This window comes from Bacillus sp. WP8 (genome assembly GCF_000800825.1).
Lineage (GTDB): Bacteria > Bacillota > Bacilli > Bacillales > Bacillaceae > Bacillus > Bacillus safensis.
On the sequence record NZ_CP010075.1, the window covers coordinates 2,990,013 to 3,047,683 of the forward strand.

The 57,671-nt window shown below is 42.1% G+C and carries 60 protein-coding genes and 1 other RNA gene (2 of these 61 cut by a window edge); 13 read left to right on the forward strand and 48 right to left on the reverse strand.

Translation table 11 applies throughout. The features are described from left to right. Positions 1–1,719, reverse strand: partial view of a heavy metal translocating P-type ATPase gene (locus tag QR42_RS15175; RefSeq protein WP_039181406.1) — the 5' portion only. 381 nt of this gene lie to the left of the window's left edge; the window shows 1,719 of its 2,100 coding nt (coding positions 1–1,719); its start codon is at positions 1,717–1,719; its stop codon lies off the left edge, out of view. A gap of 413 nt (positions 1,720–2,132) precedes the next feature. Between QR42_RS15175 and QR42_RS15180 the strand changes: the two genes are divergently transcribed. From QR42_RS15180 to QR42_RS15190, 3 genes are read left to right on the forward strand one after another with little or no spacing between them, the layout of a single operon-like run. Next, positions 2,133–2,876, forward strand: coding sequence for a metal ABC transporter ATP-binding protein (locus QR42_RS15180; RefSeq protein WP_039181408.1), 744 nt, complete (start codon positions 2,133–2,135; stop codon positions 2,874–2,876). Next, positions 2,876–3,748 (forward strand): metal ABC transporter permease, encoded by an 873-nt coding sequence (locus QR42_RS15185; protein WP_039181411.1) that lies wholly within the window; start codon positions 2,876–2,878, stop codon positions 3,746–3,748. The genes QR42_RS15180 and QR42_RS15185 overlap by 1 nt, the downstream gene beginning before the upstream one ends. Before the next feature lie 13 nt (positions 3,749–3,761). Then, positions 3,762–4,700, forward strand: a complete 939-nt coding sequence (locus QR42_RS15190; RefSeq protein WP_039181414.1) for a metal ABC transporter substrate-binding protein — start codon at positions 3,762–3,764, stop codon at positions 4,698–4,700. 37 nt (positions 4,701–4,737) lie between these two features. Here QR42_RS15190 and QR42_RS15195 read toward each other — a convergent pair whose 3' ends face one another. Next, a complete protein-coding gene (locus QR42_RS15195) occupies positions 4,738–5,286 on the reverse strand; it encodes a hypothetical protein (RefSeq protein WP_039181417.1) in 549 nt (182 codons plus the stop codon). 88 nt (positions 5,287–5,374) lie between these two features. Here QR42_RS15195 and QR42_RS15200 point away from each other — a divergent pair, with 88 nt between their 5' ends. Beyond that, positions 5,375–5,980: a TetR/AcrR family transcriptional regulator gene (locus QR42_RS15200; RefSeq protein WP_039181420.1), complete on the forward strand. Its 606-nt coding sequence runs from the start codon at positions 5,375–5,377 to the stop codon at positions 5,978–5,980. An 18-nt stretch (positions 5,981–5,998) separates the two neighbouring features. Here QR42_RS15200 and QR42_RS15205 read toward each other — a convergent pair whose 3' ends face one another. The 10 genes from QR42_RS15205 to QR42_RS15245 all read right to left on the reverse strand — a co-directional run bounded on the left by QR42_RS15205 (position 5,999) and on the right by QR42_RS15245 (position 16,927). Beyond that, complete coding sequence (locus QR42_RS15205; RefSeq protein WP_034280916.1) at positions 5,999–6,931, reverse strand: response regulator; 933 nt, start codon at positions 6,929–6,931, stop codon at positions 5,999–6,001. Continuing rightward, a complete protein-coding gene (locus QR42_RS15210) occupies positions 6,928–8,244 on the reverse strand; it encodes an ATP-binding protein (RefSeq protein ID WP_039181423.1) in 1,317 nt (438 codons plus the stop codon). The genes QR42_RS15205 and QR42_RS15210 overlap by 4 nt, the downstream gene beginning before the upstream one ends. A 116-nt stretch (positions 8,245–8,360) precedes the next feature. Continuing rightward, positions 8,361–9,806: an aspartate ammonia-lyase gene (gene aspA, locus QR42_RS15215; RefSeq protein ID WP_039181426.1), complete on the reverse strand. Its 1,446-nt coding sequence runs from the start codon at positions 9,804–9,806 to the stop codon at positions 8,361–8,363. Between the two features lie 18 nt (positions 9,807–9,824). Continuing rightward, on the reverse strand, positions 9,825–11,102 hold the full coding sequence (locus tag QR42_RS15220; protein ID WP_039181428.1) for a cation:dicarboxylate symporter family transporter: 1,278 nt from the start codon (positions 11,100–11,102) through the stop codon (positions 9,825–9,827). A 175-nt stretch (positions 11,103–11,277) separates the two neighbouring features. After that, complete coding sequence (locus QR42_RS19740; RefSeq protein ID WP_257218418.1) at positions 11,278–11,412, reverse strand: hypothetical protein; 135 nt, start codon at positions 11,410–11,412, stop codon at positions 11,278–11,280. Next, entirely contained in the window at positions 11,409–13,844 is a 2,436-nt protein-coding gene (locus QR42_RS15225; protein WP_039181430.1) for a heavy metal translocating P-type ATPase, read from the reverse strand. Before QR42_RS15225 ends, QR42_RS19740 begins: the two co-directional genes overlap by 4 nt. 80 nt (positions 13,845–13,924) lie before the next feature. Next, positions 13,925–14,131 carry a copper chaperone CopZ gene (gene copZ, locus QR42_RS15230; protein ID WP_024423475.1) on the reverse strand — a complete coding sequence of 69 codons (207 nt, stop codon included), beginning with the start codon at positions 14,129–14,131 and terminating at the stop codon, positions 13,925–13,927. 72 nt (positions 14,132–14,203) lie between these two features. Next, on the reverse strand, positions 14,204–14,509 hold the full coding sequence (locus tag QR42_RS15235) for a metal-sensing transcriptional repressor (RefSeq protein WP_012011272.1): 306 nt from the start codon (positions 14,507–14,509) through the stop codon (positions 14,204–14,206). 101 nt (positions 14,510–14,610) lie between these two features. Further along, the gene (locus QR42_RS15240) at positions 14,611–15,066 is read right to left on the reverse strand and encodes a DUF6376 family protein (RefSeq protein WP_039181435.1); all 456 of its coding nucleotides are present in this window, start codon (positions 15,064–15,066) and stop codon (positions 14,611–14,613) included. Between the two features lie 259 nt (positions 15,067–15,325). Further along, positions 15,326–16,927 carry a histidine kinase N-terminal 7TM domain-containing diguanylate cyclase gene (locus tag QR42_RS15245; protein ID WP_039181438.1) on the reverse strand — a complete coding sequence of 534 codons (1,602 nt, stop codon included), beginning with the start codon at positions 16,925–16,927 and terminating at the stop codon, positions 15,326–15,328. A 239-nt stretch (positions 16,928–17,166) separates the two neighbouring features. Between QR42_RS15245 and QR42_RS15250 the strand changes: the two genes are divergently transcribed. Continuing rightward, a complete protein-coding gene (locus QR42_RS15250) occupies positions 17,167–17,406 on the forward strand; it encodes a hypothetical protein (RefSeq protein WP_039181442.1) in 240 nt (79 codons plus the stop codon). 91 nt (positions 17,407–17,497) lie between these two features. Here QR42_RS15250 and QR42_RS15255 read toward each other — a convergent pair whose 3' ends face one another. The 10 genes from QR42_RS15255 to QR42_RS15300 form a co-directional block, all read right to left on the reverse strand. Beyond that, on the reverse strand, positions 17,498–18,067 hold the full coding sequence (locus QR42_RS15255) for a hypothetical protein (RefSeq protein ID WP_039181445.1): 570 nt from the start codon (positions 18,065–18,067) through the stop codon (positions 17,498–17,500). A gap of 7 nt (positions 18,068–18,074) precedes the next feature. Next, a complete protein-coding gene (locus QR42_RS15260; RefSeq protein ID WP_039181448.1) occupies positions 18,075–18,548 on the reverse strand; it encodes a hypothetical protein in 474 nt (157 codons plus the stop codon). A gap of 571 nt (positions 18,549–19,119) precedes the next feature. Next, entirely contained in the window at positions 19,120–19,623 is a 504-nt protein-coding gene (locus QR42_RS15265) for a hypothetical protein (RefSeq protein WP_039181451.1), read from the reverse strand. A 963-nt stretch (positions 19,624–20,586) separates the two neighbouring features. Further along, positions 20,587–20,950: a transfer-messenger RNA gene (gene ssrA, locus QR42_RS19165) on the reverse strand. Positions 20,951–21,124: 174 nt separating this feature from the next. Further along, positions 21,125–21,595: an SsrA-binding protein SmpB gene (gene smpB, locus QR42_RS15275; RefSeq protein WP_039181456.1), complete on the reverse strand. Its 471-nt coding sequence runs from the start codon at positions 21,593–21,595 to the stop codon at positions 21,125–21,127. A 139-nt stretch (positions 21,596–21,734) separates the two neighbouring features. Beyond that, entirely contained in the window at positions 21,735–24,077 is a 2,343-nt protein-coding gene (gene rnr, locus QR42_RS15280) for a ribonuclease R (RefSeq protein WP_039181459.1), read from the reverse strand. 19 nt (positions 24,078–24,096) lie between these two features. Next, entirely contained in the window at positions 24,097–24,843 is a 747-nt protein-coding gene (locus QR42_RS15285; RefSeq protein ID WP_039181462.1) for an alpha/beta hydrolase, read from the reverse strand. Between the two features lie 124 nt (positions 24,844–24,967). Beyond that, on the reverse strand, positions 24,968–25,201 hold the full coding sequence (gene secG / locus QR42_RS15290; RefSeq protein WP_003212746.1) for a preprotein translocase subunit SecG: 234 nt from the start codon (positions 25,199–25,201) through the stop codon (positions 24,968–24,970). 186 nt (positions 25,202–25,387) lie between these two features. Continuing rightward, positions 25,388–25,678 carry an AbrB/MazE/SpoVT family DNA-binding domain-containing protein gene (locus tag QR42_RS15295; protein WP_039181465.1) on the reverse strand — a complete coding sequence of 97 codons (291 nt, stop codon included), beginning with the start codon at positions 25,676–25,678 and terminating at the stop codon, positions 25,388–25,390. A gap of 29 nt (positions 25,679–25,707) precedes the next feature. Next, on the reverse strand, positions 25,708–25,941 hold the full coding sequence (locus QR42_RS15300; RefSeq protein WP_024719830.1) for a helix-turn-helix domain-containing protein: 234 nt from the start codon (positions 25,939–25,941) through the stop codon (positions 25,708–25,710). A 154-nt stretch (positions 25,942–26,095) separates the two neighbouring features. Between QR42_RS15300 and QR42_RS15305 the strand changes: the two genes are divergently transcribed. The 3 genes from QR42_RS15305 (at position 26,096) to QR42_RS15315 (ending at position 27,434) form a co-directional block, all read left to right on the forward strand. Beyond that, complete coding sequence (locus tag QR42_RS15305) at positions 26,096–26,500, forward strand: helix-turn-helix domain-containing protein (protein WP_039181473.1); 405 nt, start codon at positions 26,096–26,098, stop codon at positions 26,498–26,500. Positions 26,501–26,630: 130 nt separating this feature from the next. Further along, positions 26,631–27,032: a helix-turn-helix domain-containing protein gene (locus tag QR42_RS15310; protein ID WP_039181476.1), complete on the forward strand. Its 402-nt coding sequence runs from the start codon at positions 26,631–26,633 to the stop codon at positions 27,030–27,032. Between the two features lie 81 nt (positions 27,033–27,113). Continuing rightward, the gene (locus QR42_RS15315; RefSeq protein WP_024423485.1) at positions 27,114–27,434 is read left to right on the forward strand and encodes a catDE operon transcriptional regulator CatR; all 321 of its coding nucleotides are present in this window, start codon (positions 27,114–27,116) and stop codon (positions 27,432–27,434) included. A gap of 80 nt (positions 27,435–27,514) precedes the next feature. Here QR42_RS15315 and QR42_RS15320 read toward each other — a convergent pair whose 3' ends face one another. Genes QR42_RS15320 through QR42_RS15335 form a run of 4 tightly spaced genes read right to left on the reverse strand, consistent with a single transcriptional unit; the run spans position 27,515 to position 30,972 of the window. Beyond that, positions 27,515–28,204 (reverse strand): ABC transporter permease, encoded by a 690-nt coding sequence (locus QR42_RS15320; protein ID WP_034280931.1) that lies wholly within the window; start codon positions 28,202–28,204, stop codon positions 27,515–27,517. A 21-nt stretch (positions 28,205–28,225) separates the two neighbouring features. Further along, positions 28,226–29,143 carry an osmoprotectant ABC transporter substrate-binding protein gene (locus QR42_RS15325; RefSeq protein ID WP_039181479.1) on the reverse strand — a complete coding sequence of 306 codons (918 nt, stop codon included), beginning with the start codon at positions 29,141–29,143 and terminating at the stop codon, positions 28,226–28,228. A 13-nt stretch (positions 29,144–29,156) separates the two neighbouring features. Continuing rightward, entirely contained in the window at positions 29,157–29,810 is a 654-nt protein-coding gene (locus QR42_RS15330; RefSeq protein ID WP_039181482.1) for an ABC transporter permease, read from the reverse strand. A 13-nt stretch (positions 29,811–29,823) separates the two neighbouring features. After that, entirely contained in the window at positions 29,824–30,972 is a 1,149-nt protein-coding gene (locus tag QR42_RS15335; RefSeq protein ID WP_039181485.1) for a betaine/proline/choline family ABC transporter ATP-binding protein, read from the reverse strand. Positions 30,973–31,240: 268 nt separating this feature from the next. Here QR42_RS15335 and QR42_RS15340 point away from each other — a divergent pair, with 268 nt between their 5' ends. Further along, entirely contained in the window at positions 31,241–31,777 is a 537-nt protein-coding gene (locus tag QR42_RS15340) for a GbsR/MarR family transcriptional regulator (protein WP_024426065.1), read from the forward strand. Positions 31,778–31,832: 55 nt separating this feature from the next. Here QR42_RS15340 and QR42_RS15345 read toward each other — a convergent pair whose 3' ends face one another. Next, positions 31,833–32,465 (reverse strand): MarC family protein, encoded by a 633-nt coding sequence (locus tag QR42_RS15345; RefSeq protein ID WP_039181488.1) that lies wholly within the window; start codon positions 32,463–32,465, stop codon positions 31,833–31,835. Positions 32,466–32,583: 118 nt separating this feature from the next. Here QR42_RS15345 and QR42_RS15350 point away from each other — a divergent pair, with 118 nt between their 5' ends. Further along, positions 32,584–33,048 carry a hypothetical protein gene (locus QR42_RS15350; RefSeq protein WP_039181492.1) on the forward strand — a complete coding sequence of 155 codons (465 nt, stop codon included), beginning with the start codon at positions 32,584–32,586 and terminating at the stop codon, positions 33,046–33,048. Between the two features lie 14 nt (positions 33,049–33,062). Then, a complete protein-coding gene (locus tag QR42_RS15355) occupies positions 33,063–33,527 on the forward strand; it encodes a GNAT family N-acetyltransferase (protein ID WP_039181496.1) in 465 nt (154 codons plus the stop codon). 23 nt (positions 33,528–33,550) lie between these two features. Here QR42_RS15355 and QR42_RS15360 read toward each other — a convergent pair whose 3' ends face one another. The 13 genes from QR42_RS15360 to QR42_RS15425 form a co-directional block, all read right to left on the reverse strand. Further along, positions 33,551–33,832: a hypothetical protein gene (locus QR42_RS15360; protein WP_039181498.1), complete on the reverse strand. Its 282-nt coding sequence runs from the start codon at positions 33,830–33,832 to the stop codon at positions 33,551–33,553. After that, positions 33,829–34,197: a hypothetical protein gene (locus QR42_RS15365; RefSeq protein WP_039181500.1), complete on the reverse strand. Its 369-nt coding sequence runs from the start codon at positions 34,195–34,197 to the stop codon at positions 33,829–33,831. The genes QR42_RS15360 and QR42_RS15365 overlap by 4 nt, the downstream gene beginning before the upstream one ends. Then, positions 34,194–35,591 carry a hypothetical protein gene (locus QR42_RS15370; RefSeq protein ID WP_039181502.1) on the reverse strand — a complete coding sequence of 466 codons (1,398 nt, stop codon included), beginning with the start codon at positions 35,589–35,591 and terminating at the stop codon, positions 34,194–34,196. The genes QR42_RS15365 and QR42_RS15370 overlap by 4 nt, the downstream gene beginning before the upstream one ends. Continuing rightward, positions 35,563–36,330, reverse strand: coding sequence for an ATP-binding cassette domain-containing protein (locus QR42_RS15375; protein ID WP_039181504.1), 768 nt, complete (start codon positions 36,328–36,330; stop codon positions 35,563–35,565). The genes QR42_RS15370 and QR42_RS15375 overlap by 29 nt, the downstream gene beginning before the upstream one ends. Before the next feature lie 58 nt (positions 36,331–36,388). After that, positions 36,389–36,658, reverse strand: coding sequence for a hypothetical protein (locus tag QR42_RS15380; protein ID WP_039181508.1), 270 nt, complete (start codon positions 36,656–36,658; stop codon positions 36,389–36,391). A gap of 255 nt (positions 36,659–36,913) precedes the next feature. Next, positions 36,914–38,206, reverse strand: coding sequence for a phosphopyruvate hydratase (gene eno, locus QR42_RS19290; RefSeq protein ID WP_003212752.1), 1,293 nt, complete (start codon positions 38,204–38,206; stop codon positions 36,914–36,916). Positions 38,207–38,236: 30 nt separating this feature from the next. Then, on the reverse strand, positions 38,237–39,772 hold the full coding sequence (gene gpmI, locus QR42_RS19295; protein ID WP_039181511.1) for a 2,3-bisphosphoglycerate-independent phosphoglycerate mutase: 1,536 nt from the start codon (positions 39,770–39,772) through the stop codon (positions 38,237–38,239). Beyond that, positions 39,765–40,526 (reverse strand): triose-phosphate isomerase, encoded by a 762-nt coding sequence (tpiA, locus tag QR42_RS15395; protein WP_017359213.1) that lies wholly within the window; start codon positions 40,524–40,526, stop codon positions 39,765–39,767. Before tpiA ends, gpmI begins: the two co-directional genes overlap by 8 nt. A gap of 30 nt (positions 40,527–40,556) precedes the next feature. Next, positions 40,557–41,741 (reverse strand): phosphoglycerate kinase, encoded by a 1,185-nt coding sequence (locus tag QR42_RS15400; protein WP_039181514.1) that lies wholly within the window; start codon positions 41,739–41,741, stop codon positions 40,557–40,559. A 213-nt stretch (positions 41,742–41,954) separates the two neighbouring features. After that, positions 41,955–42,962, reverse strand: a complete 1,008-nt coding sequence (gene gap / locus QR42_RS15405) for a type I glyceraldehyde-3-phosphate dehydrogenase (RefSeq protein WP_007500174.1) — start codon at positions 42,960–42,962, stop codon at positions 41,955–41,957. Positions 42,963–42,993: 31 nt separating this feature from the next. Further along, a complete protein-coding gene (locus QR42_RS15410) occupies positions 42,994–44,031 on the reverse strand; it encodes a sugar-binding transcriptional regulator (protein ID WP_039181517.1) in 1,038 nt (345 codons plus the stop codon). A gap of 309 nt (positions 44,032–44,340) precedes the next feature. Further along, positions 44,341–45,714, reverse strand: coding sequence for an amino acid permease (locus tag QR42_RS15420; RefSeq protein ID WP_052196556.1), 1,374 nt, complete (start codon positions 45,712–45,714; stop codon positions 44,341–44,343). Positions 45,715–45,852: 138 nt separating this feature from the next. Then, positions 45,853–47,046 (reverse strand): ornithine--oxo-acid transaminase, encoded by a 1,194-nt coding sequence (locus QR42_RS15425; RefSeq protein WP_039181526.1) that lies wholly within the window; start codon positions 47,044–47,046, stop codon positions 45,853–45,855. Between the two features lie 209 nt (positions 47,047–47,255). Here QR42_RS15425 and QR42_RS15430 point away from each other — a divergent pair, with 209 nt between their 5' ends. Then, on the forward strand, positions 47,256–48,701 hold the full coding sequence (locus tag QR42_RS15430; RefSeq protein ID WP_039181528.1) for a sigma-54 interaction domain-containing protein: 1,446 nt from the start codon (positions 47,256–47,258) through the stop codon (positions 48,699–48,701). A gap of 27 nt (positions 48,702–48,728) precedes the next feature. Here QR42_RS15430 and QR42_RS15435 read toward each other — a convergent pair whose 3' ends face one another. Next, on the reverse strand, positions 48,729–49,466 hold the full coding sequence (locus QR42_RS15435; RefSeq protein WP_039181531.1) for a FadR/GntR family transcriptional regulator: 738 nt from the start codon (positions 49,464–49,466) through the stop codon (positions 48,729–48,731). 172 nt (positions 49,467–49,638) lie between these two features. Further along, complete coding sequence (gene rpoN, locus QR42_RS15440) at positions 49,639–50,937, reverse strand: RNA polymerase factor sigma-54 (RefSeq protein WP_039181533.1); 1,299 nt, start codon at positions 50,935–50,937, stop codon at positions 49,639–49,641. Between the two features lie 70 nt (positions 50,938–51,007). Between rpoN and yvfG the strand changes: the two genes are divergently transcribed. After that, positions 51,008–51,223, forward strand: a complete 216-nt coding sequence (gene yvfG / locus QR42_RS15445) for a protein YvfG (protein WP_024423509.1) — start codon at positions 51,008–51,010, stop codon at positions 51,221–51,223. 21 nt (positions 51,224–51,244) lie between these two features. Here yvfG and QR42_RS15450 read toward each other — a convergent pair whose 3' ends face one another. The 6 genes in view from QR42_RS15450 to nikA are tightly spaced (at most 60 nt apart) and all read right to left on the reverse strand, a layout consistent with a single transcriptional unit that may run on beyond the window. Then, the gene (locus QR42_RS15450; RefSeq protein ID WP_039181536.1) at positions 51,245–52,570 is read right to left on the reverse strand and encodes an MATE family efflux transporter; all 1,326 of its coding nucleotides are present in this window, start codon (positions 52,568–52,570) and stop codon (positions 51,245–51,247) included. Positions 52,571–52,630: 60 nt separating this feature from the next. Beyond that, positions 52,631–53,446: a nickel import ATP-binding protein NikE gene (gene nikE / locus QR42_RS15455; RefSeq protein ID WP_039181539.1), complete on the reverse strand. Its 816-nt coding sequence runs from the start codon at positions 53,444–53,446 to the stop codon at positions 52,631–52,633. A gap of 13 nt (positions 53,447–53,459) precedes the next feature. Further along, complete coding sequence (gene nikD, locus QR42_RS15460) at positions 53,460–54,275, reverse strand: nickel import ATP-binding protein NikD (RefSeq protein ID WP_180272444.1); 816 nt, start codon at positions 54,273–54,275, stop codon at positions 53,460–53,462. Positions 54,276–54,279: 4 nt separating this feature from the next. Continuing rightward, positions 54,280–55,113 (reverse strand): nickel ABC transporter permease subunit NikC, encoded by an 834-nt coding sequence (nikC, locus tag QR42_RS15465; protein ID WP_039181542.1) that lies wholly within the window; start codon positions 55,111–55,113, stop codon positions 54,280–54,282. Then, entirely contained in the window at positions 55,110–56,054 is a 945-nt protein-coding gene (gene nikB / locus QR42_RS15470; protein ID WP_039181545.1) for a nickel ABC transporter permease subunit NikB, read from the reverse strand. Before nikB ends, nikC begins: the two co-directional genes overlap by 4 nt. An 18-nt stretch (positions 56,055–56,072) precedes the next feature. Next, a protein-coding gene (gene nikA / locus QR42_RS15475; protein WP_039181547.1) for a nickel ABC transporter substrate-binding protein crosses the window boundary here: on the reverse strand, positions 56,073–57,671 show its 3' portion. The gene runs 24 nt beyond the window's last position; only the last 1,599 of its 1,623 coding nucleotides appear in the window; its start codon lies beyond the right edge, outside the window; it ends in the stop codon at positions 56,073–56,075.

A 57,671-nucleotide genomic window follows, 5' to 3' on the forward strand; every position in this document is an offset into this window, starting at 1 on the left:
ATCCTGCGGTAATAATTCTGCATGTACTTCATCTATGCCAATTTGCTGGGCGACCGCTGTTCCGACTTGCTTGGCATCACCAGTCAGCATGACAGTTTGAATGCCAGACGCTTTTAGAGCGGAGACAGCTTCAATTGCATCATCCTTTAATTCATCTGCAATCAAGATCGATCCGGCAAACTCACCGTTAATGGCCATGTACACAACCGTTCCGCTTCGTTTTTCTTTTTCATATGAAATGCCTTCTCGTTCCATCAAGCGGTGATTTCCCGCTAAGACCTGTAAACCACTGATGGTCGCTTTAATTCCATGTCCTGCAATATCCTCATATGCTTCAATCTGGCTTTCATCAAGCGGCGAACCATATGCTGCTTTAATTGATTCAGCAATCGGATGTGAAGAATGAGCTTCTGCTAAAGCTGCAAAAGAAAGCAGCTCCTCTTCTGACCACTTTTCGCTAGTTGTCACGATATTGGTCACTGTAAAGTTTCCTTTTGTAAGTGTGCCCGTCTTATCAAATACAGCATAGCTCACAGAGTTCAGTGCTTCTAAATAGTTACTGCCTTTTACAAGGATGCCTCGTTTAGAAGCTGCCCCAATTCCCCCGAAGAATCCTAATGGGATGGACACGACAAGCGCACACGGACATGAAATAACAAGGAAAACGAGTGCCCGGTAAACCCAGTCAGACAATTGTGCTGATGGAATAAGAAGCGGCGGCACAAAGGCAAGCAGTAATGCCAATACAACAACAGCCGGTGTGTAGTATTTTGCAAACTTTGTAATAAAGTTTTCTGTCTGCGCTTTTCGGCTGCTCGCATTCTCAACCAAGTCTAAAATTTTCGTCACTGCCGATTCGCTAAGTCCTTTTTGCACTTCAATTTCAAGAATCCCGTTTTGATTCACAAATCCTGCAAGAACTTCCTTCCCTGCTTCTACATCCCGCGGCACAGACTCCCCTGTTAATGCGGAGGTATCCACGAGTGAAAATCCTTCAATGACGAGGCCATCGAGTGGAATTTTTTCGCCTGGTTTCACGACGATACGATCACCGACTTTTACTTCTTCCGGCTTCACTTTTTTCGTTTCATTTCCTACTTTGAGATTCGCATATTCAGGGCGAATATTCATTAATTCACTAATGGATCGTCTTGAACGATTCACTGCTGCCCCTTGGAACAGCTCTCCAATTTGGTAAAACAGCATCACTGCCAGTGCCTCTGGATATTGCTGAATCACAAAAGCGCCAGCTGTTGCAATGGTCATTAAGAAGTTCTCATCAAATACTTGGCCGCGCACGATATTTTTCAGCGCTTTAAAAACCACATCACCGCCGACTAGTAAATAGGCTGCGAAAAACGTGATGAATTTTAGTAAGCCATCTTCTGGTATGAAATAAGCCGCTGTTCCAATGACTGCACCGCCAATTAATTTCAGCACAATCGCTTTTAAATTCTTTGTCCCATGATCATGATCGTGATGATGGCCTTCTTCTTTTGGTGATACACTCACATGAGGTTCGATGGACTGAACCGTTTTTTCAATACGCTTTGACATCGTTTCTTGCTTATCTGCATGTGTGACAGTCAATGTCCCTGTCGCAAAATTAACGGAACAAGCTTCAACGCCATCCATTTTGCTGACACCTGTTTCAATTTTACGTGCACAGTTTCCACAATCAAGACCGTTTAATACGTATTCATCCTTCATTTTTTTCATGTTCTCACCTTTTTTCTATATGATAAGTAACGTTCCCTGGATCGATTAAACCTATTAAAAATCAAAAACTTTATATATGAGCATATATTCATATATTGGATTACCTTTATTATATGAGGAGTTCTTGTCTTCTGTCAATCATTTATGAAGAAATAATTGGTTTTTTTGTGTCCGATTCTGTCATACGGATTTTCAATAAATCAAGCTCATGTCCCCTGCTCCCCGCATAACATAAAAACGATCGTTTTCAGTTTTTCTCTTTACAAAAGAAGGACAGACGCTTAGAATAAAATAAAAGTTTCCCTAAGGAAACAAATTAGCATTAGAGAATCATTTCATCCTTTAGTCAAAATTATTTATTTTATGCATATATCTTTAGGAAGTGCAATCATGATTGAAAGGGGCCGCAAGAGATGTCAAATGCTTTAACAATCGACCGTCTTCATGTCTCATATCACGGACAAGATGCATTAGAGAACGTCTCTCTTTCCATACAGGAAGGGACAATGACAGGAATCATCGGTCCAAATGGTGCTGGTAAATCGACGTTACTCAAGGCATGTTTGGATTTAATTGAAAAAGATCAAGGGGATATTCGTTTTTTTGAACAGCCCTTTAAACAAGTGAGAAAACAGATCGCCTATGTACCGCAGAGAAATGATTTAGATTGGACGTTTCCCATTCATGTACTGGATACCGTACTACTTGGAACATATCCGAAGCTCGGACTAATGAAACGTCCAAAAAAAGAAGACCGGGCATATGCGTATCACTGTTTAGAAAAAGTCGGAATGCAGGACTTTGCCAAAAGACAAATCGGTGAGTTATCCGGCGGGCAGCAGCAGCGTGTCTTCCTTGCAAGGGCTCTTGCTCAAAACGCACAGCTCTTCTGTTTGGATGAACCGTTTGTCGGAATTGATATGGCAAGTGAAGAAACGATGGTGCGCATTTTGAAGGAATTACGAGATGAAGGGAAAACCATTTTGGTTGTCCATCATGATTTAAGTAAGGCAGATGATTATTTCAGCCATCTTGTTCTGTTAAATAAAAAACTCATCAAAGCAGGGCCTGTACACGACATTCTTCGCCCAGAGATCATGCTGGAAGCATATGAAACACAGCTGCCATTCTTAAAATCAGCAGGAGGAGACGTGTAATGGAATTTTTAACCGGACTCTTTGAATATGCTTTTTTACAAAAAGCACTATTTACATCCGTTATGGTAGGCATCATTTGTGGCGTTATCGGCTGCTTTATCATTTTACGCGGCATGGCCTTGATGGGAGACGCCATTTCACACGCCGTACTGCCAGGTGTCGCCATTTCTTATATGCTTGGAATTAACTTTTTCTTCGGTGCCGTTTTAACTGGCGTGTTAACAGCGATTGGAATCGGTTACGTGAGTCAAAACAGCCGCATAAAAAATGATTCAGCCATCGGCATTGTCTTTACAGCCTTTTTCTCAATCGGAATTATTTTGATCACATTTTTGAAAAGTTCGAGTGACCTATATCACATTCTATTTGGAAACGTACTAGCTGTTCGATCAGCTGATATGTGGATTACACTTGGCATCGGCATTTTTATTTTGCTAGCCGTCATCGTTTTCTACAAGGAACTGCTCATTAGTTCATTTGATCCGGTGATTTCTTCGGTTTACGGTTTGCCGAATCGTATGATTCATTATTTTCTCATGACCTTATTGACCCTTGTAACCGTTGCATCACTGCAAACCGTTGGGATTATTCTTGTCGTTGCCATGCTGATCACGCCGGCAGCCACCGCTTATCTCTTGACAGACCGGCTCTGGATCATGATTTATTTATCTGCTTTTTTCGGTGCGGTTTCTGCTGTCATAGGCCTAGGGCTTAGCTTTACGTATAACTTATCGTCTGGTGCTTCCATCGTGCTGGTGGCCACCATTTTATTCGGCAGTGCCTTTATCTTTTCACCAAAGCAAGGCATTCTATGGAGATCATTAAAATCTAAACGAAAACGAACGCACTTAAAAAAGGAAGCGTCTATGTAAAAGGAGGACATATATGAAGAAGGTATTTGCAATCCGTTTGACCGCAGTATTCATTGCCCTTATGATCATCGCAGGCTGTTCGACCCAGCAAAGTAATTCCGGTAAAGATGACGGCACATTAAAAGTTGTCACGACCTACTCCATTCTTTATGACATTGTGAAGGAAGTAGGCGGGCAGCATGTCTCTATTCACAGCATTGTTCCCATTGGTACAGACCCACACGAATTTGACCCACTGCCAAAGGATGTTCAATATACGACGGATGCAGACCTTGTTCTATATAATGGCTTGAACCTTGAAACAGGAAACGGCTGGTTTCAAAAGCTGCTTGAATCGAGCGGCAAGGACGGGGATGATGCACCTGTAGCCGAGCTGAGTAAAGGCGTCAAAGTGAAGCATTTGTCTTCAAAAGGGCTCGAAAGCCAGCAGGACCCCCACGCATGGCTGAATGTTGAAAATGGGATCCTTTATGCCCAAAATGCTCGAGATGCGCTCATTCAAGCGGACCCTGAGCATAAAGAGGATTACGAAAAAAATGCAGAAGCCTATATTAAAAAGCTTCAAGCGCTTCACGATGAAGCAAAAGACAAGTTTGATCAGCTGCCAAAAGACAAAAAGCTCCTAGTCACAAGTGAAGGAGCATTCAAGTATTTTGCAGAGGCGTATGGACTGAAAGCCGGCTACATTTGGGAGATCAACACAGAAAGTGAAGGAACACCAGGACAAATGAAGCGCATCATTCATTTTGTCAAAGATCATCAAGTTCCTGCTCTCTTTCTTGAAACAAGCGTTGATAAACGAAGCCTTGAAAGCCTCTCTGAGGAAACCGGGGTTCCAATCAAAGGGAAAGTCTTCACTGACTCTATTGGAAAAAAAGGTGAAGATGGAGACAGCTACTATAAGATGATGAAATGGAATATTGACACCATTTACAAAGGGTTGTCATCATAAGGAAAGACAGGTGGAGTGAATCCGCCTGTCTTTTTTGTCAGCCTGCTATATTTTCTGGATGTTTTTTCGGCCAAATGACGTAGCTGATGCTAATGACAAAATCAATGGCTAGGATCATTCCCCATGTATTGACAAGCTGCATCAGCGCTTCCGTCCGCTCTGGTGCTTGGATGAGATAGGTCAAACCATATAACAGCCCCGCTCCGATGACATAAGAAATAACATGCCGAGCCCAGCCGACCATTTCATACATAGACCGCTCTTTACCGTACTTTGGTTTTCCCTTTGGCTTAGGACCTCCTGCAAAACGATAAGCAAACTTAGCATCTGCCCATTTCACCATTTGATGTCCAAAGGCCAGACTCACACCAATATAAACAGCCGCAAGCCCGTGGATGACAGTCGCCACAGCCCCCTGTCTTAAATCTATATAAGTAGCCGCAAGAAGGATGAGATCTAAAACCGGCGTACAGACAAGAAAGAAAGCACCCCACTTTTTCTGTTTAAACACATAACGAAGCGTTAACCCCATTAAAATAAACAGCCAAAAACCAATTTCACATGCCACAATCAATAACCCGACCAATTTCCCCACATCCTTTTTAGCACAATTGTATTAAATAAAAAATAACACAGATGTGTTAAAAAAACAACAGCTATGCTAAAATCAATGTATGCCAAAAATCGTCGATCACCATAAACAAAAACAAAAGGTCGCTCAAGCTGCAATGAGAGTGATTAAACAAGAGGGATTGGAAAGCGCTTCTGTACGAAAAATAGCAGTAGAAGCTGGAATTTCAGCCGGCTCTATGCGTCATTATTTTTCCACACAGCAAGAGTTGTTTTTATTCTCCATGAATTTAATTCAGGAAAGAGTCAAGGAGCGGATTACAGGGCTTCCATTAAACGGTTCAACGGAGGAAAATGTCATCACTTTATTGGAGCAGGTTCTTCCACTTGATGAAGAACGAAAATTTGAAATGGAGGTGTGGCAGGCTTTTTCAGTCAAGGCACTGACTGAACCAGATCTACAGCCGCTCAATGCAAAGATGTATGACGAACTTTTCCAAACCGCCCAATATTGTTTAATGAAATTGAAAGAGGATGGGCTGCTGCTAGATGATATCGATCTTTTATTAGAAACTGAGCGGCTTTATGCGCTTATCAATGGGCTTGCATTGAATGGAATTGTACAGCCTCATCGGTTACCGCCTCAGCTCATACGCTCCGTGCTTCAGATGCACCTGCAATCCATCACAAAAAAAGACATGTCTCCCTAATTAGAGAGCATGTCTTTTTTAATCTTCCATAAAAATACGTTTTGCTTCGTAGTAAAGCACCTGCACAAATTTCTTCACATTGATACGGGTGTGTTCTTCTCTTCCGCTCATCTCTTTCGTCAATTCACTCATTTTCTTTCGCACGATGGTGAAATCGAAAAATTTTGATGCGTAATTTTCAAATGTTGGATGGGAAAAATCGGTTAGCCCAAGTGATGCGATATGTTTCAATGATTGGTTGATCGCACGTCTTACCCGCTGCTCGGCTGCCTTTGCTTCTCTTGCGATGTCTGCCGATGTGTAGGGCTCACTTAATTTATCCTCCGTAATCCCAGTGAAAATGATCTTTAAAGAAGGAAAGGAATCATGATGATCAGCATGCAGCGCTAAATACTGGTCTGTAAACAGAATCATATCTAATAAATCTTTAGACCCCTTCTCACCAACAATACCAAGCTCCGCCAGCAAAAACTGCCCTGCCTCTGCAAGACTTTTCCCCCGCTGCTTCGTTTTCGTCTGACCGCGCTGCTGAAATTGCATGACCGATTTAAGTGAGTGCTGAATATTTTCAATTGAATGCTCTAAATGAAGGCGTTCAATCATGAGATGGAGAACGCTTAAGACCTCTACACGATTGATCGGCTTTGTCACATAATACTCAACGCCAAGTGTATACGCCTGTCCGATTAATTCCTTTGTTTCAACCTGTGACAGCATTAAATATTTCCCGTGAAACTCATCCTTGATTGCTCGAATCGTTTCAAGCCCGTCTCTTTCCGGCATCAATAGATCAATACATAAAATATCAATGTGCAAATCATTTAAGTAGCTGGCTGTTAACTCTGCGCCATCCTCTGCTTCTCCGGCCACAATACCAAGCTCTTCATCTTCAATGAGCTGAGCCAGTGAAGAACGAACGGCTTCATCATCATCAACAATAAAAAATCTCATCTCCCAATCCCCTCTTTTCTACTGACTTGATCTACTGGTATCGTTAAAGTGAAAATCGTTTGCTTATTTGGGATACTCTTCATCTCAACACTTCCGCCAAGCTTCTCCGCTGTATCCTTTACATACGCAAGCCCGATACCGCTTGATGGATTCCCAACCTGGTCGTATTTTAAAGTGAAACCTGGCTTAAAAATAACATGATGATTACGTTCTTTTATGCCAGGCCCGTTGTCGCTGATTTGAAAAATCACCTGGTTTTCTTTCTGTGAAATAGAAAGTGACACCTCTCCATCTACAGGAATGGCTTCAACAGCGTTGGATACGATGTTATTTAACAAAGATAGAATGGTATACACGTGATAGGCGGGGTGCTGCCCATCTTCATCATAATGAAAGACGATGTTTTTTTTAAGAGATTCAGCATAATTTTCATGAATGCGAATGACAAGCCCAGCGATATGAGAAGGACTCTCATAAGCCTGGAAATTTTCCTCATGAATCAGCTTTGATAAGGCAGAAAAAATCCGCTGGTTATCTTTTTTGATTTCATGCACCTCTCCTGCAATTTGCAAGGCGGTTTTACCGAGCTTTTTCAAATCCAATGATTCTGCATCCTTTGCGTGGTGAAGGGATTGATACAATTGATAGGATGTAGCCGTAATGTGCTCAGCATGTGCGAGTGTTTTATGAAAATATGTAGATTCCGTGTAAAGGTTAGACAGGAGCATCAGCAGATGTTCCTTTTCCTTTTTCATCTGACGCTCTCTCGCCTGCTCTTCATATAAGCGAATCATTGTATAACAAGCTAACACGAAAAAGCTTCTGAAAATCGCCAAAACAAATAATTGAAACAGCGTCCGCCCCGTTAAAATTTCATCCATGGTGCCTCGAAGTGCAATGATCTCAACAACGCTTGCGCACAGCTCCATGATGATGCCTGTTGCTCCAATCAGCCAAGGCTGATCACGGAAACGTCTGACCTTCAATAAATAAAAGAGTGTGCCATAGACGACATAATAAAGCAGGGAAGGAAATCTTAATGAAACCGCCTCTTCCAGCGGAAGATGCCCTGTCACGGCTGTATCAAGCAGCACGCGAAACGCAAAAACAGATATCCCAGCGATGATGCCGCTTGCCCATGCAGGAAATCTTTTCATTTGAAGCAGGATAAAGAAAAAGACAACGGTTCCAAAGCTGACCCGAAAGCTGTCCTCAAATGGATAAAATTTAAACTCTCCGCCAATCGGCGTCAGTACAATGAGCAGCACAATTAAATAAGGCTCTGTATTCAGCCATTTTTTCAGTAGATTCAAATGCAGTCACATCCCTAATAATTGACGATAGTATACTATGTGAGCTAAAGAAAAACAAACCTCCATGAAAAAGCGCACACCGGAACTTTGCCGGTGTGCGCTTCTCATGATGCCGCTTAATCTTCTAAACGATCTTTTTCTAAAAGTGATGCGCCAGCAATACCTGGTTTTGTCATTTCAAAAGGATTTAAGATGACATCAAGCTCTTCCTCTGTTAACACATCATTTTGCAGACAAAGCTCACGTACAGATGCGCCTGTAAGGATGGCTTCTCTTGCAATTCGTGCAGCCGCTTCATAACCAATGTGCGGGTTCACCGCCGTCATGACACCGGCACTCTTTTCTACATATTCTTTTAATCTAGATTCATCTGCTTTTAGGTCACGCAAGCAGTTGTCCACGAAGGACTCGAATACATTTTTCATCATGCTGAGAGATTGAAGCAGGTTGAACACCAACACTGGTTCCATAACGTTCAGTTCAAGCTGGCCAGCCTCTGATGCAAGACAGATTGTGTGATCGTTCCCAATGACTTGGAAAGCCACTTGGTTCATGACCTCAGGCATAACTGGATTGACTTTCCCTGGCATGATAGATGAACCTGGCTGTCTCGGCGGCAAGTGCAGCTCACCAAAGCCTGCTCTTGGACCAGAAGCCATCAGACGAATATCGTTCGCCATTTTGGACATGTTCATCATACATACTTTAAGCGCAGCAGATACTTCTGTATAAGCATCTGTATTTTGCGTTGCATCAACTAAATCTTCAGCACCAACTAACGGTAATCCGCTAATGTCAGATAGATAGCCAACCACTTGGCGAATATATTTAGGATCTGCATTCAATCCAGTTCCGACTGCTGTTGCACCCATATTGACTTCATATAAATGCTGTCTAGACTGCTTGATACGTTTAATATCACGAGCAAGAACTTTTGCATACGCACTAAACTCTTGTCCAAGTCTGATTGGAACAGCGTCCTGAAGATGCGTACGTCCCATTTTGATGACATGATCGAATTCCTGCGCTTTTTCAGTCATGACTTGATGCATGTTTTCCATCGTATAAAGTAGTTTTTCAATCATATTCAATGTTGAAATATGAATCGCTGTTGGGAAAACGTCGTTTGTTGACTGCGACATGTTCACATGCGTGTTTGGACTTAGCTCAGTATAAGCGCCTTTTTCCTTTCCTAGTAGTTCAAGCGCTCTGTTTGCAATGACTTCATTGGCATTCATATTCATTGAAGTGCCAGCCCCGCCTTGAATTGGATCGACAATAAATTGATTGTTCCATTTTCCTTCGATGACCTCATCTGCCGCTTCAACAATTTTTTCTCCAAGGCCAGAATATAGTCGCTGTGTATCCATATTTGCAAGTGCGGCTGCCTTTTTGACAATCCCTAATGCTTTGATGAGTTCCTCATGAATACGGTAGCCTGTAATTGGAAAGTTCTCCACTGCACGTAATGTTTGAATTCCATAATATGCTTGAGTGTCTACTTCCTTTTCACCTAGAAAGTCTCGTTCGATTCGAACTTGCTTGTCCTGTAGCTTCGTCATTTGAAAAGATCTCCTTTTTTACGCTGCTTTTGTTTGTTGTTTCAATTCCTCAATATACTTCTTCGATTTCTCTTGATCAAATACTTTTTCCCACTTAGACATGACAATGGCTGCAAGTGAGTTACCAAATACGTTCACTGTTGTACGAACCATGTCAAGAAGTCGGTCGATCCCAACGATGAAGGCAAGTCCTTCAAGCGGCAGTCCCATAGCACCAAGAGTTGTGATGACAACAACGATCGATGCACCTGGTACACCAGCCATTCCTTTAGATGTCAGCATTAAAATTAATAGTAACGTAATTTGCTCATAGATGGAAAGCGGCATGCCGTACATTTGTGCAACAAATATCGCAGCAATGGATTGATAGATGGCACTTCCATCTAGGTTAAAGGTATAGCCTGTTGGAATAACGAACGACGTGATCGCTTTCGGGCAGCCGAACTTCTCCATTTTGTCCATTAATCTAGGCAGTACAGCTTCTGAACTTGCTGTTGAGAATGCAAGAATGATTTCTTCTTTTAATACTCTAAATAGTGTAAAGACGCTTGTTCCAGCCATTTTAGCAATAATGCCAAGTACAACAATGACGAAGAATGCCATTGTACCGTAAACGACAAGTACCAGTTTACCTAGCGGGAGAAGCGCTCCGACCCCGAATTTGATCACCGTCACACTGATGAGCGCGAATACACCAAATGGTGCAAACTTCATCACTTTATTGGTCACCCAGAACATGGCTTCGAGTATACCCTCAAAGAATCCTAATACTGGTTTTCCTTTATCTCCTACTGCGGCAATTCCTAATCCGAATAAGACTGTAAAGAAGATGGTTGGTAATAGATCACCTTCTGCAATAGATTGGAAAACGTTTGTTGGTACAAGATGAACCAACGTTTCAGAGAAAGTCGCTTTTTCAGAAGAAGCCTTAGATGTCTCTTCATATTTAGAGATATCGCCTTTCTCCATGTTGCTCATATCAATTCCTGTACCAGGATGGAAGACGTTTGCTGCAAGCAGTCCAACTGCTAATGCAATCGTTGTCACAATCTCGAAGTAAAGAATTGTTTTTCCGCCGAGTCTTCCGATCGTTTTCATATCGCCTACACCTGCAACTGCTACAATCAATGCAGCAATAACAATTGGAAGAACGATCATTTTAATTAAATGGATGAATATATCGCCAATCGGCGTTAACACATTAATAACGGTTTCATTTTGATAAAACAGCGCTCCCACGACAACACCCAGAACAAGTGCAATGAGTATTTGAGAAGCTAACCCTAACTTTTTCATACGTGAACCCCCTTTTTTTGATAACGCTTTCTTTGTTGCTTAATCGCATCTTAACGACGAACCTACAAAAAACGACAAAAAGGAACAAAAAGAAGTGAATTTTTTATGAAAAATCTTTAAAAAGGTGGGTTTTTCCACAATATTGTTAAAAAAAGACTTCGCTTTTGGCGAAGTCTTAATGATTTTGCATTTGTTCACTTGGTGTATCTTGTTGTGTAGAAAATCTATCGTACATCGCATATCCAATGAGGACAAGAACAACGTAGAACAATGCACTAATCGTCCAAACCCATTTGACATTCATCTTCATTCTGCCACTCCCTCTCTGACTGGCTTCAATCGCTGCAATCTGAGCGCATTCAGCACAACGGACACGGAGCTAAAGGCCATTGCCGCTCCTGCAAGCCATGGCGCAAGGAAACCAAATGCAGCGATCGGTATCCCAATACAGTTATAGGCAAGCGCCCAAAATAAATTTTGCTTAATGTTTCTCATTGTTTTTTGACTAAATTCCAGCGCATCTGCAATCGCATGGAGATCTCCTGTCATGAGCGTAATATCTGCTGCTTCCATGGCAACGTCTGTCCCTGTTCCCACAGCCATCCCAATATTCGCTGTTGCAAGAGCTGGGGCATCATTGATACCGTCTCCGACCATGGCGACTTTTTTTCCTTGTTTCTGAAGCGCTGCAATATGAGCCGCTTTTTCTTCAGGCAGCACTTCAGCAATGACATGATCAATGCCTGCCTGTTTCGCAATCGCCTCTGCTGTTAGTTTATTATCACCTGTCATCATCACAACGTGAATCCCCTGCTCTTTCAGACGAGCGATGGCTTGATGAGAGGATGATTTGATCGTATCTGCGACCGCGACAATGCCAGCGACTTCGCCGTCAATCGCGACAAGCATAGCCGTTTTTCCTTGCTCCTCCAGCGTTGTGACGGATGATTCGACTTGATCATATGGGATATGATGTTTCTGTAATAGCTTACGCGTTCCAATTAAAAGCTTGTGTCCTGCGGCATTTGCTTCAATTCCATGACCTGGATCTGCTTGGAAGCCTTCAACTCCGACTGCTTCAAGACCTTGTTCCTTCATTCCATCTGTGATCGCTCGGGCAAGCGGGTGTTCCGACTGCTGTTCTGCCGATCCTGCTAGTTGCAGCACCGCATCTTCTGTCCAATTCGCGTATGCCAACACATCTGTCAGACTCGGCTCCCCTTTTGTCACAGTTCCTGTTTTATCTAACACCACCGTGTCGAGTGATTGAGTCACTTCTAAATGCTCTCCGCCTTTAAACAGAATGCCTGATTCAGCCGCACGGCCGCTGCCAGCCATAATAGAGGTAGGTGTAGCAAGTCCGAGCGCACATGGACATGCGATAACAATGACGGCTATAAAGGTTTCAAGTGCTGACGTCACATTCCCAGGGTCGACAAAGAAAAACCATATGAGGAATGTGAGCACAGCAATTCCTACAACGATGGGCACAAATATCCCTGATATTTGATCTGCCATTCTTTGAATCGGTGCTTTTGAGCCCTGCGCTTGTTCTACGACTCGGATAATCTGGGAAAGCGCCGTCTCTTTTCCGACTTTTGTCGCTTTTATTTTCATAAATCCATTTTTATTGATCGTTGCTCCGATGACCATATCTCCTGCGGTTTTATCAACAGGCAGACTTTCTCCTGTAATCATGGACTCATCTATTGCGGTTGTTCCCTCTATGATCTCTCCATCTACCGGCACTTTTTCACCCGGTTTGACAAACACAAGATCATTCACTTTCACGTCAGAAATAGGCACAGTCATCTGTTTGCCATCTCGTTCGATAACCGCTTCTTTCGCTTGTAAGCCCATCAGTTTTTGAATCGCTTCTGATGATCTTCCTTTTGCTCTTGCTTCCATTAATTTTCCGAGCACGATCAACGTAATGAGGACAGCACTTGTTTCATAATAGAGGGCTGCCTCATGTGTGCCTCGAATCGCTGACTGAATGCTTTCATATAAACTATAGAAAAACGCGGCAGAAGTCCCAAGTGCGACAAGAACATCCATATTGGCACTTTTATTTCTTAAAGCCTTATACGCACCTACATAAAATGGCCAGCCGACAATAAACTGCACAGGCGCTGCTAACGCCAGCTGAACCCATGGATTCATGAACGCTTCAGGCAGCCAAATAAAGGATGTGAAAGAAAAATGGCTGACCATTGCCCAAAGAAGCGGCAGTGACAAAATCATTGAGAATAAAAAGCGTGCCGTCTGCTTCTCTATTGCTGCTTGGCGGTGATCTTTTTTTCCTCCCTCTGCTTGATCTACGTCTGGTTCAATTAAGGAATACCCTATAGACTGCACTGCATTTTTTATATCATTTGTAGACGTTTGGCCCGGATGATATGTGACCTGAAGTGTCTCTAGCGCAAAGTTTACAGACCCGTGATCGACACCGTCCATTCGGTTAATTTTTTTCTCGATTCGGTTTGCACAAGCCGCACAAGTCATTCCCTCTATATCAAATTCTGCTTTCTCTATCACCACATCGTAACCAAGAGATTGGACTTTTCGCTTCAAATCATCTGGTGTTAACTGCTCTGATTCGTAGATGATATGGGAAGTTTCAAGCGCCAAATTCACACTGGCATCCTCCACACCTTCCAGCCTGTTCAATCCCTTTTCGATGCGGCCTGCACAGGCAGCACAGGTCATCCCCGTAATTTGAAAGTCAATTTCCTTTTTCATTGATCTCACCTCTCCACATACTCCATGGGGGTATTATATTTTGAAAAAAAGACGTGCTGTCATGCAGCACGTATGTTCATTTATACGACATCATATCCCTGTTCTTCAATCACATCAGAGATACGGTGTAATGTGACTTGATCCGGGTGAAATGAAACCTCCACCTGTCCTTTGTCTAAATGGACTTTCACAGATTCAACACCTGCTAATTCTCCTACATTTCCTTCGACTGCTTTCACGCAATGTCCACAAGACATGCCCTGCACTTGAAGTGTTGCTTGTTCCACTTCTCATCGCCTCCATCAATCATTTTCTACAACTTACTATACCCTAGTAGGGTATCAATGTAAACATAAATGCTACGATTTTGTCAGTTTCGTAAAGACCGTCATTAACTCTTCAATGGCTTCATCCCCATTGCCGCTCTTGATAGCATCTGCTACGCAATGATGTGTATGCTTTTCCATCAAATGCAGACTGACTTTTTTCAAAGCCGCATTGACTGCGGAAATTTGATTCACAACATCTATACAGTAACGATCGTTTTCAATCATTTGCTGAATCCCGCGAACTTGTCCTTCCACTCGTTTCAAACGATTGATCAATTGATCTTTTTCCTTCTCGGCTCTTGGCGAAGCCATATGTCGTTCTTCATGTTCTGTCATGTGTGATCACCTTTTTTCTATTATGACTTGTCATTACTTAAATTAAAGCATATCTCCACCGGAAAAGGCAAAGATATGCGGCATATAAAGCTATGTTTGTCCTAATTTGTTAATTGTTCGATATCCTGCAAAAGATTGACGGATTGTTGAAGCTGTTTCATCAATCCCTGCTGATCCTCCAGTATGGAGGCAACATCGATATCGCCTGCTTTCAATTGCTGTAAATACGTTTGGATTTCCTCTGACAGCACTTTATTTTTTTCAATGATTTGTGCATGCAGGTCTTCTGCCATTTTTGGCGCTGTGACTTCATTAAAATCTTGAATATCTGCCTTCAATGATTCAAGCTGCTGCGTTAATTCTGCTTTTTTGGCGGCATTTTGCACAGCTTCTTCAGCGAGTTTTGGAAAGTCCTCTGTAAATTGCTGAATGTCTGTCACATAGTCATTTGCCTCAGTGACATATGTCGTTGTATCGTTGACCTGATCAAGCAAGCCGGAGCACCCGCTTAATACAAGCGTTCCGGAAAATAGGAAAGCCATCACATATTTTTTCAAGATCGATCATCCTTTCATCTGTAGGATTAAAAGCATCATTTGTTCCGCTTCCCTCTATATCACACAGATGCAAAAAGACCTTAAAAATAGCCAGACCTTTGCCTCATGTGTGATAGGCAAAGGTCTGGCTAACATTGTTCATGCCGGAATGACCGAGAAACAACGAATGTTTCTGTAATGACGACCAGACCGTAAAAGCTACTCCCCTTTAGGAAACCGTTCAATGTTATGTTTATCATATCGAATGTCGGGACAACAGTCAATTCGGGAGATCCTGCTCATGATACAGCACATGGCCCTTACCAGTTGATGCATAAATCCGGTTCCGTCCTTGGCGTTTTGACATATACAAGGCCTGATCCGCTTCAAATAGAAGTGTTTCTAATACACAAGGATCATTGGCTGTATGAGCAATTCCAAAGCTCGCTGTCACTCGAACTTTTTCCTCATCATTCGTAAAGAAACTCGCTTCAAACGAATGTCTTATTTGTTCCGCGATATGACATGCCTCTTTAAATGACTGATGAGGCAGACAAATCGCAAACTCTTCTCCCCCATATCGTCCAAATAAATCATCCATTTGTAAATGCTCCTGACAAATAGAGACAACATGACGCAGCGCTTCATCTCCAATATGATGTCCGTGTGTGTCATTAATTTGTTTAAAGAAATCAATATCAAACAGCATAACCGCCGTATCCTGCGCATCCTCTTCCAAAATCAGCTGCGTTCGTTCGATGAAAGAAGAACGATTGAAAATATTCGTCAAACCATCGATATACGCACGACGCTCCAGCTCTTCCTGCAGCAAACGCTGCTCTGTTACATCACTGATGACTATTTGCCTGCCCTCGATCTCTCCTCTTTTATTAAATAGAGACGAAGCGGTCAGATGATAATAGCAGGACTGGTCTTTTTCCTTTTTCCACATTAGATCATATTGCGAATGATCCTGCGGAGAGCGCAGCCACTGAATGAACGCTGAATCTTTGATGATTCCTGAGAAAATATCGTCGACTTTATAGCCAATTCCCTTTTTATTCGCAAGTGTCGGAATGATCGATGCTGCAGCGGGGTTGTAATCAATGAGTGTCCGATATCGATCTAAAATCAGAACCCCTTCAGACATATGCTCAAACACACGCTCCATTGCAATGGGAGAGATTTTAAAGAGCTGAAACGACATAATCGCCCATAGATAGAGTGCGTTAGTCAAAAACATCACCACAGGGACCGGATCAATATGAAAAGGAGTGACGCCTAATAAATAGATAAAAGAAGTCATAATGGGTAATAACATTCCCACTAACAGTATCAGAATCTGCTTTAAATATTCTTTTTTTGTGACACGTAAAAACCAAACCAGCATAAAAATAGCGAGCATCGAACAGCCAAACGTATAAACGCCATGGATGATATACCAATAGCCAATCGTAAAATCAGCCAATAAAAAACCATCTACTGGATTTATCGTGATGTCTCGATAAAAGAGCGAATGTAAAGAGTTGGTGAACACCAAAATGGTTGTGAGAGTTGGAATCAATAAGATGAGAAGCACGCGGCGCTTTGTGAAATATTGATGGAACCCCGTAAATTGCAGCACAATCAGCAGACTGAGCGGTGCGATAAACGGAAGACCTATGTATTGAAAACAAACCCAGAACATGATTTCTCCAGGGGTACGAGCCAATAATTCAAACGTATGCCCAAAGATATAAATCGCAGTTGCTCCAGACATGTACATAAACAATTGACAGCCAATATACCGATGGCGGTTTGCATGAGCAATGATTGATAATATCACGGACAGAATGCCAGAAACACTCATGATCACAATAAAATGTAAAACAATCGAATCCATGTAAACGCCCCAATTTCAGTCATTTAGAACTAGTCTAATCTTACTATATATGAGGACGTCACAAATGGGAAGATGTGATTTTGAATTGGTTGGAGGTTTTTTGTAAATTTTCAGGCGTTACCTGTTCGTGCCCCCTTATATTTTCACTACTTTTTGCTTAAATTGAGGGAGAAGTATGTTGCGCCAAGAAAAATATATGTACAATGTGGGGATCAATGGAGAGGAGACTCGAAAGGAATATGACTTTTTGGATCATCATGATGGGGCTGTTTCTGCTGATTCTTTTGGAAAAACCGTTTGAAAAGAGAAGTTCTGGATTATTATTTTTGATCAGTTACTTGCTGCTGATTGCGATTTATGTGATTCAGACAACATTTGTGGAACTTGTGTCAGATGAATTTTTGATGATGTTTGCGGTGGTTGTCGTTTTTCCTTTGTTTGTTCGGTTGTTGGTGTCTTCTATGAGAAACCGTACATAAGAAAAGAGATGCCAGATGTGGCATCTCTTTTTCTGTTGTGATCCAAGTTCGGTGTATCTCCCTTAAAAAGTTCCAGCATCATTTTTTAAAATCAAGATTTTGATTTGTCCTTTGGTGTATCTTTAGCTTTCTCATCTTCAATTTTACTAACTTCTGTTTTTGCAAGAACCATCTCTTCTAATGCTTTCTTCATTCTAGAATCTATGAAATTCAAATCATCATCAACGACCTTATCTTGCTTTGTAACCTTTATGATATCTTTGAAAACCGGTTCTAATTTGTCATCTGTTTTTACTAAGTAACTATTTACTTTTTTATACGTATCTGGAACTTTGTTTTCGTTTTCTTTGGCTTCGCTAAGTAATTCTCGCAGGCTATCAATTTTCTTCTCAAGTTCACTAGCCCATTCTTTATCATAAACATTATCCATTGGAACTAATGAAAAAAAGAAAGGCATAATTCTATCTTCAAAACGTTTTAAATACCCCTTATACCATGCAGCATATTCTTTATCGGTCATCTTTTCAATTTTTTCTTGTTTTGCCGGCGTTTTATTTGACGATGAACCGTTTGCTGCTTCATTTTTACCGCATGCTGTGCTCATCATCAATGTAAATACTAGAAGAAATACTGAAATCATTGTCCTTTTATTTGTCTTCATGTGTGAATTACTCCTTATCCTTTGAGACTTTTTCTACTTCGTCATCGGCTTTGGCTGTTTGATCGTATGCTTTGTCGAGACTTTTCGAAATGTTATCCAATGATTCAAGATCAAGATTTTCAAGTGCTTTCGGTGTTTCTTCTACGGCATATTGATATCCTTTGTTTGCTTTTAGCAAATACTCATGTGCTTTTTTATAAGCACCAGGAACGTTTTTCTTTTCATTACCCTCATCAATGACTTTTTGTACATCAAAAAGTGACTTCTCGACAGATCCAAGCCATTCATCATTACCTGCATCAATGGCCACCATCTTTTTAGCAAACACGAGCATTGTGTCTTCGATATCACTTCTGTAGTTCTCATACCACTCGGCATATTCTTTTTCTGCTTTTTGGTTGCTGCACGCTGTACCGAATACCATCAGCACAGCAAGCATGATCATCGTTGCGAATAGTGATTTAGTCTTTACTTTGTTCACTAAGATAAACTCCTTCTGCATTCCTGCTGTTATTTTCAAGCTTTAAATTTAATGAAATTGCCACTTGTTTATGGTGTAACATTCCTACATTTCATCGGTTAAATAGTAGTTATATTTAGCTATTCATTCAATTTATTAGTAAATAGATCCTCATTTGGCTTTTCTGTTAAAAAATTATAAAAAGCATAAAAAAAAGACGCTATCAATAGCGTCTTCTTGTATTTAATCTCAATTTTCATGTTGCCAGTCTCGCATCAAGGGCTTTCAAACCCTTTATACGACTGCATGCTGCAAAGGATGATGATACAGTCAATCAGATAGCTGTATTTTGGAAAGTTCCTTATATAGATGAAGAAGAAACAGTGGCCAAATTCTTGAACGAACATTCGGGGGAACAAATGAAAATTACCGATAAAGTATCTTCTTTAATATGACCCTTCAAGTTGAAGGGTTTTTATTATCTTTTTGTAGAAGGGTACGACGTGACGGATCTTGATAAAGAGAAGCATGAGTGGAAGTTCAGTAATGTAAAAAAGCCGCCCAGGTGGACGGCCAATTTTACATATTAATCTTATTCATATTGAGCAGGAGCAATTTTGGCTACTGGCGCACCACAAAACAGCATGAATACAAATAACACGCTCGGCTTAATTGCAAGGCCCATACCGCCTAAGTATACTGCCACTGTCATCCAATCTCCCTTATCTATTGCTTTTTGCAGATGCTTTAAAGTACCTTTAGCGATGCCAACTGCATCCTCGACACAGCGAGTTACCGTGTTACTTTTCGTGGTCGCTTCTTGATTCATTAATTTTGCGAAAGCGATCATTCCATTTTTTTCTGCATCTGTATAAGGTGATTTTCCAAGCTCTTCTTTATTAATGGTGTAGCCTTTTTCTTTATCAGAAATGATAATCTTTGTGAAAATGTATTCAATTTCTTTTAAAGACTTCTCAATTTGCTCTTCTGTCAAACCTTCTAATCCCTTTGTGCTTTGTGTCTTTGCAGCAGCAGCTGGAGCAAAGGCAGTCACAGCCAGAACTAATGCTAACATTAAAAAAACCAATCTTTTCATATTAACTCCCCCTTTTTTCAACTCAAAATTACCTTATCATACATTTATGTAAAATAAAGGGTTTTAAGAGAGAGTTAAACCCATTAGTCATAATCAGACATACATCGACATATTACGCCCACAAGTTTAAAGATAAAAACGAGAGAAAATAAATTACCATGCCTAACATTACAAAAAATTTAAGGAAATTTTCGTACTTTGTGAGAGGTCGCTCTTTTTTTGTTTTGATTAGTTTCCAATAAAGAGCGTATCCAGAGAAGAAAAGAATTAATTGACCAAGTCTTGAAGCGTCCTCTAATATATCTATTCCATTCATTATAGTTCACCTCCCAAATCACAGAAAAATCAAACATTCTACACATCTATTTTTCATGTATATCCAAGGTAATTTCAATTCATTATCTCAAATTTCCTTTCACCTTCCAACATTTATGTAAAAATAAGTAATAAGAAGCATTAGACAAGATAGATGTATCCCTCCTTTCTTTAAATGTTTTTTTGATATTCCAAAAATACGAATGATAAATAGGTGGACTTGAAGTAAAGAATTAACACAAAAAAGCCCCTCCAAAAAAATGGAAGAGTTCTCAATTTACTTATGTTTTACCTTAACATATTTTAATGAAGCAGTGATGTATAATCCTGATCTAATTTTAAACATTTTCGATCCGTTAACGGTCACCTAATCAAGCGTAAATGCTTCACCAAGCTTTATTTCTTTGTGTTTCGCTGACCAACTGGGCTTATCATAAAACATGCCTAATATTTAATAAATAAAAATCGCAATCCTTTTGTGCTAACCAGTCGTTTTATGGCACTCAGAAATTATAGCCACATATACCCTTCCAAACAAAAGGAAGTTGTAGCTTTTATGAAAGAAGAAGTTTTCTAATGTTGCCAGAATGATGCCAGCCTCACATCAAGGGTTTTCAAACCCTTGATACGACTGCATTCTAAAAGTTTTGATGGAGACGGTGGGAGTCGAACCCACGTCCAGAGACATCGATTACTTAAGCGTCTACGAGCGTAGTCAACATATTTACGTGTTGACTCATCCTCATGCCTGCTGACGGGCGCTTGGAGAGCTAGTCTGATGGATCTCTTCTTACGTCCTCAGACGGAAACGTAAGCGTAGCCTACTTCATTGGGCTCCTCACAGACACATAGGCGATGTCAGGAAGAGCTCGCTGCGCTTATTAGGCAGCTAGTGCTAAGTTTTGGTTAAAACTTTTAGTTTTGCCAGTTACATTTAAGTGCGTGTTAACGAGATCGCCTCTCGGCTCGCAGCCTAAGCTCGAACCATCCCTGTCGAATCCGTAACGTCCCCTTGTAAAAGGGATATACGGGATGGAAGTTCAGCTTCACTGCTTCCGTATATAACTATTATAACAATCTCATTGCTCGAAACAACTGGTGGTTTCTGTCAAAACAGCGATGATTGTTTTCTGCATAACATATTGTAGCATAATGCTTCCGCTCTCAGCAAGCCATCTGCATCAGGCTAGAATTGCTTTTGACGATCGCGGAAGGCACGTTCGATTTCACGTTTTGCATCTTTTTTCTTCAGATCTTCACGTTTATCGTATTTCTTCTTCCCTTTCCCAATTCCAATCAGCACTTTTGCAAAGCCATTTTTCAAATATAGTTTCAGAGGCACAAGTGAGTAGCCTTCTTCCTTTGTCGCACCAATCAATTTGCTGATTTGCTTGCGATGAAGCAGCAGCTTTCTCGTTCTCAGCGGATCATGGTTATAACGGTTCCCCTGTTCGTATGGGCTCACGTGCATGTTGTGAAGAAACACTTCTCCTCGCTCGATTTTGGCAAAGGAATCTTTTAAATTCACTTTTCCAGCACGAATCGATTTGATTTCAGTTCCTTGTAATACAAGGCCGGCTTCGTAAGTTTCTTCTATCAAGTAATCATGATTTGCTTTTTTGTTTTGGGAAACAACCTTTCCCTCTCCCTTTGGCATTGGCGTACACCCTCCTTTTGACACAGACACGGTCCAAATCGTACGGATTATTTTATCAAACAATCCACCTTTCGACAATGCTGACGCCATGTGGTCAAAAAGCAAATAGAGCGTGATGCCCTATTTGCTTTTTGGCACGTTACTTTTTCTTTTTGCGTTTTTGTTTCGGTGCGTTTTCAAATACGCGTTTTTTCTTTTTCTTTTTTTTACGGCTTGTGAACCAGTCACTTCCGCTTTTATCCTCTTTGCCTTTTTCCCCAGAGGCTTTTTGACCTCCACGCCCTTTTTTCGCTGGTGGATCTGTCCGTTTTTTGAACTTGAAATCTTTTGGTGATTTACGGCGAGTGCCCTTCATACCGACGATTTCAAAATCAATCGAGTGCTCATCTTTATTGACATTCACAACTTTGACAGTGATTTCATCACCGATTCGGTAGACATTTCCTGTCCGTTCACCGATCATGGCAAAGTGCTGCTCATCAAAGCGATAATAGTCGTCAGTCATGTAGCTGACATGGACAAGACCTTCTATCGTATTTGGCAGTTCAACGAATAGTCCGAAGTTCGTCACGGAACTAATCATGCCATCAAACTCTTCACCGATTTTATCTAGCATAAACTCTGCCTTCTTCAGATCATCTGTTTCACGCTCTGCATCGACTGAGCGGCGCTCCATTGTCGACGCATGATCTGCGATTTCAGGCAGCAGCTGGCCCCACTTTTCTAAAGTCGCTTCATCTGTCTTTTTCTGAATCAAATAGGTTCTAATCAGTCTATGCACGATTAAATCCGGGTAACGTCGGATCGGTGATGTGAAATGTGTATAGAATTCCGTTGATAATCCAAAATGGCCAATGCTTTCTGGATCATACTTCGCCTGTTTCATAGAGCGAAGCATCACAGTTTGAATGACGACTTCTTCTGGTTGATCCCTGACAGCATCGAGGACACTTTGAAGTGCGCGCGGGTGAATATTCGTTGACGTTCCTTTTACAATGTAACCAAACGTCGTCACGAACTCTAAAAAGCGCTGAAGTTTCTCAGGATTTGGTTCTTCGTGAATTCGGTAAATGAACGGAACATTCATCCAGTGGAAATGCTCTGCAACTGTTTCGTTTGCAACAAGCATGAATTCTTCAATTAATTTCTCTGCAACGGAACGCTCACGAATGACAACATCTTTCGCTGCGCCTTCATCATCTACAAGTACTTTTGCTTCCTTGAAATCAAAGTCTACAGCTCCGCGCTCCATTCGTTTGTCACGTAGAATCTCTGCAAGCTTCTCCATCTCTTGGAACATCGGAACAAGCGACTCATATTTGTTTAGAAGCTCTTCGTCTTGGTCGACTAAAATCTTATTTACATCGGAATAGGTCATTCTCTCTGTCGTTTTGATCACACTTTGGAAAATCTCGTGTTTGACGACTTTCCCGTTACGATCAATGACCATTTCACAAGACAGGGTGAGACGATCGACCTTTGGATTTAATGAACAAATACCGTTTGACAAACGATGCGGAATCATCGGAATGACGCGGTCGACGAGATACACACTCGTTCCACGTTCATATGCTTCCTGATCAATCGGTGAATTCTCTGTGACATAATGAGAAACGTCTGCAATGTGCACGCCGAGCTTATATTTGCCATCATCCAGCTTTTGCACGGTTACGGCATCATCTAAGTCCTTCGCATCTGCACCGTCAATCGTCACGATCGTTTCATTGCGCAGATCACGTCTGCCTTCAAGGTCCTTTTCATCAATCGTTTCCGGTGTGTCCGCTGCCTGCTGAAGTGCTTCTTCTGGGAATTCACCTGGCAGACCGTGTTTATGAATGATCGACAAAATATCAATGCCAGGGTCATTTTTATGACCAAGGATTTCAGTCACTTCACCCTCTGCACTCATTCTTCCTTCAGGGTAGCTTGTCAGCGTCACAACGACTTTATGACCTTCAACCGCTCCGTTTTTAGCGGATTTCGGAATGAAGATATCGTTTGTGATTTTTTTATCATCAGGAATGACAAAGCCAAAGCTTTTCGTTTCAGTATAGGTACCGACAACCGTCTGAGTATTACGCTCCAGAATGCGGATGACAGTTCCTTCTTTTTTCGTGCCGTTTGATTTGTGGCTGACACGAACCATGACAGTATCGCCATTCATCGCTGTGCCTAACTCATTTGGGGGAATGAAAATATCATCCTGTCCAAACTCTTCAGGCGTCACAAATGCAAATCCTTTTGCATGAGCAGACAGCTTTCCTTTTACTAAATTCATTTTTTCTGGTACACCGTAACGGTCGCTGCGCGTGCGAACGATGAGTCCTTGATCTTCCAGCGTCACAAGTGCTTTGACGAGCTCTTTATAATCATCAGGATTGGTAATCTCCATCATGACTTCCAGCTCTTGAACGGTTAACGGTTTATACGCTTCTTCTTTCATAAAAGCGAGTAATTCATCCATAAATTCTTCTTTTTGCACACTCTAACCCCCTATATATTTAAATTGACCAATCAAGTGATTCTAAGAATGCATAGACATCCTGATGAACCTTCTCCCGCTCTTTATCAAGCGTGATGACATGGCCTGATTCTTCATACCATTTCAGATGCTTATCATCTGTCTCTACTTCGTTATAAATGATATTCGCACTATCTGTATTAATCATATGATCGTGACGTGCCTGCACAACAAAAGTAGGTGAATAGATCATGTCTACATTGTTTCTGACATCTGCAATCAGTTCTTGCAAACTCTTGAGAGTATCCATTGGTGTTTTCTTGAACGCTTCCATTTCTTGTTCAATTTGGTCCTCTGACTTACCCTCAAATTTCTTATAGTTACGGGCATAATCTAGTACACCCTGGTACATGACTTCTTCACTTTTTATGTACATAGGTGCACACATAGGTACAATTCCCTTTACAGGTACAGTGTAACCTAATTTCAATGAAAAAACTCCTCCGAGGGATAGTCCGCAAACCGCAATCTCCTCATAGCCCTCATCTTTTAAGAATTGATAGCCTTCTTCTACATCTTTCCACCAGTCAGCCGGGCCTGTATGGACAAGCTCTTCTGGCGGCACACCGTGTCCTTTATATTGAGGTGCATGGCATGTATATCCTCTTTCGTTCAAATAACGACCAAGCATTCGAACATCGGCTGTATTCCCAGTAAAACCGTGAAGAAGAAGCACCGCCTTTTCTCCACCTTTAAACGTAAATGGTTTTGGTGTAACAACTTTCATGATGTGACTTCCTTTCCTTCTGATATGGTTTATATTTTCCACTTGTATGTATGAAACAAACACAAAAGAGTGCTGATAATAAAAAAAGGTCTGAAAAAAGATCAGACCTTCTGTTACTCGCGCTTTACACGCCTAAATATGCCAATGCAAGTGTTAAGATGAAGAAAAGCACTGACAAAATAACCGTTAATCGGTGAAGAATCAAGTCAAGGCCTCTCGCTTTTTGTTTACCGAAAAGCTGCTCGGCTCCACCTGAAATAGCGCCTGACAGTCCAGCACTTTTACTTGATTGTAGTAATACAACGATGATAAGTGCGATACTGACAATTACGAGTAATGTGATAACAAATGCGTGCATGAAAACACCTCCAGACAAACTGGTACACATAACTTTATTTTACATGAAAACAAGGTGCATGTCACGAAACATCAAAATAAAGATTTCCTATATATTGTCGACTTGATTCGTTATTTTGATACAATTTCGTTCCAAAGTGCTGGCTGCAGCATTTTTATATGCAATTTTTCGGTTAAAAACTCATTTTTAATGAGTTGCTTCTTCCTTCAATAGCTGTTTTAATTCTTCTAACAAACGTTCAGCTCCTTCAGGACTCAGCATCACGCTTCCATTTCCATAGCTTTTGTTGTACTTCGTCACTTGTCCCGTTAGCAGGCAGCTCTTATCTGCATCATATTTTTTCAGCATAATGGTTTGATCTTCAATGAAAATTTCTAACAGCTGCTCTTCTTTAATATTGAGTACCTTGCGCATTTCTGACGGCAGAACAATTCTGCCGAGAGAATCAATGTGTCTGACCATCCCAGTCCTTTTCAATGACATTTCCTCCTTGGTGATGATATGAATCATTGACTTTTGTCAACATTTTCATAGTAAAATAGATCTTCAAATTTTTTATCAAAGTAATGAATCATTTTGCCAATGACAAGCTGTCCTGGTTTCCGGTGACCATTTAATACCCTGCTAAGAGTGGCAGGAGAGATGCCAATTTCATCAGCGAGCTGATTTAAAGACATATCGTTCTCAATCATATACTGCATGACAAAAGCCCGCCTGATCTGAATCTTTTCGACCATCATTACAACCTCCTATGGAATCAATATGTACAACATGTAAGGCTCTCACATCAAGCAGATTCATTAACTTATGTCAACACTTTTACCCCTCTGCTATTTCCTTTGGTCAATGATCATACTAAAATAAGTCATATACTGAAATGTGAGGTTCGATGTCATGAATCACTTTGGTGAACAATTACGCATTTTAAGAGAAAATAGAAAAATGTCGGTCAATCAACTTGCCATGTATTCAGGTGTAAGCGCTGCTGGAATTTCTCGTATTGAAAATGGAAAGCGCGGTGTGCCAAAGCCTTTAACCATAAAAAAATTAGCACACGCCTTGAAGGTGCCTTATGAGGATTTAATGCTGCTTGCTGGTCATATTGAACAGGAACAAGTTCATGAAATGAAACCGAAATATGAGTCCATGTTAAAAATCTATCAAACGGCGCTTCAAAAGAATGTAGAACATCTTCCCATTTTTGACGGGGACAAATGGGACAGGCTCTCCGCACAAGATATCAGCCAGCTGAATGAATACTTTCTCACGCTCATCAACCAAAAAAAGACGAACAAATAGCGGGGCATAAACCTAATGTACATCCACCATTAACTAATGTCAATATTTTCATGGTATACTTATTGCCAATAGTCAACATATCAAGTAAAATAGACATATCGAATCTATAACCATGTGAGGTTTTGCGTTGATGAACTTTGGTGCATATTTAAGAGCATTACGTGAAGAAAAGAAGCTGTCAGTGAACCAATTAGCGATGTATTCTGAGGTCAGCGCTGCCGGTATTTCTCGTATTGAAAACGGGAAACGCGGCATTCCGAAACCTCCTACGATTAAAAAGCTAGCTGGTGCGTTAAAGGTACCTTATGAAGACATGATGCAGGCTGCGGGCTATATTGAGGAAGTCTCTCCTGTCCATCAGATCAAGGAAGAGGATCTGGCTTTATCCAAAATAAAGGAAGCTGCAGCGAAATATGAACTTGATGATCTCGAAATATTTGATGGTGACATATGGTCGACCCTTTCGAAAAAAGAAATAGAGGACCTCAACCGCTATTTGTTATTTATGTTAAACAGCCGATCATCCTCATAAATGTTTTCATCATTGACAAGCTTTTTACGCCGATTTATGACAGATTTACGGTATAATGGGTTCAGATTGGAGTGAAGGAAGATGAATCAATCTGACATGTGCCCGCGGTTTGAAAAAGCAGTTGAGTTATTGAGCAAACGCTGGGTGGCACTGATTGTTTTTCAGCTTCTCTCAGGTCAGCAGCGTTTTAGTGAAATTGAGGCAGCCCTGACAAATTTAAGCGGTAGAGTATTATCTGAGAGATTAAAAGAGCTGGAGGCAGCAGGTATTGTAAAACGGGAGGTTTTTGCTGAAACACCCGTGCGCATAGAGTATTCTTTAACAGATATGGGGCGTTCACTTGCACCCGTTTTTGAAGAAATTGCGAAGTGGTCCTCTGAATGGATCACGCTTGAATCATAAAATACAAGCATGTGAACTGCCTGATCATCATAAAACAACCTCCCTTACAGATGTAAGGGAGGTTTTGTCTTTTCAACCGCTTAAGCAGATGTGATGTTTTTTTCAGCTAACGCTTTTCTTTCTTTTTTCTTGTTTGTCGGGCTTAAATAACGTTCGAGCCAGCCCATGACAAGGTCAGCAATGATAGCCATGAGTGCAGTTGGAATCGCACCTGCTAAAATGATGGCTGTTCCGTTTGTGGCGTTTGATCCTCTGATGATGATATCACCAAGACCTCCCGCGCCCACAAATGTTCCAATCGCTGTAATACCGATGGCGATGACCAGTGCGGTTCTTAAACCTGCCATAATGACTGATAAAGCAAGCGGTAATTCAACCATTCTCAGCACTTGCCATTTCGTCATGCCCATCGCTTTACCTGATTCTAAATAGGCATGTTCAATGCTGACAATGCCTGTGTATGTGTTTCGGATGATCGGCAGAAGCGAATACAGAAAGAGTGATAGGATGACTGTATTTGCGCCAAGTCCTAATACAAGCATCAACACGGAAAGCATCGCTAATGCCGGTATCGTTTGAATGACGTTGGTAATGGCGAAGACCCAATTGCTCAGCTTGCGGTAATGCGCCACAAAGATACCTACTGGAATCCCGACAATCGCCGCAAACAACACCCCATACGCCGACATGAGAAAATGCCGATAAAATTCTTCTAACACATATGACCCGTTCTGCTGATAATACGTCCATAATTGCTGCAGTGTGTCCATCAGCCGTGACACCTCCCCATCTTACTCAAAGTAATTGTGCTTTTTCAGGAAATTCTTTGCAACGGTTGCTGGTTCTTGAAGCTCGCCGTCGACTTGGTAGTTCAGCTCTTGCATTTGTTCTGTATCGATTTTTCCGATCAGCCTGTTGATCACCTTATTAAGCCCTGGATTTTCTTTTAAGACTTTCTCCGGGACTACTGGCGATGCATCATATGGCGGAAAGAACCGTTTATCATCTTTTAAAATTTTGAGGTTATAGGCCTTGATTCGTCCATCTGTTGAATAGGCAAGCACAATATCCATTTTTTCATTTTTTAATGCATCATAGACTAAACCAATTTGCATCGGATATGTGCTGCCAAATTTAATTCCGTATGTTTTCACAAACCCTTCATAGCCGTCGCCTTTCTTTTTGAGCCATACATTATCGACACCAAAACGGTAATTGTTCGCATTCTTTTTCAAATCAGAAACCGTTTCTAACTTGTTTTCCTTCGCCATCTTCTGCGTCACGGCAAAGGCATACGTATTATCAAATCCATAAGAATCAAACCATTTGTAATCATATCGTTTCTTAAATTCTTTTTGGACGATCTCCATCGCACGCTCCGGGTCTTTTTCTGCATCCATTCCAAGCGTACTTGTTAAATCCGTGCCTGAATATCTTGTGGCAGAGATGTCAACGTCTCCGTTTTCCATTGCTTTCTGCTGCACAGTGTTGGAACCTAGGTTTTTCACAATGGTTGTCTTTTTATCTGTGTAATGTTCGATCATATCGCCAACCATATAGGCCATAATTTCTGATTCGGTAAAGTTTTGTGCTCCGATTCGCAGCGTGCCCCCTGAGGAGCCGGCTAGTCCAGGAAGTGAACAGCCGCTTATCAATAGCAAGCATCCGGCAAGCAGTGCACTGATCCATTTTGTTTTTCGATTCTTCACATAAGCCAACTCCTTATGAAACTTCCTTCAATCCTTTTAAGCCTTCTGGTGTTACTTTTTTCTCCAGCTTCATTAATGATAGGTCGATGATGACTGCTAAAATCGTGACTGGGATCGCACCTGCAATAATAAATTCCGGCTGATACAGCTGAAGTCCAATCAAAATGTAGTCACCTAGACCGCCTCCACCGATAAAGGCTGCAAGTGTTGTCCAGCCAATCAAATAAATCGTTGACGTTCTGACACCTGCCATAATGACCGGTACAGCAAGCGGGAGTTCAACAAGACGAATTTGTTCCCATGTTGTCATCCCGATTCCTTTACCGGATTCAAGCAAGTTTTTGTTCACACCTTGGACCCCGGCATACGTATTTCTTAAAATAGGTAAAACCGAATAGAAAAAGAGAGCAACGATTGCAGGTATTTTCCCAACCCCCAAAATAGGAATAAAAAAAGCAAGAATCGCTAAACTAGGGAGTGTTTGAAAGATATTCACGATACCGATGATAAAACCTGCGCCTCGTTTCATTCGTGTGAGAAGCACACCTAAAGGAACGGCAACGATAATACCAAGCACAACAGCAATTAAGGAAATATATAAATGCTCCCACATTTTTGTGAGGAGTTCCCCACCATTTTTCTCTAGAAAGTCGATGATTTGATCCATGTGTACACCTCCCTTAATTCATTTCAGTGACAGCCGCCGGCGTATCGTCTCCCCAAATGGAGTCGTACACAACATCTACAAGACTTGCACGTGTCACAATGCCTTTTAAGTGCCCTTCTGCATCCACAACCGGTACATATTTAATACCGCGTATTAAGATTTTCCGGACAGTGTCTCTTAGAAGTGCGCCTTCTTGTACGGTATAGAACTCTGTATTTAAAATATCACCAACGAAAGCTGCTTTTCTGCGGTTCGCATCGATTGTTTCAATGTCGATATAGCCTTTTAGCACATGATGTTCATCTACTACAAGCAAGGAATCGACCCGCTTTTCTCTCATGATGTAGATGGCATCTGTTAATGTTTTTTCAACTGTAATGGTGACTGGTGACGTGTTCATCATTTGTTCTACACGTTCCATGTTCGGGTTCGATTGAAGCAGTCGTTCTTTGCCGATGAATTCTTCTACGAATTCATTGGCAGGGTTCCGCAGAATATCGTCAGGCGTACCTACTTGGACAATCTCTCCATCTTTTAAAATCACAATTCGATCAGCTAGTTTAATGGCTTCGTCCATGTCATGTGTGACGAATACGATGGTTTTATTTAACGTTTTTTGCAGTTTCTTAAATTCTTCCTGCAATGAATCTCGTGTGATTGGATCAAGTGCGCCAAACGGTTCATCCATGAGGATCAGAGGGGGTTCCGCTGCTAGTGCGCGAAGAACACCGATGCGCTGCTGCTGTCCTCCGCTGAGTTCATGAGGGTAGCGCTCTAAATATTCTGGTCCCATGTCGACAAGCTTCAGCAGTTCACGTGCCCGTTCTTTTCGTTTTTCTTCCGGCCATTTTAATAGCTTTGGAACAAGTGAAATGTTTTGTGCGATGGTCATATGGGGGAACAGTCCAATTTGCTGAATTACATAGCCAATTTCTCTTCTTAATTGAACTGGGTCTTTTTTCATAATATTTTCTCCCTCGATGAAGATGTTTCCTGAGGAAGGTTCGATGAGTCGGTTGATCATCTTCATGGTTGTTGTCTTACCACAGCCACTCGGTCCAATAAAACAAATAAATTCTCCTTTTGCTATTTCTAAATCAATATTTTTGACAGCTTTTTTTCCGCCTTTATACGTCTTAGATACATTCTCTAGTTTCAGCAAATGAGACACCTCCATTAGTCGGATTAATATTTTCAGAAAATTTACACCTTATTTATTATAGTGCAAACTTTATAAAATAAAAAGTTTATGATGTGTTTGTATTGCATAACATTTATTTAAAATTTTCAGTTAATGTCCTGCTAGATAGAGATCTCTCCTTTTTCCTCCAAATTACGAGCAAATACTCAATATTTATTGTTTTCATCAACAAACAGGTATATGATATATTGTGTTACAAATTGTCAGTCGTGAAGGGATGAATCGGGGAGTGGACAAGCAAGCGTTAGGCGCCATTCAAAAAGCACAGGATCATTATATTGAAAAAGCTGCCGAGAACATGAATGCCTTTGGTCTTTCTTCTACAGTAGGTAGAGTGCTTGGTATCATTCACATGAACCGTAAACCAATGACGCTTGGAGAGCTATCAGAGGCGACAGGCATGAGCAAAACGCGAATGAGTCAAGTCGTTCGAGAAATGCTCGATTTGAATATTGCGGAAAAGGTTTATGAAAAAGGAATACGTAAAGATCTATACGACGTTGAGCAAGATCAATACCAAACGTTTATTTCCTTGTTTGCAGCCAATTGGTCCCGAGTTGTCAGCAAAAACCGCAAAGCACATAAGAAAACGTGCAAGGAATTGCTGGAATTGCTTGAACAGGACGACCTGCCAGAAGAGACAGAGGATAAAATCAATCTGCTTCTTTCAGAAATCAAGGAAAGTCTTGATTACTATGATTGGATTAGCCGCTTAATTGAATTCTTTGAGAGTGAAGAAGTATTTAAGCATGTGCCGAAACCTTAAAAAAAGCTGTTTTATTTTACATCATTGTAGAAAAAAACAGCTTTTTTATATACACTTATGACATAAACATCGGAAACATCCCTTTTAAGCCCGCACCAATCATTTCAACTGCCACTACAGCAAGAATTAATCCCATTAAGCGCGTCACAACATTCATCTCTGTTTTCCCCATTTTTCGCATAATGAAACTTGAATAATGAAAAGCATAAAAGGTCATCGCCAGTACGATGATAATGCCGATTAAAATCGCAAACATGTGAAGCATCCCTTGACTTCCCGGAGTTAAGCTCATCACTGTAGCGATTGTACCGGGACCAGCGATGATCGGGATCGCAAGCGGCGTAACAGATACATCCGCCTTTTCTTTGCTTTCTGCCTTTTCCTCAGAATGAGGGTTTTGGACATGTGACTCCTTTGCATTCAGTAAATTGTAAGCGATACCAAAAATGAAAATACCTCCGGCGATGCGGAGTGCATGAATATCGATCCCAAACAATTTGAAAATGAGCCTCCCTGCCAATAAAAAGGCAACCAAAATAATGAAAGAGACCACAATGGCTTTTTTGGCTGTTTGGGAGCGTTCTTTCTCTGTATACCCTTCAGTTAAGGTGATAAAAAGAGGCACGTTTCCAATAGGGTTTGATACAGCAAATAATGAGACCACGACATGAATCATAAAGGAAATCAACAGACACCCTCCTTTTTTCATAGTGTCTGCCAATCTGATGTGAATATTCCCTTAGGATGTTAAAACCTGTATATATTTAACCGATGATAATAAAGGTTTAAAGAAAGGGGAATGACACATGAAGAAAACAATCACCATCATCCTTCTATCTGCTGTGGTTTTAGGAGCAGCCGGCTGGATTGTTTGGCAGCAGCAGTCCATCAAAGCATCAGAGGAAAAACATCAGCAAGAAAGCAAAACAAACACTGAGCAGCTTTCGAAGTTAAAATCAAATCAAGCAGATATGAAGCATAAAAACGAAGATCAAAAAAAGAAACTGTCTATCATCACGAAAAAGCTCAAAAAAGAAAAGAAAGCCTATCAAAAAGAAGTCAAACAGCGTAAAGCGCTTGAGGCAAAAATCGACCAGCTTCAAAAAGAGCTGACAGCAGCGAAAGCTACTGCTCAAGCGAATAAGCATACTTCACAGACTCCAAGGAAAACAACTGTCAAAAAAGACCCAAATGTCACCCACAATCCGCCTTCACAATGGGTACAGGATCAATATGATTGGGGTGTGAAACAAGGATATATTAAAGAATAGAAAGGATGAAAAACATGATACAAATTCGGCCATTGTCAGGTGATCATTCTGTCCCTATGGATCTTTTACTCTTAGCTGATCCTTCAAAGGAAAAGGTACTTGAATATGTGCAATCCGGTTCTTGTTATGCCGCTTATCATGAACAGGACGTGATTGGTATCTATGTGCTTTTATCTCTGTCTCAGCAGACAGTCGAAATTATCAACGTCGCCGTGAAGGAATCATGGCAAGGAAAAGGAATTGGAAAGCAGCTGATCCGCCATGCCATTTCTGAAGCGAAAGCCTCCGGCTTTCACACGATTGAAATCGGCACAGGTAACTCGAGTATCCAGCAGCTCGCACTTTATCAGAAATGCGGCTTCCGCATGACATCTATTGACCACGATTTCTTTCTTAAACATTATGATGAACCGATTTTTGAAAATGGCATTCAGTGTATGGATATGGTACGGCTCTCACTCACTTTGCAAGCAGACTGATGTTTTGTTCCGTCTGCTTTTTTTTATGTTCTGCGCTTTTTCACCACATGCTTCACATATTGAATAAAAAAATAGAGCACGGCGCCAGCTAAAAAGCAGACCACACATCCAAAGAGCGTCGCCTCTGAACTGAATTGATACTCTTCAATTTTCATGATATAAAATGGCATGCCAAACATTGATGGACTTGATTCAACATGATTGACCTCTAGCAGCAGTAAAAAAACAGGGGTCATAAACACAGCAAATACATACAGCATCGCAAGTGTTAAACCGCTGGAAAACGAATGAAATACTTTAATCATCTCTTTCTCTCCTTCATCTCTTTTAAACTGGCTGTGATATTTTTCCCGTCTGGGCAAGCTGGATGCAGCATCACCGTATTTAGTAAAGAAAAAAACAGCAGTTGATGACTTACCGGATGCTTCCATATCATAAAAAGCACAATCGAACAAAGCACCGGAAAGAGCGGGCCTGCAAGTGCCACCATCATATTGAAGCTCGGCCGGACAAATTTCTCATGGACGACCGCCACATGCTTCCAATCAATCGTTATCACAAAATCAAAGAGCGGTCTTTTTTCAATTTTGTTACACACCATGATCATCAGCATATGACCGAGTTCATGTATCAGCACAACCGCTAGGAAACTACACACAAGCTCTATCATCGCAAGACAGGCCTCTTTAACATGACCGCATAAATACAGCTAAAAAATGCAAGTGAACCTAGCAGATAGGCGGTGGCGAGAAGATACACATCTGTTGAAAGCCACTTCAATAAAAGCATATCGATGAAGCTGAATACAGCAATCATCATTACGATGACAAACAGTTTATTAAACTCACTGATCTTCACGATAAATCCGGTACAGGCCGCCATGACAGTGATCAACAAAATGGACAAACTTGCAAGGACATGGCCTTCACTTTCAATGCCTATCACCATAGATGCAAACCCAATAAACACAAAATATATCAACAAATTAATAGCGTAATAAAATAAAATTCTCGACAACAAATAAGCGCCCTTTGATGTATTTAACATAAAGATGGCCCTTTGATTCATATGATATTCTCTGCCAATCATCAGCGGAAGCATGATCAATATTTCCTTTAACGCATACTGAACAATAAAGGCATACAGCCAGCCGATTTCTACCGGTGTAAAAACAAATGGCAGCCCCGCCGTTAAACAAACGAGAAATAAAAACAAAATGCCCTGTTCTTTAAAAACAACTGACCGGCTGAAATAGACCAATTCCTGCCGCAGGTGCGTCAGAAAGGAAGATTTCGTTCTGATTTTCTTATAAGAAAACGACTTCACCTCTGTTTTCAGCTGCAAAAACATCCAATGGACATAAGAAGCCGCTAACCCCTTCAGCCATAGCCAGCCTGCGCTTAAAAGGATCATTAGAAATATGAGATAGACTGGTGGCCATACGCGGATCATCTCCATTGCTTTTTGCAAAAGGAGAAACACCAATAGATTCAGCACCGCAAAGCCAAGCGTTTGCAGCAGCAAATGCTCTTTTGTTTTTGATATGAAATGGCTCACAGCAATCCGCATTAACATCCAAGAAGCAAGCGCAAGCAGCGCCAGTACACAGCAAGTCATGCACACAACCGTTATCCAATACAGAGATGGCGTAACACCGCTGATCAAAAGGCCTAATACAATCGGTAAAAAAAGCAGTCCAACCACGAGGAAACAAAAGAGCATCGGAAAGAAATATACACAAAGGACAAATGGCACACTTTGTATCGCACTATTCAAAAAGTAGAATTGATATTCCTGGCGCTTTAATTTATTGCGGGATAACACAATGCCTACGCTTAAAAGTAAAAGCGTCATTTTCATCAATTGGAGGTATAGAGCAGCCGGCTCGCTTTCTCCTGCCTGCATGAAAAAGCGCAGGCTGATAACGACGTATATCGCATACATGAGCAAGAAAAAAGCCACGGCTGCGAGAAGCTGTATAGGGTACTTTTTTGCGAGCTGTTTTCCTTTTGCTGTCAGCATCCCCCATTCTATTTTATGAAGAACGTGTCGTGTCCAGATCATTGAGTAACCTCTCCACCTGCATATAGTAATCTCGATTCACTTCTTTATAAATCTCTTCAAGTGCCTGATGAGGAAATGTCTGATTCGTTTCTTGGCGGGACATATCCAGCTTGACGTCACCATTTCTCAAGATCATGAGATGGTCATAAAGCGTATCACCAAAACTCAAATGATGGGTTGAAATGAGAATGCCAGCGCCTTGCTCTCTCAGCTTCATGAGCACCTTTTTTAAGATGATCATCATATCTGGATCAAGTCCGTTCGTTGGCTCATCAAACACATAATAATCACATGGCCTGAGGAGCTGTGAAATGATCTGCGTTTTCTTTTGATTGCCATGAGACAGCTGAGCGATAGGCTGATCCATATACGACCCCAGCTCAAACAGATCAATGAACGTCTCTTCCCGTGTGACATCTTGCTCATTTGGCAGCTGAAGTAATTGAAAGTATTCCCTCGGCGATAAATAATCGAACAACGAATGATCGTCAGGAATATAGGAAACATGTTTTTTCAACAAGGAGATATGTTCTGAGGATTGAAAGTTCAGCTGTTTACCATGTAAAGTGACGCATCCTATAAATGGCGTCAGCCCAAACATGGATTGGATCATCGTCGTCTTTCCCGCACCATTATGCCCCAAAAGCAGCAGCATCTGCCCTTTCTCGACACTTATTTGAATATTGCGGAGAGAGAAGGTGCGGCTATATGTTTTTTCTTTTAATTGTAATGTCAGCATCATATCCCTCCGTTTGATTCAGATGGAACAGATGACCTTGCATCTGTTCTCATCCCTGTTAAAAACCGCACTGGATTTTAACGTACATGCCTAATAATTTGAACTCTCCTAAAAATTTCGAGCCCTGTCCAAATGTCTTGCATGCCCAAATCAATGCTCCAAGTGAAATAATGCCCAATATAGCGGCAAGGACATAAATCCAAAATGCGTTTTTCTGTACATTCTTAGAAGTTAGAATTCGTTGCTTCCTTTCATCATATGCCGCCAACAGGTGAAGGACATACATATACACACCTACTGGAAAACGAAGGCTAAAAGGATTCAGCATCTCATCACCCCCTAATATATGTAAAATGATACCACCCCCTTACAGAAAGCATAAGTTCATTTCAGATCATATTTTTAGACGAATTTTCATGATTTAGTGCTTATAAATGGAGGGGATGTTGACTTCTTCTCTAACTGAAGGAGGAGGTTTTACAGAAATAGGATAAGTCAAATGAATTAGCCAACGGATTTTTCTCAACAAAAAAACGCTGCGTCCCGCTCTCATAAAAGAGTGGAACGCAGCGCATAGCTGACATTATTTATTCAAGTTATAGAATGTTGCAATGCCGTGATATTGTGCTGTTTCAGCCAATTGATCTTCGATGCGAAGTAATTGGTTGTATTTCGCCACACGGTCCGTACGAGACGGAGCACCTGTTTTGATTTGTCCAGCGTTTGTTGCAACAGCGATGTCTGCAATTGTGCTGTCTTCAGTTTCACCAGAACGGTGAGAGATGACTGCTGTGTATCCTGCGCGTTTTGCCATTTCGATTGCATCAAATGTTTCAGTTAATGTACCGATTTGGTTTACTTTGATCAGGATAGAGTTACCGACACCATTTTTAATACCTTCAGAAAGCTTCTTCGTGTTCGTTACGAATAAGTCATCTCCTACTAGCTGAACCTTGCTGCCAAGGCGCTCAGTTAATAGTTTGTGACCTTCCCAGTCGTTTTCATCAAGGCCGTCTTCGATAGAGATGATTGGGTATTTCGATACCATATCTTCATACCAGTCAACCATTTCAGCAGATGTTTTCACAACACCTTCGCCTGATAAATGATATTTACCGTCTTCTTTGTTGTAGAACTCAGAAGATGCAGCATCCATTGCAAGTTTCACTTCTTCACCTGGTTTGAAGCCAGCTTTTTCGATCGCTTCAACGATAGTTTGAAGTGCTTCTTCGTTAGAACCAAGGTTTGGAGCGAATCCACCTTCGTCACCTACAGCTGTGTTTAAACCTTTTGCGCTTAATACAGATTTTAGGCTATGGAAGATTTGAGCGCCCATGCGAAGTGCTTCACGGAAGTTTGGAGCACCTACAGGCATAATCATGAATTCTTGAATGTCTACGTTGTTATCCGCATGCTCTCCACCGTTGACGATGTTCATCATCGGTACTGGAAGCGTTTTGGAGTTGAATCCACCAAGGTATTGATAAAGTGGAATTTGTAAGAAATCAGCAGCCGCACGTGCTACAGCGATAGATACGCCAAGGATTGCGTTTGCGCCTAATTTCCCTTTGTTTTCTGTTCCGTCAAGTTCGATTAACATTTTGTCGATCGCTACTTGTTCTGTTACATCAAAGCCTAAAAGCTCTGGTGCAATGATTTCGTTTACGTTGTTTACAGCTGTCAGAACACCTTTTCCAAGGTAACGGTCTTTGTCTCCGTCACGTAGTTCTACTGCTTCATATTCACCAGTAGAAGCACCACTTGGAACAAGCGCACGGCCAAAGCCGCCAGATTCTGTGTAAACTTCTACTTCAACTGTTGGGTTACCGCGAGAGTCTAATACTTCGCGTGCATATACATCAACAATGTATGGCATTTTTAATTTCTCTCCTTTTGAATCAATTTGTTATTTTTGAATCAATGATGTTCCTGTCATCTCTTTTGGTTTTTCAAGGCCAAGTAAGTCTAAAAGCGTTGGAGATAGATCGGCTAAAATGCCGCCTTCTCTAAGCGTCGCACCTTTTTTCGTCACGATGACTGGCACAGGATTCGTTGTATGTGCAGTATGCGGCTTTCCTTCTTCGGTAATTAGCACGTCTGCGTTACCGTGGTCTGCCGTGATGATGGCATGTCCGCCTTTTGCCAGGATTGCGTCGACTACAGCTCCTAAGCACTCATCTACTGCTTCAATGGCTTTGATTGTTGGCTCAAGCATACCTGAATGACCAACCATATCCGGGTTAGCAAAGTTCAGAATGATCGCATCATGCTTGTCAGCATTGATGTCTGCAACAAGTGCATCCTTTACCTCATAAGCGCTCATTTCCGGCTTCAGGTCATAGGTTGCCACATCTGGTGAATTGATTAAGATGCGGTCTTCACCAGGAAATTCTTCTTCACGGCCACCGCTCATAAAGAACGTCACGTGAGGATATTTCTCTGTTTCAGCAATCCGCAGCTGTTTCAATCCGTTTTGAGCAAGCACTTCTCCTACTGTGTTATCCAAATTTACTGGTTTGAAGGCAACATAGCCGTCAACCGTTTCACTGAAGTGTGTGAAGCAAACGAAGTGTAAATTCTTCGGATGAGCTTCTCCGCGGTCAAACGAGCGGAAATCTGCATTTGTGAAAGTGTTCGAGATTTGGATGGCACGGTCTGGACGGAAGTTATAGAAAATCACAGAGTCGCCGTCGTTTACTTTGGCAACCGGCTCACCATTTTCTCTCGTAATGACAGATGGAATAACGAATTCATCGTAGATTCCATTTTCATAGGAGTCATCAACGACATCATAGATGTTTTGATAACTTGGGCCTTCACCATACGCCATCGCGCGGTACGCTTTCTCCACACGATCCCAGCGTTTGTCACGGTCCATTGAGTAATAGCGTCCAGAAAGTGTTGCCACTTCACCGACACCGATTTCTTTGATTTGTTCTTCCAGCTGTTTTAAGTACACTTTGGCTGTCTTCTGACCAACGTCACGTCCGTCCAAGAAGCCATGAATGTATACCTTTGTTAAGCCTTCTTTTTTCGCCAGCTTCAGCAGGGCAAAAAGATGCTGGATGTGACTGTGCACACCGCCGTCTGACAAGAGACCAAATAAATGAAGCGCCTTGTCATTCTCTTTTGCATAAGTCATTGCATCTAGGAACGTTTCGTTTTTCTCAAATTCCCCATCACGAATGGCAACATTCACTCTTGTTAAGCTTTGATACACAATGCGTCCTGCACCGATGTTCAAATGCCCCACTTCAGAGTTCCCCATTTGACCTTCTGGGAGACCTACTGCCTCACCTGAAGCCGTTAAGGTTTGATGCGGAAATTCGTTCCAGTAGCGGTCAAAGTTCGGTTTTTTTGCTTGTGCGACAGCGTTACCGACTGTTTCGCCTCTTAAACCGAACCCGTCTAAGATGATTAATGCTGCTGGTTTCTTACTCATATTGACCTTCCTCCAATAATTGAACGAAAGACTGAGGTTCTAAGCTTGCGCCGCCTACCAAAGCACCGTCAATATCGGATTCTGCCATATATTCTTTAATATTTGCCGGCTTCACGCTTCCGCCATATTGAATGCGAAGGCTGTCTGCCGCTTCTTGACCAAATTCGCTTGCAACGGTTTGGCGGATGTGTGCGCAAACATCGTTTGCATCTTTCGCTGTAGAAGATTTTCCTGTACCGATAGCCCAGATTGGCTCATAGGCAATCACAGATTCAGCCACTTGCTGCTTCGTTAAACCAGCTAGTGCTTTCTTCACTTGATCAGCGACAAGTTCATTTGTTTTGCCAGCTTCACGCTCTTCAAGCGTTTCACCTACACAAATAATTGGAACGATGCCATGCTTGAATGCAGCATGTGCTTTTTTGTTCACTGTTTCATCTGTTTCTGCAAAGAATTCACGGCGCTCTGAATGCCCAATCACTGAATAGCCAATGCCTAGATCTTTTAGAGCAGCAGGGCTGATTTCACCAGTGAATGCACCATTTTCTTCAAAGTGCATGTTTTGTGCACCAATTTTAAGGTCTGTTCCGTTTGAAAGGCTGTTTAGCTTTTCAAGGAAAAGAGCTGGCGCACAGACAATGGATTCCACTTTGTCAGGAGATGGAATAGATGACTTAACTTCTTCAACGAAGCTGACTGCTTCGCCAAGTGTTTTGTTCATTTTCCAGTTCCCAGCTATAATTGGTTTTCTCATGATTGACACTTCCTTATAGCAGTTTTGGTCTTATTTATCGTTTAATGCAGTAACACCAGGAAGTTCTTTGCCTTCCATAAATTCAAGTGAAGCGCCGCCGCCTGTAGAAATATGGCTCATCTGATCGGCAAGACCAAATTTCTCAACAGCTGCTGCTGAATCTCCACCGCCAATGACAGAATATGTATCTTTTGCTTCTGCCAGTGCTTCTGCGATAGCTTTTGTTCCTTTAGCGAATGCATCGATTTCAAATACACCCATTGGCCCGTTCCAGACAACAAGTTTGCTGTTTTTAATAACGTCAGCATACTTTTCTCTTGTCTCTGTTCCAATATCAAGTGCTTCTAGATCACTTGGAATTTCAGAGATTGGCACAATGCTTGTATTCGCATCATTTGAAAAGTCGTCGGCTACCAGAACATCTGTTGGAATCAGGAAGTTCACTCCTTTTTCTTTTGCACGGTCCATAAAGGATTTCGCTAAATCGACTTTGTCTTCTTCTAATAGAGATTTCCCTACCTCGTGGCCAAGTGCTTTCACAAATGTGTAAGCAAGTCCGCCGCCGATGATGAGGTTGTCTACTTTATCAAGAAGACTTTCAATCACACCGATTTTATCCTTTACTTTTGCGCCGCCGATAATCGCTGTAAATGGGCGATCAGGATTTGAAATGGCTTTTCCTAACACCTCAAGCTCTTTTTGCATGAGGAAGCCTGAAACAGCCGGAAGATAAGCTGCAATACCTGCTGTCGATGCATGTGCACGGTGTGCAGCACCGAACGCATCATTGACATACACATCGGCTAAATCAGCAAATGCTTTTGATAATTCAGGATCGTTCTTTTCTTCACCAGGATAGAAACGAACGTTTTCAAGCACTAGCACATCTCCTTCTTTTAAGTCAGAGATTTGCTTTTTCACGTTGTCGCCGTAAGCTTCATCTGCTTTTTCCACTTCTTTTCCAAGAAGCTCTTGCAGACGTTTTGCCACAGGTGTCAGACGCAGTTCTTCAGTAACTTGACCCTTCGGACGACCCAAATGACTAGCTAGCAGTACCTTTGCGCCTTGTCCTGTTAAATACTCAATCGTTGGTAATGCTGCGCGGATACGAGTATCATCCGTCACTTCTCCGTCCTTCATTGGAACGTTAAAATCTACGCGGCAGAACACAACTTTACCTTTTACGTCAATGTCTTTTACTGATTTCTTATTCATGCTCGTCAGGAGATCCTCCTTTATTCTGGTTTCCTTACGCGTTGGACAAGACTCTCTTTATCCTTTTCCCATTTTGCCCTCATCAAAACGAGAAATCGTGCAGAACGGATAAAAACAGAGAAAAAGGGAAAGGGATGCTTCCCCTTCCCTTGTCCGTCTTCATTATATCGTGTCTCTAGGAAAGAACCAAGTGAGTTCCTTCAGTGTGAGAAATTAAAGACCTTGTTTTGCAATGTAAGCTGCAAGGTCAACAACGCGGTGAGAATATCCACTCTCGTTATCGTACCAAGAGATCACTTTCACCATGCTGCCTTCCATCACCATTGTAGAAAGAGCATCGATTGTTGAAGAGTTTGCATTACCATTGTAGTCACCAGATACTAATGGCTCTTCGCTGTAGCCAAGGATTCCTTTAAGTTCTCCTTCAGCTGCTTCTTTAAGTGCTGCATTTACGTCTTCAGCAGTTACATCTTGGTTTAATTCAGCAACAAGGTCAACTAAAGAAACGTTAGGTGTTGGAACACGCATAGCGCCACCGTTTAATTTACCTTTAAGTTCAGGCAATACAAGTGAAACAGCTTTCGCAGCACCTGTAGAAGTTGGGATGATGTTTTCCGCAGCTGCACGAGCACGACGGTAGTCTTTGTGCGGAAGGTCAAGAATTTGCTGGTCATTTGTGTATGAGTGAACAGTTGTCATCATACCGCGTTTGATACCAAATTTATCGTTAAGTACTTTTGCAAATGGTGCTAAGCAGTTTGTCGTACAAGATGCATTAGAGATGACATCGTGGCTAGCTGCATCGTATTTGTCTTCGTTTACACCCATAACGATTGTGATATCTTCTTCGTTAGCAGGAGCAGAGATGATGACTTTTTTAGCTCCAGCTTCTAAGTGTTTCGCAGCGTCTGCACGTTTTGTGAAGAATCCAGTAGATTCAACAACGATTTCTACGCCTTGTTTACCCCAGCTTAATTTCGCAGGGTCACGCTCAGCTGATACTTCGATTGTTTTACCGTTCACTACTAAGTTTGTACCGTCTACAGAAACCTCTGCATCTAGTTTTCCGTGAACAGAGTCATATTGTAAAAGGTGTGCAAGCATGTTAGCATCTGTTAGATCGTTAACCGCTACTACCTCAACTTCAGGATTATTTAATGCTGCACGAAATACGTTACGTCCAATACGTCCAAATCCGTTAATACCGACTTTTACTGCCATGATGTTTCCTCCTTTTATAGGTCACAATGTTTTATATTGAGGGATCAATTGACTCCCTTAATAACTCTTTTGCGGCTCCTTCGTCTGTGACGAGAACCGTTCGGCGTGGTTTTTTGAAATAAGCTTCAATCGCCCCCGCCTTTGATGATCCACCTGCAACAGCAATGATGTGTGGAATGCTTTCTAGATCATCTAGCTGCATGCCGACGGAGTGGACTTTGTGTACGACCTCACCATCACGATTAAAGTAATAGCCAAAGGCCTCTGTCACTGCGTCATGCTCATCAATCTTTTTTAAATCTTCAGCTGGTGTATTTCGTCTCATCGCCATTGTTTTTGCTTCACCAATACCATGAATGAGCATCGTGGACGATTTAATCGTTTGAAGCACTTCTTTGACGGACGGCTCTTCAATAATGGAAGAGTATGCACCTTCTGACAGCTGCCCTGGAACAAACAGCAGTTTGTAAGTACCGGAAGCTTTTTCAGCCATGTGGGCACAAATGGTGTTTGCCTGATTTTTTACATTCTCCCCAAGACCGCCTCTCGCAGGGACAAACATCATATCGCGGTTTTTGGCATCAGGGGTCATCATTTCGGCAACGGCTTCCATCGTCGTTCCGCCAGTGACGGCGACGATATTATTTCCAGTAAACCTTTTTTTCATACATTGGACAGCAGCTCTTCCCATTTCTTGCTTCACCCACGGGGATTCGTCACTGTCACCAGAAACGATAATGACTTCTTCCAGGCCTAACTTTCTCTTTAGTGTATTTTCCAAAAAGGTTAAACCTAAAACGTCCTTCATCATTCCTTCAAGCATTTCAAGCAAAGCGTGACCCTCACTCGTCAGCATCATGCCGCTCGTTTTGACATCCAGCAGATTTTGTTCTTTTAAAAACTGAACTTCAGCGCGTAAGATACGCTCACTGAGACCAAGACTCGTCGCAAGACTTCTGCGGCCAATTGGTTCAGCTAATCTGATGTACTGCAAAATGTCGTAGCGTTTTTGCATAACAATGAGAAGATCTGGCAATAATTTTTTTTGAGCTTCCAATAAACGATTCATGGCTAACGACCCTTTCTTTTCACGTTGGACTAAAAACGTCCCACTGTGACAAAAAACGTCCCGCCACAGCCAAAAAAAATCAATCCCTGCTTTCTTTAATTATTTTAACAGGATAATCTTGCATTTTCAACTCTTAGAAACACATTTAGACAAAAAATAGACACATTTTCACCGAAAGCCTGCTTGTCATCAAGTTTCTTGCGATGATATTTCTTTTCAAAATATTTATTTCCCTTTATATAGAATGAATATACGATTGAAAATGTGCATGCTGGTGATATCAGCATGCACATTTTTTTCAGGACCTGCTTATGTTTTTGTGATGGTTCCAAGCTGTTTTGCCTCTTCCTTCGGTTTGATTTTAAGATAATAAATGATGTAGCAGGCGGCCATGAACGGGATTCCGCAATAAAGGCCGATCCGCTGATCCTCGATAAAAAATAAGCTGATGAGGACGATGCCAAATGCGATAAAGCCTGCTAATGGAACAAATGGATAGAGCGGTGTTCGGAAGACGAGATCCTTTACATCTCCGCCCTCCTTTATGAATTGTTTTCTAAAGAAATACTGAGACAAGCAAATGGACATCCACACCACAACAAGGACCATACCAGAAATCGAAATGAGCCACACATACACCGTTTTTGGTGCTACAACACTTGTAAGCAGAGATAGTGCAGATACACCCATTGTCACCAATAATGCATTGATCGGAATTTTACGCTTGGACAGTTTTTTCGTAAAGTTGGGTCCTTTTCCGTCTTTCGAGAGCGCCCAGAGCATACGTGATGATGCATATAACCCAGAGTTTGCTACAGATAAGACGGCTGTAATGATGATAAAATTCATGATATCTGCAGCATATGGTATGCCGACCTTGTCCAGCACGACGACAAACGGACTGTCGACGGTGCCTGCTGTCTGCCACGGAAGAAGAGCGGCCAGAACCGCAATGGATAAAACGAAGAAGACCATCGTTCTCCAAATAATATTTCGTATAGATCGCGGCAATGTTTTTTCAGGGCTTTCACTCTCTCCTGCGGCAATCCCTACAAGTTCTGTTCCTTGAAAGGAGAAATTGACCGTGACCATGGTTAATAAAATAGCAAAAACACCGTTAGGAAATAGTCCGCCATGATCCGTCAAATGACGAAATAGAGGGGCTGGTTCTCCATCTTTCAGATGAATCATTCCGAAAATTGCGCCAATTCCAATGATAATAAATAATAGGATGGCAGCGACCTTAATGGCTGAAAACCAAAACTCGGTTTCAGCGAAGCTGCGAGCTGAGATGGCATTCACGGCAAATAAAATCACACTAAATGCAAGACACCACAGCCAAACAGGGATATCTGGGAACCACCTTTGGAGCAAAATGCCTGCTGACGTAAACTCCAGTCCAATTGTACATGCCCAACTAAACCAATAAAGCCAGCCGATCATAAAGCCTGTGGACGGGCCTATATATTTGGTTGCATACTCTTGAAAGGAACCCGCTGTCGGCATCGCCACTGCTAATTCTCCAAGACAGAGCATCACCAAATACATTAACAATCCGCCAATGATAAAGGAGAGAATGGCTCCCCCGGGTCCAGCCTGATGGATAATGAGTCCTGATCCAAGGAAAAGACCAGTACCAATGACGCCGCCTAAGGCAATCATAAAGAGATGCCTGCTTTTCATGGAACGTTCTAGTTCATTATGCTGTTCTTGCTTCAAATCCGCTTCCCCACTTTCACTCTTCTATTCATCATCCTTTGACAAAATTCGCTGTTCGTGGAAAGAGAAAGGGAGAAAGTGATGGTTCTCCCCCTTTGACATTTATGCTTGAAATAATGCTTCAATATGACCAATCGCCCAGTCTAAATCTTCTTTAGAAATAGTGAGAGGCGGTGCAAAGCGGATGACGGTCTCATGGGTTTCCTTACATAACAGTCCTGCTTGTTTCAGCTTCTCACAATAAGGTCTCGCAGCCTCTGTCAGCTCCATGCCGATAAATAATCCGCGGCCGCGCACTTCCTTGATAACAGGACTTTGAATGCGAGACAGTTTGTCTTTTAAGTATTCGCCAAGCTCCATAGAACGCGCTGCAAGGTTTTCGTCGATTAAGACATCTAGTGCAGCCAGCGACACCGCACACGCAAGAGGATTGCCGCCAAAGGTAGAGCCGTGAGACCCAGGGTTAAACACGCCTAATATATCGCGGTTTGCTACTACACACGAGATTGGGAATACACCGCCGCCTAAAGCTTTCCCAAGAATCAGCATATCTGGTTCAATGTCTTCCCAGTCGCATGCAAACATCTTGCCTGTTCGCGCTAATCCGACCTGAATTTCATCTGCAATGAACAGCACATGTTCCTGTTCACAAAGCGCCTTCGCTTCCTTCAAGAAGCCCTCTGGCGGCATGACAATTCCCGCTTCCCCTTGAATAGGCTCAATCAGAAAAGCCGCTGTTTGTGGTGTGATGGCTTCACGTAACGCTTCAATATCTCCGTAAGGAATCAGTTTGATGCCTGGAAGCATTGGACCGAAACCTCTTTGATATTCTGCTTCAGAAGAAAGGGAAACAGCCGTCATCGTTCTGCCATGGAAATTTCCGACGCACGCAATGATTTCTGCGCGATTGTCTTCGATTCCCTTGACGTCATAGCCCCAGCGTCGTGCTGCTTTTACAGCTGTTTCTACAGCCTCAGCTCCAGTATTCATCGGAAGTGCCATCTCTTTATTCGTCAGTTGACAAATTTTTTCATACCAAGGGCCAAGCTGATCATTGTGAAAAGCTCTTGAAGTCAGTGTCACACGGTCTGCCTGTTTTTTGAGCGCCTCAATAATGCGGGGATGGCGATGGCCTTGGTTCACTGCGGAATACGCACTCAGCATATCCATATATCGATTGCCTTCAGGGTCTGTCACCCAAACTCCTTCAGCCTCTGAAATCACAATTGGCAGCGGATGATAGTTTGCCGCACCGTATTGTTCCGTTTGTTGAATCAATTCATTTGTCTGTGTCATCGTCTATTCCTCCTTCTATAAGCTAGCCTTTTTTAAATTAGGTTCATCTACACACATATGATATGCAAGGATCGTGCCAACTTTCTGCCTGCATCATGGCGATGATTGAGCAGGTTATTTGTGCAAAATATCTTTGCGCATGCCAAATTTTTTAGAGGAAACCGCAAAATTTTTCATGTAAAATAGAGGTAACGTCTGGAGGTGTAGCAATGAAAGAAGATTCATATACTGCAAAGCTAGCAAATGAGATTGATCTGTATAAGCAAATGCTCGATTTAATAGATGTCGGGGTTCATGCAATTGACGAGAATGGCAATACCGTTGTTTATAATAAAAAAATGATGGAGATTGAGTCTTTGAAACGCTCTGATGTTCTCCATAAAAATGTATTAGACCTCTTCGTCTTCCAAGACGAAATGCACAGTACGCTCGTCCAAGCACTGCGAACTGGGAAACAAACCGTTCATGCAAAGCAGACGTATCATAATTACAATGGAAAAGAAATCACAACGATTAATCATACATACCCGCTCGTTCGAGATGGCCTCATCCAAGGAGCGGTTGAAATTTCGAATGATGTGACCAAGCTGGAACGGCTGATTCACCACAATATGAAGAAAAAAGGAAGCACGCGCTTTACCTTTAATTCCATTATTGGACAAAGCCCTGCGTTTTTAGAGGTGATTGAGCATGCAAAACGAGCAACACGCACCTCTTCCTACGTCCTCATTGTGGGAGAAACAGGGACAGGAAAAGAACTATTTGCTCAAAGCATTCATAACGGCAGCAGCCGGTCATCTGGACCATTTATTACCCAGAATTGCGCGGCACTGCCTGATAATCTCATTGAAAGTCTGCTCTTTGGTACACAAAAAGGGGCTTTTACCGGCGCAACTGATCAGCCCGGTTTATTTGAACAGGCGCAGGGTGGTACACTTCTGCTTGATGAGATCAACTCATTAAATCCTGGTCTTCAAGCAAAACTGCTGCGCGTATTACAGGAGAAGCGGGTGAGAAGGTTAGGCAGCACAAAAGAAATCGCTGTTGATGTAAGAGTCATTGCTAATATGAATGAGGACCCTGTTGATGCGATCGCAGGCGGACGCATGCGCAAGGATTTATTTTATCGGCTAGGTATTGTCACCTTATTTATTCCGCCGCTTTCTGAGCGAAAAGAAGATATTCCTACGTTTGTCAGTCATTTTATTCAAAAATATAATGAGCTGTTTCAAATGGAGGTGAAGGCGGCTGATGAAGAGGTACTAGCCCTTTTTCAAGCGTATGATTGGCCGGGGAATGTACGGGAACTGGAGCATGTGATTGAAGCGGGGATGAATATGATGATGGATGAGGATTACTTAAGCATGCATCACCTTCCATATCATTTTAGATTTAAACAACATAGGGAAAGCCGTCCTGCAGCGCAATTACAGACGAATCCTTTGCAGCATACCGCAGCAGCTGACACGTTTATTTATACAAGCCCAGAACATACGACTGATTTTCAAACCCAGATAGAACGATTCGAAAAACAATACATCGTCCATTACTTAGAAAAAATGGACGATAATATTTCACAGACTGCAAAGATATTGGGCATGAGCAGGCAAAGTCTGCAATATCGCATGAAGAAACTGCATATTTCTCGTTCATAATAGAGCTGTGCCCTCATTCGGCACAGCTTACTGTGGTTCTGACTGTCCTGCCGGTTCTTGACTCACATCACTCAGCAGTTTTTCTACATTTTTTAAATGCGTGAGCATCGCTCTTTCTGCTTCTTCTGGCTGTCTTGCCATAACAGCTTTGTAAATGTGTTCATGTTCTTTGTAAAGCTGCCGAATGGAGGCTTTCTTTGAAAACAAGACGACTTTTCTCGTTTCCCGCATTGTTTCTACCAGCAAGGTGGAGACCTGATTCATTAACGCCTTTAATAAATCATTCTTTGAGGCTTTGGCTAAAGCGAGATGGAAGGAGAGGTCTGCCTCTTCACCAATTTCTTTATGCGCTTCTGCTAGTTTCATTTGTTCGAGTGCCTCACGCAGCTGATGAAGGTCATCGTCCGTTCGCAAAAGCGCTGCCTTTTTGACAGCACCCGTCTCAATAATGGTTCTTAATTCAAGGAGTTGCGTGATATCATGCTGCTTCATTAAAAATGCAGGAGACAGACTAAATGTGAGCTGCTCAGGATCGAACTGCTTCACATACGTGCCTTCCCCTTGTTTCATCTCTATTAATCCGATCGCTTTAAGAGCAGACAGTGCCTCTCTTACAGCGGAACGGCTGACTTGAAAGCTTTCTGAGAGCGCTTGAACCGAATCTAATTTTTCCCCTGGAAGAAGCTCACCTGTACGAATGGATTCAATTAATGCATCCGCAATTTCTTCATATATTTTTTTCGTTTTGATTTGTTTATATTTCAATTGGTCTCACCTCATCACTGTTGTCTATCCCTATCGGCTCATGCCCTATCTTATACTTTACCCCAAAATTTCAGATCACACGTCTCCCCTCTTTAATTTTCAAGAAATCTTCGGGCTGCCTTGCTTTCAACAAAAAAAGAAGCACGTGCCATGTTCTGGCAAGTACTTCTTTTTAATCGTAGCGCTTCCTCAGCGTTGAGGCTGGGAGATTCATTTGTTCGCGATATTTTGCAATGGTTCTGCGCGACACGCGGATGCCAAAGGTTTGCTGAAGCAGCGTCATGATTTGCTGATCTGAATACGGCTTTTTCTTATTTTCCGTTTGAATGAGCTCTGCAATATGCGTTTTGACTGTGTAGCTGGACGCCTCTTCTAGCGAATGCCCTTCTAATTTTGCTTGGAAAAATTGTTTCATTTCCATGAGACCATAAGGGGTTTGCACCATTTTCCCTTTTACAGTACGGCTGACTGTTGACTCATGGACTTGCAGTATATCTGCGATCCGCTTCATAGTAAGCGGTTTCATTTTATGTTTCCCTGTTAGGAAAAAATCCGTCTGATGTGAGATAATCTCTCGAACGACATGAGTCATCGTTTGCTTTCTTTGCCTCAGCGCTTGGACAAGCCAATTGTACTGCTGCTCTTTTTCCTTTAAATACGTGTATGCTTCGTGCCGCTTTTGGTCTTGAATCATGGCGAAGTAGCCTTCATTCATTTCAACGTCTGGAAAAGCGCGCTGATTTAGCTCAAATGTGATGTGATCCTGCACCACAGTAATCGTCACATCAGGCTCGATATACACATGCTCTTCATCAGATGAGAAATGAAGGCCTGGTCTTGGTTCAAGCTGAGACACTTCATCTTGTACCGCTTGGAGTGTTTTCATTGAAACACCTGTTTTCGCCGCAATTTCCTTCCAAGCCTTTCTGGCAAAAAGAAAGAAATGCTCTTCGATGATCAGCTCAGCTTCATACCAGCGCTCCTTTTTTCTTCGCAGCTGAAGGAGAATGCATTCCTGCAATGATCTTGCGCCAATCCCGGCAGGCTCTAGTGATTGCAGCTGATGAAGAATGGCTTCTACTTCTTCAGCTGGCACCTTTAAGACAGCTGCCATTGCGTCGATCGGTTCATTTAGATAGCCATTGGAATCAATGGACTCAATCATAAAATGAAAGATTCTTTGATTCTTTTCACTTAAATTCAAATCAATCGCCTGTCTTTTTAAAAACATTTGCAGGCTTTCTTTTTGATGCGTTCGATACGGCTCTGTCATTCGTTCTTGTGATTTTTTATGATAAACTGGTTGATAGCTGTCCGTGTCTTTCCGCTCAATCAGAGGGTTCTCAAGCGCTAACTGGTCAAGATACTCGCCGAGCTCTGCGCAATTCAGCTGCAGCAGCGTAATGGCCTGCCTGAGTTCTTGTGTGAGCACCTGCTTTAATACCTGTTCTTGTTGCAGTTTAAGGCTCATTGTCTCCCCTCCCTCTCATCATTTTACATGAAGATTGACGGACCGTATATACGAAATAGGAGTGATTTCTATGTCTGAACTTTTTTCCGTTCCATACTTTGTCGACAACTTGAAACAGCACATCGCCATGAACCAAAATGAAGACAAAGTTCATGCGATGAATGCCTATTACCGCTCAGTGGTGTCAACGCTTGTTCAAGACCAGCTGACCAAAAATGCGGTTGTATTGAAGCGAATTCAGCATCTTGATGAAGCCTATCAAAAGGTGAAAAAAGAAAGCGAATGAACGAAAAAGAACACCCTTTTGTCAAGATGACAAAGGGTGTTTATCATATGCAAAAAGCTTCTGATCCAGCCGCGATTTATACATCATCAAAAAGCCAGACCGCCCTACAGTATAGATAATAAAGGCAAACCATAGGCCATGATTGTGCCAAATGGGCGTGACCACGGTTTGAACGACGATAAACAAAATCATTGCAAACAGCATCGAATTTCTAACAGGGGCAATTTCTGTCGCACCTGTAAATACGCCGTAAATGACCAAACCGAAACAAGCCGCAAACGGATAAAGTACAAGCCAGTCCGCATAGCGTAATGTCACGTCAAGCAGCTGAGGGAGATTTGTAAACAGGCTCAATATCGGCTCTTTTAATAGAAAATAAACCGCCGCAATGACACATGCCATAACAAGTGCCCACTGCCTTGAAAGGGTTAAAGTTTTTTCATAAAGAGAACGGTCATTTGCACCAACTGACCGCCCAACAAGGATGCTGGACGCATTGGCAAAACCATCGAACAAATAAGCCATGATGTAGTGAATTTGAAATAAGATAGCATTAGCTGCCAGCAGCTCCGTACCAAAAGAAGCCCCTTTTGCCGTAAACATGTTGATGACCACTAGCAGACAGATCGTCCGGATAAACAAATCTTTATTCACATGAAACATTTTCTGCACTGCGTGAGTATCCATGATTTTCTTAATGGAAGGCATCTGGAATCCGTTTGACGAATGCTTCATGATGATCCATGCCCCTAACACAAAAGCGGTTAGTTCAGACATCAATGTCGCAGCCGCAACTCCTTTGACCGCAAACGAAAACACATGAACAAGCAGAAATGCAAGCGCCATATTCATGACATTGATCAAGATTTGTAAAGAAAGGGCTTCTTTCATTTTTGCCATCCCCATCAGCCAGCCCAATATGACATAATTCATTAAAGTAAAAGGCGCTCCCCAAATGCGAATATGAAAATAGTCTGCGGCAAATTGACGGACATCAGCATCAGGAGAGATCACTAGAAAAGCAGATTGAATAATCGGCCATTGCAGGGCAATAAAACAAAGTCCGACGATGATGGCGACGAAAAAAGGTCTTAGAAAAGCAAGAACACCCTGCTCCTCATTCTGCGCCCCGTTTGCCTGGGCGGCAAAAGCAGATGTACTTACCCGCAAAAAACCAAACAGCCAATATAATGTACTGAAAATGAGACTGCCGACCGCAACGCCTCCAATATAAGCAGGATTTGCGAGCTGACCGACAACCGCTGTATCAACAGCTCCAAGTAAAGGAGTGGTCATCGTTGAAATCGTTAAAGGAATGGCCAAAGCTAAATACGCTCGATGGTTCACGACGCCACCTGCCTTTCATGAAAAATAGCCTCTTCTCAAAGAGGCATTGATAATAAAGCTTTACCGAACCGGTCTGCCAATCGTTCGTGACAAAGGATGGTCTGCGAGCATTGCATCTCTCATTTTCCGCACCGCTTCCTCTTCTGATGAAAAGAATTCTTCCTTTGATTGAAATTGGGCGACAAGCTTTCCTTGATCAAGAATCGCCAATTGATCACTTAAGTGATAGGCTGCTGTCATATCATGTGTAATAAATAAGTAAGCCACACCCAGCTCCTTCTTTAATTCTACTAATAAATCTAAAATGACAGCCTGTGTGACCATGTCTAAGCTGCTGACAGATTCATCAAGTACAATGAGCTTTGGCTGGAGCAATAAAGCTCTAGCAATGTTGATCCTTTGCAGCTGGCCGCCGCTGAATTGGTGCGGATATTTAGACAAATCTTTTTCACTGAGCCCGACTCTTTCCAACCAATGAATCAGCACGTTTTTACGTTCCTTTCGGCTCATGGTTTCATAGTTTTCAAGCGGTTCAGATAAAATTTGTTCAACTGTCCATCTTGGATTTACCGCCGAATAGGAATCCTGAAATACCGCTTGCACATGCCTGCGAAAATGCTTACGTGTTTGCTGATCTGCACGATAAACATCCTGACCTTCAAAAAGAACCTGTCCAGCTCTTGGTTTCTCTAAACCAAGTATGATGCGGCCAAGTGTACTTTTTCCTGCACCGCTTTGTCCCAGCAGTCCAAGGCAAGTGCCTTCTTCAATGTTCAAATCGACGCTTTTCAGGACAGGGGCTGCGCCTTTATTTCTCATTAGAAACGACCGGCTGTTGTATGCATGACTGACTGCTTTCACTTCTAATAAATGCAAGGGCCTTCTCACCTCAAATCGGGCAAACAGCTGGGATAGATGGACGAGCTGCTAATAGTTTTTTTGTATAATCATGCTTTGGTTGTTCAAAAAGTTCAAGAACTCCTGCCTTTTCCACAATTTCTCCTTGTTTCATGACGACAACTTGATCTGCCATTTCAGCAATGACACCAAGATCGTGGGTAATGAGTAAAATGGCCGTTCCATAGTTATGACGAATTTGGTTCAGATGCTGAAGCACCCGTTTCTGATTGTGTACATCTAAAGCAGTTGTCGGCTCATCTGCAATGATGAGGGGCGGGTGCATACAGGCAGCCATGGCGATCATGACACGCTGCAGCATCCCTCCGCTTAATTCAAAGGGGTATTTGTTGAACAGTTCGTCTGGCTGCGGCAGATTCATTTGCGCTAAAGCATCCATTGCCTGTGCTCGTGCCTTCTTTTTACTAACAGCAGAATGCCGGCGGATGGTTTCAACCAGCTGATGGCCGATTGTCCATACCGGCGTAAAACTGTTCATTGGATTTTGCATAATATATGAGATGTCTTTGCCTCGAATGGACCGCATATTCTTTTCACTTATACCGATCAATTCTCGTCCCTGTAATGTGATACTGCCAGTGACTTCAGTTGTTTTTCGATCAAGCATACGTAAGATCGACATACTTGTCACTGTTTTCCCGCAGCCGCTCTCACCAATTAATCCAAGGATTTGACCGCGCTCTACTTCAAACGATACTTCTTGAATAAGAGGGGTTGTCCCTTGAGGTGTTTTCGTATGCACATGCAGGTTCTCTATTTGTAAAATGGGCTCTTGCACATTGATCATTCCTTTACACACGGCGTTTGATACCATATTTCTCTGAAAGGGCTTCTCCTAGTAAATTAAACAGAATCACCACAGTCATGATCACAAGACCCGGGTACAGCATCAATTGAGGATTCGTTTGAATATACGATTTCCCTTCATGAATCATTGCTCCCCATTCAGGCATAGGAGGCTGAACCCCTAATCCGAGGAAAGACATCGCAGAAATGTCCATAATCGCCCAGCCCATTTCGAGTGTTCCAATGACTGCTAATGGCGGCAGGACATTGGGAATCATATGCTTTCTCATGATGTTCCAGTGCGAGGTCCCACTGATTTTTGCAGCTGCAATAAAGTTCTGTTCTTTTAAACTGAGCACCATCCCTCGGAAGACGCGGGCATAATACACCCATTGCACAAGCATCAAAGCAAGTACGACTTGAGAAAGTCCCGGACCGAAAATGCCGACTAACCCAAGGATCAGCACCAGGTTTGGAAATGCCATGACACCGTCACAGATTCTCATCAAAACATGATCAATCCAGCCGCCTTTGTATCCTGAAAACAGGCCGACAATTAAACCAATGAATAACGAAGAAAGAAAGATTAATAACGCACAGCCGAGCGAAACACGCGCACCATATAAAATACGAGATAAATTGCACCGCCCTAATTGATCTGTTCCAAGAGGATACTCCCACGAAGATCCCTTTAGCTTCATCGCTAGATTGACAGCTGCCGGATCATGCGGGGCGATCCATGGCGCACATATTGTCACAATCAGCAGGAGACCGAGCAGCAGGGCGCAGATCGAGATCATCTTTTGATGAGAGAAGAGATGTTTTACTTTTGTCATCATTGCTGGCGGCCTTCCTTTCTAGAAATACGAGGGTCAATGATCAATTGAATCAAGTCAACCATCAAGCTGCTCAAGATAAAAATACAGGCTGACATGAGGACATAAAATTGAATGACTGGCAGATCCCGGTTAAAGATCGCTTCAATAAAAAAGCGGCCAAACCCTGGCCATGAGAAAACGGCCTCTACAATAATGGTTCCGGTTAACAGCTTGCCGAGGTTCACCCCAAGACCGGTCAGCATCGGCGATATCGCAATTCTGAACACATGCTTGAACATGATCGATTGTTCCTTCAATCCTCTCATTCTCGCATATTGAACGAAAGGTTCTTGAAGCGCCTCACTCACACTTGAACGTAACAGCCTTGTATACGTAGCAATTAAAGGGACTGCCAGTGTGATCGACGGCAGGATGAGATGCGCCCATGTTCCGACCCCTTCAACTGGTAAAAGGTCTAGCTTCACTGAAAAAAAGAAGATGAGCAAATACCCCAAAACAAACGTTGGGATAGATGCTCCTAAGAAAGAAATCAGCCGGCTCACATGATCAACGGCACCATTTTTCCTCATGCCGCTGAAAAAGCCGAGCGGAATGCTGACACAAATAGCGATCAGCAGACTGGTCAGTGCCAATTGAATCGTTGCCGGTATTCGATACATCACCTCATCAACGACAGGCTGATTGGACATATACGACCGGCCGAAATCAAGATGAATGACTTTTTCAATGGTATGAAGATACTGCATATAAAATGGCTCATCTAAGCCGAATTCACTTCGTTTTTGCGCTAATATTTCATCCGTAGGTTGGATATGAGCCGCTGCTAAATATGCCTCAGCCGGGTCAACTGGCGAAAGGTGAATCATACCAGTTGTGAGCAGTGTGGCTAATAAAAATACAGGAATAATTGATAGCAATCGTTTGACGATATAGCGGCCCATTTCCTTACCTTCCTTCTGTTACTTCAGCTTAATGCCTGTGAAAGGTTGTTCATCACGATTCGCAGGGAATTCAAAGTCTTTCACAGCTTTTTGATAAACGGCTGTCTTTTTAAAATAAGAGATTGGCACAATTGCCCCTTGATCCTGTAAAGAGGATAAGACAGACGAATACAGTGCTTTACGTTTCTTTTCATTTGTTGTTGATGGGATTTCCGTCATTTCTTTGATCAGCTTTTCCTTATTTGGGTAGGCTGAAATGGCTTCTTTGAATCCAAATCCATCTGATGAGAGAACGTTCATAAACGTATGCGGATCATACGGCGCTCCGTAGTTGCTAAAGAAGTTCATATCAAACTTATTGGCTTTAAAGCGCTGAACCTGTGTGGCCAAATCCACACCCTCAAGCTTGACGCCGACACCAACGGCTGCCCATTCGGCTTGCAGCGTTTCTGCCATCGCTTTTTGAATCGATTCTGCCGAGTCATACATCATGCTGAACTCAAGCTTTTTCCCATCTTTTTCACGAACGGATTTTCCTTTTGGAAGTGTCCAGCCCGCTTCATCCAGCAATGCTTTGGCTTTATCCACATCATATTTGAAAGACTTCACCTGAATGTTTGACGTATACGGCATGTTTGTCGGCAAGATGTGATCTGCTTCATCCTCTAAACCAGAAGTGACCCCTTCTACCATTGATTTTTTATTGAAGGCATATTGAAGGGCATGACGCACTTTCTCATCTGACAGCTGATCCACTTTTGTGTTCATGACAAGCTGTCTCGTTGCAACAGGCTCTGACATTTTCGTTTCATACTTGCCGCTTGCCTCTAGCTGTTTGTAGGAATCAAGGCTAATGGTTCCTTCTCCGTAAAGTAGATCCACATCACCTTTTTCAAATGCCATGACTCTCGTTTCCGCATCTGGGATAACCTTTACCTTGATTTCTTTTACCTTTGGTTTTTCTCCCCAATAATGATCGTTTCGTTCGAAAATAGCATAATCATCTTTCTTATATGTTTTTAAAATCCAAGGGCCTGTCCCCACTGGTTTTTCAATTCCTTTTGACGTATCTCCGTTTTTAGGGAAGCCTTCTTCACCTAAGAAACGAACTGGACGAACAACGGCTAATTCTTGAACAGTTGGATAATATGGTGCTGTTAATGTGAGTTTAAATGTCTTTTTATCAACGGCTTCTGTCTTTTTGATTTTCTTAATGACACCTAACCAGCTATGTAAATCTTTATTTTTTAAAATCGTATCAAAGTTCTTTTTAACAATATCCGCATTAAATTCAGAGCCATCTGAGAATGTTACTCCGTCTCTTAAATGGAACGTATAAACCTTGCCATCCTTTGAAACATCCCATGATTTCGCTAATTCTGGTTTCAGCTTTCCATTCTTTTGATAGCTCACCAACGGCTCATAAATCATTGATTGTGCAAACAATTGTGATGGGTTGTATACGTGTGGATTCATTTCACCAATATCTCTTGGCCACGCCATAGTGATCATGTCAGGGTGATCCTTGTTTCCATCCGCTCCATTGTTTGTTTGAGAGCATCCTACTAATAAAAAGAGAATAAGCAGGAAGGGTAACACAGTATTTATTTTAATTTT

Coding starts and splice junctions, on each gene's coding strand:
- QR42_RS15180 (WP_039181408.1), top strand. CDS start 2,133: ATGTCAAATGCTTTAACAATCGACCGTCTTCATGTCTCATATCACGGA.
- QR42_RS15185 (WP_039181411.1), top strand. CDS start 2,876: ATGGAATTTTTAACCGGACTCTTTGAATATGCTTTTTTACAAAAAGCA.
- QR42_RS15190 (WP_039181414.1), top strand. CDS start 3,762: ATGAAGAAGGTATTTGCAATCCGTTTGACCGCAGTATTCATTGCCCTT.
- QR42_RS15200 (WP_039181420.1), top strand. CDS start 5,375: ATGCCAAAAATCGTCGATCACCATAAACAAAAACAAAAGGTCGCTCAA.
- QR42_RS15205 (WP_034280916.1), bottom strand. CDS start 6,931: ATGAGATTTTTTATTGTTGATGATGATGAAGCCGTTCGTTCTTCACTG.
- aspA (WP_039181426.1), bottom strand. CDS start 9,806: ATGACGAAGCTACAGGACAAGCAAGTTCGAATCGAACGAGACTTTCTA.
- QR42_RS15220 (WP_039181428.1), bottom strand. CDS start 11,102: ATGAAAAAGTTAGGGTTAGCTTCTCAAATACTCATTGCACTTGTTCTG.
- QR42_RS19740 (WP_257218418.1), bottom strand. CDS start 11,412: ATGAAGATGAATGTCAAATGGGTTTGGACGATTAGTGCATTGTTCTAC.
- QR42_RS15225 (WP_039181430.1), bottom strand. CDS start 13,844: ATGAAAAAGGAAATTGACTTTCAAATTACGGGGATGACCTGTGCTGCC.
- QR42_RS15235 (WP_012011272.1), bottom strand. CDS start 14,509: ATGACAGAACATGAAGAACGACATATGGCTTCGCCAAGAGCCGAGAAG.
- QR42_RS15245 (WP_039181438.1), bottom strand. CDS start 16,927: ATGGATTCGATTGTTTTACATTTTATTGTGATCATGAGTGTTTCTGGC.
- QR42_RS15250 (WP_039181442.1), top strand. CDS start 17,167: ATGACTTTTTGGATCATCATGATGGGGCTGTTTCTGCTGATTCTTTTG.
- QR42_RS15255 (WP_039181445.1), bottom strand. CDS start 18,067: ATGAAGACAAATAAAAGGACAATGATTTCAGTATTTCTTCTAGTATTT.
- QR42_RS15265 (WP_039181451.1), bottom strand. CDS start 19,623: ATGAAAAGATTGGTTTTTTTAATGTTAGCATTAGTTCTGGCTGTGACT.
- smpB (WP_039181456.1), bottom strand. CDS start 21,595: ATGCCAAAGGGAGAGGGAAAGGTTGTTTCCCAAAACAAAAAAGCAAAT.
- QR42_RS15285 (WP_039181462.1), bottom strand. CDS start 24,843: ATGAAAGTTGTTACACCAAAACCATTTACGTTTAAAGGTGGAGAAAAG.
- secG (WP_003212746.1), bottom strand. CDS start 25,201: ATGCACGCATTTGTTATCACATTACTCGTAATTGTCAGTATCGCACTT.
- QR42_RS15300 (WP_024719830.1), bottom strand. CDS start 25,941: ATGATGGTCGAAAAGATTCAGATCAGGCGGGCTTTTGTCATGCAGTAT.
- QR42_RS15305 (WP_039181473.1), top strand. CDS start 26,096: ATGAATCACTTTGGTGAACAATTACGCATTTTAAGAGAAAATAGAAAA.
- QR42_RS15310 (WP_039181476.1), top strand. CDS start 26,631: ATGAACTTTGGTGCATATTTAAGAGCATTACGTGAAGAAAAGAAGCTG.
- QR42_RS15315 (WP_024423485.1), top strand. CDS start 27,114: ATGAATCAATCTGACATGTGCCCGCGGTTTGAAAAAGCAGTTGAGTTA.
- QR42_RS15320 (WP_034280931.1), bottom strand. CDS start 28,204: ATGGACACACTGCAGCAATTATGGACGTATTATCAGCAGAACGGGTCA.
- QR42_RS15330 (WP_039181482.1), bottom strand. CDS start 29,810: ATGGATCAAATCATCGACTTTCTAGAGAAAAATGGTGGGGAACTCCTC.
- QR42_RS15350 (WP_039181492.1), top strand. CDS start 32,584: ATGAAGAAAACAATCACCATCATCCTTCTATCTGCTGTGGTTTTAGGA.
- QR42_RS15355 (WP_039181496.1), top strand. CDS start 33,063: ATGATACAAATTCGGCCATTGTCAGGTGATCATTCTGTCCCTATGGAT.
- QR42_RS15360 (WP_039181498.1), bottom strand. CDS start 33,832: ATGATTAAAGTATTTCATTCGTTTTCCAGCGGTTTAACACTTGCGATG.
- QR42_RS15365 (WP_039181500.1), bottom strand. CDS start 34,197: ATGATAGAGCTTGTGTGTAGTTTCCTAGCGGTTGTGCTGATACATGAA.
- QR42_RS15370 (WP_039181502.1), bottom strand. CDS start 35,591: ATGATCTGGACACGACACGTTCTTCATAAAATAGAATGGGGGATGCTG.
- QR42_RS15375 (WP_039181504.1), bottom strand. CDS start 36,330: ATGCTGACATTACAATTAAAAGAAAAAACATATAGCCGCACCTTCTCT.
- QR42_RS15380 (WP_039181508.1), bottom strand. CDS start 36,658: ATGCTGAATCCTTTTAGCCTTCGTTTTCCAGTAGGTGTGTATATGTAT.
- eno (WP_003212752.1), bottom strand. CDS start 38,206: ATGCCATACATTGTTGATGTATATGCACGCGAAGTATTAGACTCTCGC.
- gpmI (WP_039181511.1), bottom strand. CDS start 39,772: ATGAGTAAGAAACCAGCAGCATTAATCATCTTAGACGGGTTCGGTTTA.
- tpiA (WP_017359213.1), bottom strand. CDS start 40,526: ATGAGAAAACCAATTATAGCTGGGAACTGGAAAATGAACAAAACACTT.
- QR42_RS15400 (WP_039181514.1), bottom strand. CDS start 41,741: ATGAATAAGAAATCAGTAAAAGACATTGACGTAAAAGGTAAAGTTGTG.
- gap (WP_007500174.1), bottom strand. CDS start 42,962: ATGGCAGTAAAAGTCGGTATTAACGGATTTGGACGTATTGGACGTAAC.
- QR42_RS15410 (WP_039181517.1), bottom strand. CDS start 44,031: ATGAATCGTTTATTGGAAGCTCAAAAAAAATTATTGCCAGATCTTCTC.
- QR42_RS15420 (WP_052196556.1), bottom strand. CDS start 45,714: ATGAAAAGCAGGCATCTCTTTATGATTGCCTTAGGCGGCGTCATTGGT.
- QR42_RS15425 (WP_039181526.1), bottom strand. CDS start 47,046: ATGACACAGACAAATGAATTGATTCAACAAACGGAACAATACGGTGCG.
- QR42_RS15430 (WP_039181528.1), top strand. CDS start 47,256: ATGAAAGAAGATTCATATACTGCAAAGCTAGCAAATGAGATTGATCTG.
- rpoN (WP_039181533.1), bottom strand. CDS start 50,937: ATGAGCCTTAAACTGCAACAAGAACAGGTATTAAAGCAGGTGCTCACA.
- yvfG (WP_024423509.1), top strand. CDS start 51,008: ATGTCTGAACTTTTTTCCGTTCCATACTTTGTCGACAACTTGAAACAG.
- nikD (WP_180272444.1), bottom strand. CDS start 54,275: ATGATCAATGTGCAAGAGCCCATTTTACAAATAGAGAACCTGCATGTG.
- nikC (WP_039181542.1), bottom strand. CDS start 55,113: ATGATGACAAAAGTAAAACATCTCTTCTCTCATCAAAAGATGATCTCG.
- nikB (WP_039181545.1), bottom strand. CDS start 56,054: ATGGGCCGCTATATCGTCAAACGATTGCTATCAATTATTCCTGTATTT.